Origin of the sequence: Pseudomonas sp. PDM31, from assembly GCF_019218965.1 — a bacterium.
In the GTDB taxonomy this organism is placed as follows: Bacteria; Pseudomonadota; Gammaproteobacteria; order Pseudomonadales; family Pseudomonadaceae; genus Aquipseudomonas.
In genome coordinates this window covers 112,765-167,746 of the sequence record NZ_JAHUWS010000011.1, presented here as the reverse complement: position 1 = coordinate 167,746, position 54,982 = coordinate 112,765, and the positions used below count along the sequence as shown (strand labels likewise).

General features: G+C 60.2%; 62 protein-coding genes (2 of these 62 running past the window's edge). 42 read left to right on the top strand and 20 right to left on the bottom strand.

What is annotated here, in order from left to right; translation table 11 throughout:
- From rpmC to bfr, 21 genes are all read left to right on the top strand, one after another.
- On the top strand, positions 1–114 hold the 3' portion of the coding sequence (gene rpmC / locus KW839_RS21660; RefSeq protein WP_002555481.1) for a 50S ribosomal protein L29. The gene continues 78 nt to the left of window position 1, outside the view; the window shows 114 of its 192 coding nt (coding positions 79–192); its start codon lies off the left edge, out of view; the stop codon is at positions 112–114.
- A gap of 2 nt (positions 115–116) precedes the next feature.
- Positions 117–383, top strand: coding sequence for a 30S ribosomal protein S17 (gene rpsQ, locus KW839_RS21655; protein WP_003176419.1), 267 nt, complete (start codon positions 117–119; stop codon positions 381–383).
- A gap of 23 nt (positions 384–406) precedes the next feature.
- Positions 407–775 carry a 50S ribosomal protein L14 gene (rplN, locus tag KW839_RS21650; protein WP_002555479.1) on the top strand — a complete coding sequence of 123 codons (369 nt, stop codon included), beginning with the start codon at positions 407–409 and terminating at the stop codon, positions 773–775.
- Between the two features lie 11 nt (positions 776–786).
- Positions 787–1,101, top strand: coding sequence for a 50S ribosomal protein L24 (gene rplX / locus KW839_RS21645; protein WP_003176416.1), 315 nt, complete (start codon positions 787–789; stop codon positions 1,099–1,101).
- Between the two features lie 22 nt (positions 1,102–1,123).
- Positions 1,124–1,663, top strand: a complete 540-nt coding sequence (gene rplE / locus KW839_RS21640; RefSeq protein WP_003210069.1) for a 50S ribosomal protein L5 — start codon at positions 1,124–1,126, stop codon at positions 1,661–1,663.
- A 13-nt stretch (positions 1,664–1,676) separates the two neighbouring features.
- A complete protein-coding gene (gene rpsN, locus KW839_RS21635; protein ID WP_003176414.1) occupies positions 1,677–1,982 on the top strand; it encodes a 30S ribosomal protein S14 in 306 nt (101 codons plus the stop codon).
- A gap of 209 nt (positions 1,983–2,191) precedes the next feature.
- Positions 2,192–2,584, top strand: a complete 393-nt coding sequence (rpsH, locus tag KW839_RS21630) for a 30S ribosomal protein S8 (protein ID WP_008065722.1) — start codon at positions 2,192–2,194, stop codon at positions 2,582–2,584.
- Positions 2,585–2,596: 12 nt separating this feature from the next.
- Positions 2,597–3,130, top strand: a complete 534-nt coding sequence (gene rplF / locus KW839_RS21625) for a 50S ribosomal protein L6 (protein WP_003176412.1) — start codon at positions 2,597–2,599, stop codon at positions 3,128–3,130.
- Positions 3,131–3,140: 10 nt separating this feature from the next.
- On the top strand, positions 3,141–3,491 hold the full coding sequence (gene rplR, locus KW839_RS21620; protein ID WP_053162831.1) for a 50S ribosomal protein L18: 351 nt from the start codon (positions 3,141–3,143) through the stop codon (positions 3,489–3,491).
- A gap of 3 nt (positions 3,492–3,494) precedes the next feature.
- Positions 3,495–3,995, top strand: a complete 501-nt coding sequence (gene rpsE, locus KW839_RS21615; protein WP_003186035.1) for a 30S ribosomal protein S5 — start codon at positions 3,495–3,497, stop codon at positions 3,993–3,995.
- A 2-nt stretch (positions 3,996–3,997) separates the two neighbouring features.
- On the top strand, positions 3,998–4,174 hold the full coding sequence (gene rpmD, locus KW839_RS21610) for a 50S ribosomal protein L30 (protein ID WP_003176408.1): 177 nt from the start codon (positions 3,998–4,000) through the stop codon (positions 4,172–4,174).
- A 3-nt stretch (positions 4,175–4,177) separates the two neighbouring features.
- Positions 4,178–4,615 carry a 50S ribosomal protein L15 gene (gene rplO / locus KW839_RS21605; RefSeq protein WP_003228720.1) on the top strand — a complete coding sequence of 146 codons (438 nt, stop codon included), beginning with the start codon at positions 4,178–4,180 and terminating at the stop codon, positions 4,613–4,615.
- Positions 4,616–5,944, top strand: coding sequence for a preprotein translocase subunit SecY (gene secY / locus KW839_RS21600; RefSeq protein WP_007943780.1), 1,329 nt, complete (start codon positions 4,616–4,618; stop codon positions 5,942–5,944).
- Positions 5,945–5,968: 24 nt separating this feature from the next.
- Entirely contained in the window at positions 5,969–6,085 is a 117-nt protein-coding gene (rpmJ, locus tag KW839_RS21595) for a 50S ribosomal protein L36 (RefSeq protein ID WP_002555468.1), read from the top strand.
- 129 nt (positions 6,086–6,214) lie between these two features.
- Positions 6,215–6,571, top strand: coding sequence for a 30S ribosomal protein S13 (gene rpsM / locus KW839_RS21590; RefSeq protein WP_009045849.1), 357 nt, complete (start codon positions 6,215–6,217; stop codon positions 6,569–6,571).
- Positions 6,572–6,601: 30 nt separating this feature from the next.
- Positions 6,602–6,991: a 30S ribosomal protein S11 gene (gene rpsK / locus KW839_RS21585; RefSeq protein ID WP_002555466.1), complete on the top strand. Its 390-nt coding sequence runs from the start codon at positions 6,602–6,604 to the stop codon at positions 6,989–6,991.
- An 18-nt stretch (positions 6,992–7,009) separates the two neighbouring features.
- Entirely contained in the window at positions 7,010–7,630 is a 621-nt protein-coding gene (gene rpsD, locus KW839_RS21580) for a 30S ribosomal protein S4 (RefSeq protein ID WP_003176404.1), read from the top strand.
- A 22-nt stretch (positions 7,631–7,652) separates the two neighbouring features.
- Positions 7,653–8,654 carry a DNA-directed RNA polymerase subunit alpha gene (gene rpoA, locus KW839_RS21575; RefSeq protein ID WP_007970428.1) on the top strand — a complete coding sequence of 334 codons (1,002 nt, stop codon included), beginning with the start codon at positions 7,653–7,655 and terminating at the stop codon, positions 8,652–8,654.
- 42 nt (positions 8,655–8,696) lie between these two features.
- Positions 8,697–9,083 carry a 50S ribosomal protein L17 gene (gene rplQ, locus KW839_RS21570; RefSeq protein WP_003176402.1) on the top strand — a complete coding sequence of 129 codons (387 nt, stop codon included), beginning with the start codon at positions 8,697–8,699 and terminating at the stop codon, positions 9,081–9,083.
- A gap of 237 nt (positions 9,084–9,320) precedes the next feature.
- Positions 9,321–10,775, top strand: coding sequence for a catalase (locus KW839_RS21565; protein WP_060541892.1), 1,455 nt, complete (start codon positions 9,321–9,323; stop codon positions 10,773–10,775).
- A gap of 148 nt (positions 10,776–10,923) precedes the next feature.
- Positions 10,924–11,388, top strand: coding sequence for a bacterioferritin (bfr, locus tag KW839_RS21560; RefSeq protein ID WP_007970123.1), 465 nt, complete (start codon positions 10,924–10,926; stop codon positions 11,386–11,388).
- 185 nt (positions 11,389–11,573) lie between these two features.
- Here bfr and uvrA read toward each other — a convergent pair whose 3' ends face one another.
- On the bottom strand, positions 11,574–14,408 hold the full coding sequence (uvrA, locus tag KW839_RS21555) for an excinuclease ABC subunit UvrA (RefSeq protein WP_218425452.1): 2,835 nt from the start codon (positions 14,406–14,408) through the stop codon (positions 11,574–11,576).
- Between the two features lie 191 nt (positions 14,409–14,599).
- Here uvrA and KW839_RS21550 point away from each other — a divergent pair, with 191 nt between their 5' ends.
- Together KW839_RS21550 and KW839_RS21545 are read left to right on the top strand one after the other, a co-directional pair.
- Positions 14,600–15,997, top strand: coding sequence for an MFS transporter (locus KW839_RS21550; RefSeq protein ID WP_060543197.1), 1,398 nt, complete (start codon positions 14,600–14,602; stop codon positions 15,995–15,997).
- Between the two features lie 9 nt (positions 15,998–16,006).
- Positions 16,007–16,522, top strand: coding sequence for a single-stranded DNA-binding protein (locus tag KW839_RS21545; protein ID WP_007970128.1), 516 nt, complete (start codon positions 16,007–16,009; stop codon positions 16,520–16,522).
- A gap of 106 nt (positions 16,523–16,628) precedes the next feature.
- On the opposite strand, the gene KW839_RS21540 is transcribed toward KW839_RS21545, so the two are convergent.
- Positions 16,629–17,177: a cysteine hydrolase family protein gene (locus KW839_RS21540; RefSeq protein ID WP_218425451.1), complete on the bottom strand. Its 549-nt coding sequence runs from the start codon at positions 17,175–17,177 to the stop codon at positions 16,629–16,631.
- Positions 17,178–17,279: 102 nt separating this feature from the next.
- Between KW839_RS21540 and KW839_RS21535 the strand changes: the two genes are divergently transcribed.
- From KW839_RS21535 to KW839_RS21525, 3 genes are all read left to right on the top strand, one after another.
- A complete protein-coding gene (locus KW839_RS21535; protein ID WP_218425450.1) occupies positions 17,280–18,272 on the top strand; it encodes a GlxA family transcriptional regulator in 993 nt (330 codons plus the stop codon).
- 286 nt (positions 18,273–18,558) lie between these two features.
- Positions 18,559–19,668: a DUF3182 family protein gene (locus KW839_RS21530; RefSeq protein WP_218425449.1), complete on the top strand. Its 1,110-nt coding sequence runs from the start codon at positions 18,559–18,561 to the stop codon at positions 19,666–19,668.
- A complete protein-coding gene (locus KW839_RS21525) occupies positions 19,658–20,416 on the top strand; it encodes a S9 family peptidase (protein WP_060543201.1) in 759 nt (252 codons plus the stop codon). Before KW839_RS21530 ends, KW839_RS21525 begins: the two co-directional genes overlap by 11 nt.
- A gap of 146 nt (positions 20,417–20,562) precedes the next feature.
- Here the strand turns inward: KW839_RS21525 and KW839_RS21520 are convergent, their stop codons facing one another.
- Genes KW839_RS21520 through KW839_RS27730 form a run of 4 tightly spaced genes read right to left on the bottom strand, consistent with a single transcriptional unit; the run spans position 20,563 to position 23,946 of the window.
- Positions 20,563–21,549 (bottom strand): lysylphosphatidylglycerol synthase domain-containing protein, encoded by a 987-nt coding sequence (locus tag KW839_RS21520; RefSeq protein WP_060543202.1) that lies wholly within the window; start codon positions 21,547–21,549, stop codon positions 20,563–20,565.
- Entirely contained in the window at positions 21,546–22,829 is a 1,284-nt protein-coding gene (clsB, locus tag KW839_RS21515) for a cardiolipin synthase ClsB (protein WP_218425448.1), read from the bottom strand. The genes KW839_RS21520 and clsB overlap by 4 nt, the downstream gene beginning before the upstream one ends.
- Positions 22,826–23,623 (bottom strand): endonuclease/exonuclease/phosphatase family protein, encoded by a 798-nt coding sequence (locus KW839_RS21510; protein WP_218425447.1) that lies wholly within the window; start codon positions 23,621–23,623, stop codon positions 22,826–22,828. The genes clsB and KW839_RS21510 overlap by 4 nt, the downstream gene beginning before the upstream one ends.
- Positions 23,620–23,946, bottom strand: a complete 327-nt coding sequence (locus KW839_RS27730; protein WP_256352782.1) for a hypothetical protein — start codon at positions 23,944–23,946, stop codon at positions 23,620–23,622. The genes KW839_RS21510 and KW839_RS27730 overlap by 4 nt, the downstream gene beginning before the upstream one ends.
- 417 nt (positions 23,947–24,363) lie before the next feature.
- On the opposite strand from KW839_RS27730, the gene KW839_RS21500 reads away from it, so the two are divergent.
- Positions 24,364–26,490 (top strand): mechanosensitive ion channel family protein, encoded by a 2,127-nt coding sequence (locus KW839_RS21500; protein ID WP_060543205.1) that lies wholly within the window; start codon positions 24,364–24,366, stop codon positions 26,488–26,490.
- Positions 26,491–26,509: 19 nt separating this feature from the next.
- Here the strand turns inward: KW839_RS21500 and KW839_RS21495 are convergent, their stop codons facing one another.
- Positions 26,510–30,826 (bottom strand): DEAD/DEAH box helicase, encoded by a 4,317-nt coding sequence (locus KW839_RS21495; RefSeq protein ID WP_218425446.1) that lies wholly within the window; start codon positions 30,824–30,826, stop codon positions 26,510–26,512.
- 217 nt (positions 30,827–31,043) lie between these two features.
- On the opposite strand from KW839_RS21495, the gene KW839_RS21490 reads away from it, so the two are divergent.
- Both KW839_RS21490 and KW839_RS21485 read left to right on the top strand, forming a co-directional pair.
- Positions 31,044–31,928: a sugar nucleotide-binding protein gene (locus KW839_RS21490; protein ID WP_218425445.1), complete on the top strand. Its 885-nt coding sequence runs from the start codon at positions 31,044–31,046 to the stop codon at positions 31,926–31,928.
- The gene (locus tag KW839_RS21485) at positions 31,921–32,850 is read left to right on the top strand and encodes an NAD-dependent epimerase/dehydratase family protein (RefSeq protein ID WP_218425444.1); all 930 of its coding nucleotides are present in this window, start codon (positions 31,921–31,923) and stop codon (positions 32,848–32,850) included. The genes KW839_RS21490 and KW839_RS21485 overlap by 8 nt, the downstream gene beginning before the upstream one ends.
- A 387-nt stretch (positions 32,851–33,237) precedes the next feature.
- On the opposite strand, the gene KW839_RS21480 is transcribed toward KW839_RS21485, so the two are convergent.
- From KW839_RS21480 to KW839_RS21460, 5 genes are all read right to left on the bottom strand, one after another.
- Positions 33,238–33,936 carry an OmpW family protein gene (locus KW839_RS21480; protein ID WP_060543209.1) on the bottom strand — a complete coding sequence of 233 codons (699 nt, stop codon included), beginning with the start codon at positions 33,934–33,936 and terminating at the stop codon, positions 33,238–33,240.
- Positions 33,937–34,148: 212 nt separating this feature from the next.
- Complete coding sequence (locus KW839_RS21475; RefSeq protein ID WP_218425443.1) at positions 34,149–34,667, bottom strand: DUF3299 domain-containing protein; 519 nt, start codon at positions 34,665–34,667, stop codon at positions 34,149–34,151.
- 11 nt (positions 34,668–34,678) lie between these two features.
- Positions 34,679–35,944, bottom strand: coding sequence for an ABC transporter permease (locus tag KW839_RS21470; protein WP_218425442.1), 1,266 nt, complete (start codon positions 35,942–35,944; stop codon positions 34,679–34,681).
- Between the two features lies 1 nt (position 35,945).
- Complete coding sequence (locus KW839_RS21465) at positions 35,946–36,656, bottom strand: ABC transporter ATP-binding protein (RefSeq protein ID WP_218425441.1); 711 nt, start codon at positions 36,654–36,656, stop codon at positions 35,946–35,948.
- Positions 36,657–36,695: 39 nt separating this feature from the next.
- The gene (locus tag KW839_RS21460) at positions 36,696–37,286 is read right to left on the bottom strand and encodes a DUF2796 domain-containing protein (RefSeq protein WP_218425440.1); all 591 of its coding nucleotides are present in this window, start codon (positions 37,284–37,286) and stop codon (positions 36,696–36,698) included.
- Between the two features lie 135 nt (positions 37,287–37,421).
- Between KW839_RS21460 and KW839_RS21455 the strand changes: the two genes are divergently transcribed.
- Positions 37,422–37,763 (top strand): hypothetical protein, encoded by a 342-nt coding sequence (locus KW839_RS21455; RefSeq protein WP_218425439.1) that lies wholly within the window; start codon positions 37,422–37,424, stop codon positions 37,761–37,763.
- 77 nt (positions 37,764–37,840) lie between these two features.
- Here KW839_RS21455 and trxA read toward each other — a convergent pair whose 3' ends face one another.
- The 3 genes from trxA to KW839_RS21440 all read right to left on the bottom strand — a co-directional run bounded on the left by trxA (position 37,841) and on the right by KW839_RS21440 (position 39,930).
- The gene (trxA, locus tag KW839_RS21450; RefSeq protein ID WP_218425438.1) at positions 37,841–38,713 is read right to left on the bottom strand and encodes a thioredoxin; all 873 of its coding nucleotides are present in this window, start codon (positions 38,711–38,713) and stop codon (positions 37,841–37,843) included.
- 99 nt (positions 38,714–38,812) lie between these two features.
- Positions 38,813–39,469 (bottom strand): methyltransferase, encoded by a 657-nt coding sequence (locus KW839_RS21445; protein WP_218425437.1) that lies wholly within the window; start codon positions 39,467–39,469, stop codon positions 38,813–38,815.
- Positions 39,466–39,930 (bottom strand): YbaY family lipoprotein, encoded by a 465-nt coding sequence (locus tag KW839_RS21440; RefSeq protein WP_060543216.1) that lies wholly within the window; start codon positions 39,928–39,930, stop codon positions 39,466–39,468. The genes KW839_RS21445 and KW839_RS21440 overlap by 4 nt, the downstream gene beginning before the upstream one ends.
- A gap of 118 nt (positions 39,931–40,048) precedes the next feature.
- Between KW839_RS21440 and nrdR the strand changes: the two genes are divergently transcribed.
- The 12 genes from nrdR (at position 40,049) to KW839_RS21380 (ending at position 48,910) form a co-directional block, all read left to right on the top strand.
- Complete coding sequence (nrdR, locus tag KW839_RS21435; protein WP_003228656.1) at positions 40,049–40,513, top strand: transcriptional regulator NrdR; 465 nt, start codon at positions 40,049–40,051, stop codon at positions 40,511–40,513.
- The gene (ribD, locus tag KW839_RS21430; RefSeq protein ID WP_218425436.1) at positions 40,510–41,643 is read left to right on the top strand and encodes a bifunctional diaminohydroxyphosphoribosylaminopyrimidine deaminase/5-amino-6-(5-phosphoribosylamino)uracil reductase RibD; all 1,134 of its coding nucleotides are present in this window, start codon (positions 40,510–40,512) and stop codon (positions 41,641–41,643) included. Before nrdR ends, ribD begins: the two co-directional genes overlap by 4 nt.
- A gap of 47 nt (positions 41,644–41,690) precedes the next feature.
- Entirely contained in the window at positions 41,691–42,356 is a 666-nt protein-coding gene (locus KW839_RS21425; RefSeq protein WP_060543218.1) for a riboflavin synthase, read from the top strand.
- Between the two features lie 31 nt (positions 42,357–42,387).
- Positions 42,388–43,479 carry a bifunctional 3,4-dihydroxy-2-butanone-4-phosphate synthase/GTP cyclohydrolase II gene (gene ribBA, locus KW839_RS21420; RefSeq protein ID WP_060543219.1) on the top strand — a complete coding sequence of 364 codons (1,092 nt, stop codon included), beginning with the start codon at positions 42,388–42,390 and terminating at the stop codon, positions 43,477–43,479.
- Between the two features lie 91 nt (positions 43,480–43,570).
- Complete coding sequence (gene ribE, locus KW839_RS21415) at positions 43,571–44,047, top strand: 6,7-dimethyl-8-ribityllumazine synthase (RefSeq protein WP_003228649.1); 477 nt, start codon at positions 43,571–43,573, stop codon at positions 44,045–44,047.
- Entirely contained in the window at positions 44,044–44,544 is a 501-nt protein-coding gene (gene nusB / locus KW839_RS21410) for a transcription antitermination factor NusB (protein WP_008053839.1), read from the top strand. The genes ribE and nusB overlap by 4 nt, the downstream gene beginning before the upstream one ends.
- 24 nt (positions 44,545–44,568) lie before the next feature.
- Positions 44,569–45,534 (top strand): thiamine-phosphate kinase, encoded by a 966-nt coding sequence (gene thiL / locus KW839_RS21405; protein WP_218425435.1) that lies wholly within the window; start codon positions 44,569–44,571, stop codon positions 45,532–45,534.
- Positions 45,531–46,034, top strand: coding sequence for a phosphatidylglycerophosphatase A (locus KW839_RS21400; RefSeq protein ID WP_060543221.1), 504 nt, complete (start codon positions 45,531–45,533; stop codon positions 46,032–46,034). The genes thiL and KW839_RS21400 overlap by 4 nt, the downstream gene beginning before the upstream one ends.
- 54 nt (positions 46,035–46,088) lie before the next feature.
- On the top strand, positions 46,089–46,826 hold the full coding sequence (locus tag KW839_RS21395) for an ABC transporter substrate-binding protein (protein ID WP_060543222.1): 738 nt from the start codon (positions 46,089–46,091) through the stop codon (positions 46,824–46,826).
- 250 nt (positions 46,827–47,076) lie between these two features.
- A complete protein-coding gene (gene ribA / locus KW839_RS21390) occupies positions 47,077–47,694 on the top strand; it encodes a GTP cyclohydrolase II (protein ID WP_060543223.1) in 618 nt (205 codons plus the stop codon).
- Positions 47,691–48,110 carry a hypothetical protein gene (locus KW839_RS21385; RefSeq protein ID WP_060543224.1) on the top strand — a complete coding sequence of 140 codons (420 nt, stop codon included), beginning with the start codon at positions 47,691–47,693 and terminating at the stop codon, positions 48,108–48,110. Before ribA ends, KW839_RS21385 begins: the two co-directional genes overlap by 4 nt.
- On the top strand, positions 48,110–48,910 hold the full coding sequence (locus tag KW839_RS21380) for a cobalamin-binding protein (RefSeq protein ID WP_218425434.1): 801 nt from the start codon (positions 48,110–48,112) through the stop codon (positions 48,908–48,910). The genes KW839_RS21385 and KW839_RS21380 overlap by 1 nt, the downstream gene beginning before the upstream one ends.
- A 109-nt stretch (positions 48,911–49,019) precedes the next feature.
- Here the strand turns inward: KW839_RS21380 and KW839_RS21375 are convergent, their stop codons facing one another.
- The 5 genes from KW839_RS21375 to KW839_RS21355 all read right to left on the bottom strand — a co-directional run.
- Positions 49,020–50,903 carry a TonB-dependent receptor domain-containing protein gene (locus tag KW839_RS21375; RefSeq protein ID WP_218425433.1) on the bottom strand — a complete coding sequence of 628 codons (1,884 nt, stop codon included), beginning with the start codon at positions 50,901–50,903 and terminating at the stop codon, positions 49,020–49,022.
- Positions 50,904–51,069: 166 nt separating this feature from the next.
- A complete protein-coding gene (dxs, locus tag KW839_RS21370) occupies positions 51,070–52,968 on the bottom strand; it encodes a 1-deoxy-D-xylulose-5-phosphate synthase (protein ID WP_218425432.1) in 1,899 nt (632 codons plus the stop codon).
- A 91-nt stretch (positions 52,969–53,059) separates the two neighbouring features.
- Positions 53,060–53,947 (bottom strand): (2E,6E)-farnesyl diphosphate synthase, encoded by an 888-nt coding sequence (gene ispA / locus KW839_RS21365; RefSeq protein WP_060543228.1) that lies wholly within the window; start codon positions 53,945–53,947, stop codon positions 53,060–53,062.
- A complete protein-coding gene (locus KW839_RS21360; protein WP_007970180.1) occupies positions 53,944–54,186 on the bottom strand; it encodes an exodeoxyribonuclease VII small subunit in 243 nt (80 codons plus the stop codon). Before KW839_RS21360 ends, ispA begins: the two co-directional genes overlap by 4 nt.
- Positions 54,187–54,827: 641 nt before the next feature.
- Positions 54,828–54,982, bottom strand: partial view of a S24 family peptidase gene (locus tag KW839_RS21355; protein WP_060543238.1) — the end only. It continues 592 nt past the right edge of the window; the window shows 155 of its 747 coding nt (coding positions 593–747); its start codon lies beyond the right edge, outside the window; the stop codon is at positions 54,828–54,830.

The following is a 54,982-nucleotide window of genomic DNA, read 5'->3' as shown; positions in this document are numbered from 1 at the left end:
AATCTGCGTATGCAGAAAGCAACTGGCCAGTTGGGGCAGTCTCATCTGCTCTCGCAAGTTAAGCGTGACATCGCTCGCGTGAAGACTGTGCTCAACCAGCAGGCAGGTAAGTAATCATGGCTGAAGCCGAAAAAACTGTCCGTACGCTGACTGGCCGTGTTGTCAGCGACAAGATGGACAAAACCATCACCGTTCTGATCGAGCGTCGCGTTAAGCACCCGATCTACGGTAAATACGTTAAGCGTTCGACTAAGCTGCACGCGCACGACGAAACCAATCAGTGCCACATCGGCGACAAAGTCACTATTCGTGAAACTCGTCCTTTGGCCAAGACCAAGTCTTGGGCGCTGGTTGATGTTCTCGAACGCGCTGTGGAAGTCTAAGGACTAGGGGTCGGAGAAATTATATGATTCAGACTCAATCCATGCTCGATGTGGCCGATAACAGCGGCGCTCGCCGCGTTATGTGCATCAAGGTGCTGGGTGGCTCCCATCGTCGTTACGCTGGTATCGGTGACATCATCAAGGTTACCGTCAAGGAAGCAATTCCTCGCGGTAAAGTGAAAAAAGGCCAAGTGATGACTGCTGTTGTAGTCCGCACTCGTCACGGCGTACGTCGTGCTGATGGCTCCATTATCCGCTTTGATGGCAACGCTGCTGTTCTTCTGAACAACAAGCAAGAGCCGATCGGCACCCGTATCTTTGGGCCAGTGACCCGTGAACTTCGTACTGAGAAGTTCATGAAGATCGTCTCGCTCGCCCCAGAAGTGCTGTAAGGAGATCCGACATGCAAAAGATTCGTCGTGACGACGAGATCATCGTGATCGCCGGCAAAGACAAAGGTAAGCGCGGTAAGGTGCTTAAGGTTCTCGCTAACAACCGTTTGGTTATTGGTGGTCTGAACCTGGTCAAGCGTCATACCAAGCCTAACCCGATGTCGGGCGTGCAGGGCGGTATCGTCGAAAAAGAAGCTCCACTGGATGCTTCTAACGTCGCCATTTTCAACGGCGAAACCAACAAGGCTGACCGCGTTGGTTTCAAAGTAGAAGACGGCAAGAAAATTCGTGTCTTCAAGTCGACCCAAAAAGCGGTTGATGCTTGAACACTGCTAGGTAGATGAGACCATGGCACGACTAAAAGAGATTTACCGGAAGGAAATTGCTCCGAAACTTAAGGAAGAACTTAAGCTTTCGAACGTGATGGAAGTTCCGCGCGTTACCAAAATCACCCTGAACATGGGTCTGGGCGAAGCGATCGGCGACAAAAAAGTCATCGAGCACGCTGTTGCTGACCTGGAAAAGATCACCGGCCAGAAAGTCGTTGTGACCTACGCTCGCAAATCCATCGCTGGCTTTAAAGTCCGTGAAGGTTGGCCGATCGGCGTCAAAGTGACCCTGCGCCGTGAGCGTATGTACGAGTTCCTGGATCGTCTGCTGTCGATCTCCCTGCCTCGGGTTCGCGACTTCCGCGGCCTGAATGCCAAGTCCTTCGATGGTCGTGGCAACTACAGCATGGGCGTGAAAGAGCAGATCATCTTCCCGGAAATCGACTACGACAAGATCGATGCTCTCCGCGGTCTGGACATCACCCTGACCACCACTGCCAAGAACGATGATGAAGGCCGCGCTCTGCTGCGTGCGTTCAAATTCCCGTTCCGCAACTGATTGGAGTAGGACCATGGCCAAGATGAGCATGAAAAACCGCGAGCTGAAGCGTCAGCTCACGGTTGCCAAGTACGCCAAGAAGCGTGCAGCACTGAAAGCTATCATCGTTGATCTGAACGCAAGTCCAGAAGCGCGTTGGGAAGCTACAGTAGCTCTGCAGAAGCAGCCACGTGACGCAAGCGCTTCGCGCATGCGTAACCGCTGCCGCCTGACCGGTCGTCCACACGGCGTTTACCGCAAGTTCGGCCTCGGCCGTAACAAACTGCGTGAAGCGGCAATGCGTGGTGACGTACCAGGTCTGGTTAAAGCCAGCTGGTAAGTACTTTCAGAGTCTCGGTGCGAAGGTTCGCAAGAACCTGACCACCGGTGGCCTTGAATCTGGATCAAGCCCCTTTTGGGGCTTGATTCATTTCCGGGGTGTGTCTAGAATACCCGGCTCGCCTGAGCCCGTGTTTTTCATGACCGGAGATTCTCGGCGACACGTAATAGCCGCAAGGCTAATTTTTTTGTATTAGGAGCGTCTAGCCCATGAGTATGCAGGACCCGTTAGCGGACATGCTAACTCGTATCCGTAATGCCCAGATGGCTGAAAAGTCCGTCGTAAGCATGCCATCTTCCACGTTGAAGGTAGCTGTTGCCAAAGTCCTGAAGGACGAAGGTTACATTGCGGGTTATCAGATCAGCAGCGAAACAAAACCACTGCTGTCCATCGAGCTGAAGTACTTCGAAGGCCGTCCGGTTATCGAAGAAGTGAAGCGCGTTAGCCGTCCAGGCCTGCGTCAGTACAAGTCCGTCGATGATCTGCCAAAAGTTCGTGGCGGTCTCGGTGTGTCTATCGTCTCCACCAACAAAGGTGTGATGACTGATCGTGCTGCGCGCGCTGCCGGTGTCGGCGGCGAAGTTCTTTGCACTGTGTTCTAAGGGGGGATAAGCATGTCTCGCGTCGCTAAGAACCCCGTTAAGCTGCCAGCCGGTGTCGAAGTAAAATTCGCAGGCCAACAGCTTTCGGTGAAGGGTGCCAAGGGCACTCTCGAACTGAACATCCATTCGTCCGTTGAGATCGTTGAAGAAGCCGGTGAGCTGCGTTTTGCTGCTCGCAATGGCGATCAACAGACTCGCGCAATGGCTGGTACCACTCGTGCGTTGGTTAACAACATGGTCCAAGGCGTAAGCCAAGGCTTCGAGCGCAAGCTCCAGCTGGTCGGTGTTGGTTACAAAGCGCAAGCAAAAGGCACAGTGCTGAACCTGGCTCTTGGCTTCTCGCACCCAGTGGATTACGAACTGCCGGAAGGCATCACCGCTGAGACTCCTAGCCAGACCGATATCCTGATCAAGGGCATCGACAAGCAGCTGGTAGGTCAAGTGGCCGCCGAGATCCGCGACTTCCGTCCACCAGAGCCGTACAAAGGCAAAGGTGTGCGCTACGCGGACGAAGTCGTCCGTCGTAAAGAAGCCAAGAAGAAGTAGGGCATAGCAAATGACCGACAAAAAAGTTACTCGACTGCGTCGCGCTCGCAAAGCACGCCTGAAAATGCACGAACTCGAAGTCGTGCGTCTCTGCGTGTTCCGCTCTTCGCAGCACATCTACGCCCAGGTCATTTCGGCCGACGGCAGCAAAGTCCTGGCAAGCGCCTCGACTTTGGATAAAGAACTGCGTGATGGTGCCACTGGCAACATCGACGCGGCCACTAAGGTTGGCCAGCTGGTCGCTACGCGTGCTAAGGCCGCTGGCGTCTCGCAGGTGGCTTTCGACCGCTCTGGCTTCAAGTACCACGGCCGCGTTAAAGCGCTGGCTGATGCTGCTCGTGAAGCTGGGCTGGAGTTCTAAGTTATGTCAAATAACGACCAAAAGCGCGACGAAGGCTACATCGAGAAGCTGGTTCAAGTTAACCGCGTAGCCAAAACCGTTAAAGGCGGCCGTATCTTCACTTTCACCGCGTTGACCGTGGTTGGTGATGGTAAGGGCCGTGTTGGCTTCGGCCGTGGCAAGTCGCGTGAAGTGCCTGCTGCGATCCAGAAGGCAATGGAAGCTGCTCGCCGCAACATGATCCAGGTTGATCTGAACGGCACCACTCTGCAGTACGCAATGAAGTCCGCTCACGGCGCTTCGAAGGTGTACATGCAGCCTGCTTCTGAAGGTACCGGTATCATCGCTGGCGGCGCTATGCGTGCCGTTCTCGAAGTTGCTGGCGTTCAGAACGTTCTGGCCAAGTGCTACGGCTCGACTAACCCGGTAAACGTGGTTCACGCCACTTTCAAGGGTTTGAAAGCAATGCAGTCTCCTGAATCCATTGCCGCCAAGCGTGGCAAAAGCGTCAAGGAGATCTTCTGATCATGGCTACCGTTAAAGTAACGCTGATCAAAAGCATGACCGGCCGCATCCCTAACCACAAACTGTGCGTTAAGGGTCTGGGTCTGCGTCGCATCGGTCACACTGTAGAAGTCCAGGATACTCCCGAGAATCGCGGGATGATCAACAAGGCTTACTACATGCTGCGTGTCGAGGGTTAATCGATGAAACTCAATGATCTGAGTCCAGCGCCGGGTTCCCGTCGCGAAAAGCATCGTCCGGGCCGTGGTATCGGTAGTGGTTTGGGTAAGACTGGTGGCCGTGGTCACAAAGGTCAGACCTCCCGCTCCGGTGGCACCATTGCTCCAGGCTTTGAAGGCGGTCAACAGCCGCTGCATCGTCGCCTGCCGAAGTTCGGTTTCGTTTCACTGAAAGCCATGGACCGCGCAGAAGTGCGTCTGTCCGAGCTGGCTAAAGTGGAAGGCGACATCGTCACCGTGCAGTCTCTGAAAGATGCCAACGTGATCAACGTCAACGTTCAGCGTGTGAAAATCATGCTGTCCGGCGAAGTGACTCGCGCTGTTACCATCGGAAAGGGAATCGGCGCCACCAAAGGTGCGCGTGCGGCTATCGAAGCAGCTGGCGGCAAGTTCGAGGAATAAATGGCTAAGCAAGGTGCTCTCTCTGCGCTCGGCAAAGGCGGTATGTCTGAACTCTGGGCTCGTCTGCGTTTTCTGTTCCTGGCGATTATCGTCTACCGAATAGGCGCACACATCCCGGTTCCAGGTATCAACCCGGACCGACTCGCGGACCTGTTTCGACAGAATGAGGGGACCATTCTTAGCTTGTTCAACATGTTTTCCGGCGGCGCGCTGGAGCGGATGAGCATCTTTGCACTGGGGATCATGCCGTACATTTCGGCATCGATCATCATGCAGCTGATGACCGCCGTCAGCCCGCAGCTGGAGCAGTTGAAGAAGGAAGGTGAAGCTGGCCGTCGCAAGATTAGCCAGTACACCCGCTACCTCACTGTCGCTCTTGCTCTTGTCCAGGCTATTGGCATGTCCATTGGTCTGGCGGGGCAGGGCGTTTCGTTCACTGGTGACTTTAGCTTCCATTTCGTCGCGGTAACCACTTTTGTGGCTGGTGCGATGTTCATGATGTGGCTGGGTGAGCAGATTACTGAGCGTGGTGTTGGCAACGGTATCTCGATGTTGATTTTTTCGGGTATCGTCGCCGGTCTTCCGAGAGCGATCGGGCAGTCTTTCGAGTCTGCTCGTCAGGGTGATATCAACATCTTCGCCCTGGTTGCCATCGGTTTGCTGGCAGTAGCGATCATCGGTTTCGTGGTGTTCATTGAGCGTGGTCAGCGTCGTATCGCTGTTCACTACGCCAAGCGTCAGCAGGGCCGCAAGGTCTTCGCTGCGCAGACTAGCCACTTGCCGCTGAAAGTGAACATGGCCGGTGTTATTCCGGCCATTTTCGCGAGCAGCATTTTGCTGTTCCCGGCTTCGCTGGGTGCCTGGTTCGGTCAGTCTGAAGGTATGGGCTGGTTGCAGGACATCTCGCAGTCGATCGCTCCTGGTCAGCCGTTGAATATTCTGCTGTTTAGTGCAGGGATTATTTTCTTCTGCTTCTTCTATACGGCGTTGATGTTCAATCCGAAAGACGTAGCGGAAAACCTGAAGAAGTCCGGTGCCTTTATTCCGGGCATCCGTCCAGGTGAGCAGTCGGCACGCTATATTGATGGCGTTCTGACCCGCTTGACCCTGTTCGGTGCTCTTTACATGACGGCCGTCTGCCTGTTGCCCCAGTTCCTGGTGGTTGCAGCCAACGTTCCGTTCTACCTTGGCGGGACCTCGTTGCTGATCGTCGTCGTGGTTGTGATGGACTTCATGTCCCAAGTACAATCGCACCTCGTTTCGCACCAGTACGAATCCCTGATGAAGAAAGCCAACCTGAAGGGTTACGGCAGCGGCATGCTGCGCTGACCCATAAGGTTCGAGGAGTTGGTGATGAAAGTTCGTGCATCGGTGAAAAAGCTGTGCCGTAACTGCAAGATTATTCGCCGCGAAGGTGTTGTTCGAGTAATTTGCAGCGCGGAACCGCGTCACAAACAGCGCCAAGGCTGAGTGTGATCTGCTTGAAGCCCGGTAGCTAGTGCGCTACCGGGTTGATTATTTGTTATTACAGCGATATTATCTCGCGCCCTATTTCTTGGCTTCCGGGGCGTAGGTAGCTGTCAATTGGAGTCCCACTGAATGGCCCGTATTGCAGGCGTTAACATTCCAGATAACAAGCACACTGTTATCTCGCTGACCTACATCTATGGTGTTGGTCGCACTACTGCGCAGAAAATTTGCGCAGAGACTGGGGTAAACCCAGCCGCAAAGATCAAAGATCTGAGCGACGAGCAGATTGAGCAGTTGCGTGGCGAAGTGGCGAAGTTCACCACTGAAGGTGACCTGCGTCGCGAAATCAACATGAAAATCAAGCGTTTGATGGACCTCGGTTGCTACCGTGGTCTGCGTCATCGTCGTGGTCTTCCAGTACGCGGTCAGCGTACCAAGACTAACGCGCGTACCCGTAAAGGTCCGCGTAAGCCGATCCGCAAGTAATCGCCCACGCGAATCGACAGGAAATTAATCATGGCAAAACCTGCTGCTCGTCCTCGTAAAAAAGTTAAAAAGACAGTGGTTGATGGCATCGCCCACATCCATGCTTCTTTTAACAACACCATCGTGACCATCACCGACCGTCAAGGTAACGCGCTTTCTTGGGCTACCTCCGGTGGTTCGGGTTTCCGCGGTTCCCGCAAGTCCACGCCGTTTGCTGCTCAAGTAGCTGCTGAACGTGCTGGTCAAGCTGCGCTGGAATATGGCCTGAAAAACCTCGACGTTAACGTCAAAGGTCCAGGTCCAGGTCGTGAGTCTGCTGTCCGTGCATTGAACGGCTGTGGCTATAAGATCGCCAGCATCACCGACGTGACGCCAATCCCGCACAACGGGTGCCGTCCGCCGAAGAAGCGCCGCGTGTAATCCAGGAGATTGTAAAGAATGGCTCGTTACATTGGTCCAAAATGCAAACTCGCTCGTCGCGAAGGCACCGATCTCTTCCTGAAGAGCGGCGTGCGCGCGATCGAATCGAAGTGCAACATTGAAGCAGCACCTGGTATCCACGGCCAACGCCGCGGTCGCCAGTCCGACTACGGCACCCAACTGCGTGAAAAGCAGAAGGTCCGTCGTATCTACGGCGTTCTCGAGCGTCAATTCAGCGGCTACTACAAAGAAGCAGCTGGCAAGAAAGGTGCAACCGGTGAAAACCTGCTGCAACTGCTCGAATGCCGTCTGGACAACGTGGTATACCGTATGGGCTTCGGTTCGACTCGTGCCGAATCCCGTCAGCTGGTATCGCACAAGTCGATCAGCGTAAACGGTCAGACCGTTAACGTTCCGTCCTACCAGGTTCGTGCTGGTGACGTGGTTGCTGTTCGCGAGAAAGCAAAAAATCAACTTCGCATTGTCCAAGCTCTCGATCTGTGTGCCCAACGTGGCCGCGTAGAATGGGTAGAAGTAGACACTGAGAAGAAGTCGGGCGTTTTCAAGAACGTTCCAGCTCGCAGTGATCTGTCCGCCGACATCAACGAAAGCCTGATTGTCGAGCTCTACTCCAAGTAAGGGCTAGAAAATAGGTGCATCCATGCAGATTTCGGTAAATGAGTTCCTGACACCCCGCCACATTGATGTGCAGGTTGTCAGTCCAACCCGCGCCAAGATCACTCTCGAGCCTCTCGAGCGTGGCTTTGGCCATACCCTGGGCAACGCGCTGCGCCGCATCCTGTTGTCCTCAATGCCCGGCTGTGCAGTAGTCGAGGCCGAGATTGACGGTGTGCTCCACGAGTACAGCGCCATCGAAGGTGTACAGGAAGACGTAATTGAAATCCTGTTGAACCTTAAAGGTCTGGCTATCAAGCTGCACGGTCGTGACGAAGTTACGCTGACCTTGTCGAAGAAGGGTTCGGGGGTGGTTACCGCTGCCGATATTCAGCTGGATCATGATGTCGAGATCGTTAACCCCGATCACGTAATCGCTAACCTGGCGTCTAACGGCGCCCTGAACATGAAGCTCGTAGTAGCTCGTGGTCGTGGTTATGAACCGGCCGACTCGCGTCAGAGCGATGAAGACGAAAGCCGCAGCATCGGTCGCTTGCAGCTTGACTCTTCGTTCAGCCCGGTTCGCCGTATCGCATACGTGGTGGAAAACGCCCGTGTCGAGCAGCGTACTAACCTGGACAAGCTGGTTATTGATCTGGAAACCAACGGTACTCTGGATCCTGAAGAGGCTATTCGCCGCGCTGCAACCATTCTGCAACAGCAGTTGGCTGCGTTCGTCGACCTCAAAGGTGACAGTGAGCCAGTGGTTGTCGAGCAGGAAGACGAGATCGATCCGATCCTGCTTCGCCCGGTTGACGATCTGGAACTGACTGTACGTTCGGCTAACTGCCTTAAGGCGGAAAACATCTACTACATCGGCGACCTGATTCAGCGTACCGAAGTAGAGCTGTTGAAGACTCCGAACCTGGGCAAGAAATCCTTGACTGAAATCAAGGACGTTCTGGCCTCCCGCGGTCTGTCCCTCGGCATGCGCCTCGACAACTGGCCGCCTGCAAGTCTTAAGAAGGACGACAAGGCGACTGCCTGATCGTCGTAATCACCGAACGTAGTGTTTGGTAAGGAATGAACCATGCGTCATCGTAAAAGTGGTCGTCACCTGAGCCGCACCAGCTCGCACCGCAAGGCCATGTTCCAAAACATGGCGGTGTCGCTGTTCGAGCACGAGCTGATCAAAACTACACTGCCGAAAGCTAAAGAACTGCGCCGCGTTGCCGAGCCGCTGATCACTTTGGCCAAGACAGACAGCCTGGCTAACCGCCGTCTGGCTTTCGACCGTACCCGTTCGAAAGCTATCGTTGGTAAGCTCTTCAACGACCTGGGCAAGCGTTACGCTACCCGTGAGGGTGGCTACCTGCGCATCCTCAAGTGCGGTTTCCGCGCTGGCGACAACGCGCCTATGGCGTACGTCGAGTTGGTTGATCGTGCTACTGCCGGCGAAGCTGTATCTGCCGAGTAAGACGTCAGTCTGAAACAAAGAACCGGGCCTAGTGCCCGGTTTTTTGTGTCTGTAAGAAACGCGCCATTTATACAAGCGTCTCCTTTGTCCGCAACGTCACTATGTGATGGGAGTGTTCATTAGTATTTTTCTATCGATTGCTGCAAGTTAATGAATTTGTAGCTGTCATATTGATGATCAATACTCCTTCTCAGCCGATAGCCGGCAGTTCAAGACCGACAGATGAAGGAAGATCGTATGAGCCAGAACAAAACGCTTACCACCGCCAGCGGCGCTCCTGTTGCCGACAACCAGAATTCCCGCTCCGCCGGCCCTCGTGGTCCGCTGCTGCTCGACGACTTTCACCTGATCGAGAAGCTTGCCCACTTCAACCGCGAAAACATTCCTGAGCGCCGGGTACACGCGAAGGGCTCGGGCGCCTACGGCACCTTCACCGTGACTCGCGACATCACTCAGTACACCAGCGCCAAGCTGTTTGAGTCTGTTGGCAAGCAAACCCCGACGTTCCTGCGATTCTCCACGGTGGGTGGCGAGCGTGGCTCGGCTGATACCGAGCGCGATCCACGGGGTTTTGCCTTGAAGTTCTACACCGAGGAAGGCAACTGGGACATCGTCGGCAACAACACACCGGTATTCTTCATTCGCGACCCGCTGAAGTTTCCCGACTTTATCCACACCCAGAAACGCCTGCCGCAGAGCAACTTGAAAAGTGCCCAGATGATGTGGGACTTCTGGTCCCATTCGCCTGAGGCGCTGCACCAGGTCACCATCCTGTTTTCCGACCGCGGCATCCCGGATGGCTACCGTCACATGCACGGCTTCGGCAGTCATACCTATAGCCTGATAAGCGCTCTCGGTGAGCGGTACTGGGTCAAGTGGCACTACAAAACCAAGCAGGGCATCAAGAACCTCGCACCGGCCGAAGCGGCTCGCCTGGCGGGTACCGATCCAGATTACGCCCAGCGCGACCTGTTCAATGCCATTGAGCGCGGCGATTTCCCGAAATGGAGCGTGTGCATTCAGGTCATGACCGAGGCTCAGGCTGCGGCGCACTACGAGAACCCGTTCGACGTGACCAAAACCTGGTCGCAGAAAGAGTTTCCGCTGATTGAAGTGGGGGAACTGGAGCTGAACCGCAACCCGCAGAATTATTTCGCCGAGGTGGAGCAAGCGGCGTTCGGTCCAAGCAACATGGTGCCTGGTGTTGGTCTTTCGCCGGATCGCATGCTGCAAGGGCGAGTATTCGCTTACGCCGATGCCCATCGCTATCGTGTAGGCACCAATCATCAGCAGTTGCCAGTAAACGCCCCACGCAGTCCGGTCAATACCTACCAGCGCGATGGCTCGATGGCCTTAGGCAACAATGGTGGTGCGGCGCCGAACTACGAGCCCAACAGTTATGTGGAGTCGCCGAAGCAGGCACCTCGCTACGCTGAACCGGCATTGTGCCTGAGCGGCGCGGCCGATCGTCACGATCATCGCGAAGACACTGACTACTACAGCCACGCAGGCGCGTTGTTCCGCCTGATGAACGAGCAGCAGAAAACCCTGCTGGTCAGTAACATTGCCGGTGCGATGGCGGGCGTCTCCAGTGACGTGGTTGATCGGCAACTGCAGCATTTCTACAAAGCTGATCCGGCGTATGGAGAAGCAATCGCAACGCTGCTCAACGTACAGCTTAACGAAGTCTAAATGAGAAGCAGAACCGCCCTTGTTTGGGCGGTTTTTGCGTTATTTAAGCTGCTTTTCTCAGAATATCTTCGCTTTTATTGCGTCTGTCGAGTGACGTTACGGTCAGCTTGGTTCAAACTATAACTTTCAAGCAGGGAGATGTAGGGCGATGCAAGGCCACCCAGACGTAATCGATTACCTCAACACGTTGCTGACCGGCGAACTGGCCGCGCGTGATCAATATTTCGTTCATTCGCGGATGTATGAGGACTGGGGTTTCACCAAGCTCTACGAACGTATCAACCACGAGATGGAAGAAGAGGCCGGGCACGCCGATGCACTGATGCGCCGGATTCTGATGCTCGAAGGCACCCCACGCATGCGCCCGGATGATCTCGATGTCGGCACCACGGTGACAGAGATGCTCGAAGCGGATTTGCGCCTGGAATACAAAGTACGGGCCGCGCTGTGCAAAGGCATCAAGCTTTGCGAGCAGCACAAGGACTATGTCAGCCGCGAGATGCTGCGGGTTCAGTTGCATGACACCGAAGAAGATCACACTTACTGGCTGGAGAAACAGCTGGGTCTGATCAAGCTGATCGGTCTCGAGAATTACCTGCAATCCCACGCATGATTGCGTAAGTGAAGCCCCGCACTTTTCTGTAGGAGCGAGCATGCTCGCGAGAAACCTGAGGGCGCCGCGGTGACTCAAGATGCCCGCGTTATCGTTAACGACCATCGCGAGCATGCTCGCTCCTACAGGAACAAAAAAAGCCCCTGTCACTGACGAAGTGACAGGGGCTTTTTCATGCCCGGCGATCAGGCGCGATCGCGTTCCAGCAGCGGCTTGAGGTAGTAGCCGGTGTGGGATTGCTTCATTTCGGCGACTTCCTCAGGCGTACCGACGGCAATGATCTGCCCGCCCTTGGAGCCACCCTCAGGACCCAGGTCCACCAGCCAGTCGGCCGTCTTGATCACGTCCAGGTTGTGTTCGATCACCACCACGGTGTTGCCGTGGTCGCGCAGGCGATGCAACACGTCGAGCAGTTGTTGTATGTCCGCGAAGTGCAGGCCGGTGGTCGGCTCATCGAGGATGTACAGGGTCTTGCCGGTATCACGCTTGGACAACTCGCGGGAAAGCTTCACCCGCTGGGCTTCACCACCGGACAAGGTGGTCGCCGATTGCCCCAGCTTGATGTACGACAGGCCGACGTCCATCAGCGTTTGCAGCTTACGCGCCAGGGCCGGCACCGCATCAAAGAACACCCGCGCTTCCTCGATGGTCATCTCGAGGGTCTCGTGGATGCTCTTGCCCTTGTACTTGATCTCGAGGGTTTCGCGGTTGTAGCGCTTGCTCTTGCACACATCGCAGGGGACGTAGATGTCCGGAAGGAAGTGCATTTCCACCTTGATCAGGCCGTCACCCTGGCAGGCCTCACAGCGTCCGCCCTTGACGTTGAAGGAGAAACGCCCTGGTCCGTAGCCCCGAGAGCGGGATTCCGGCACGCCGGCGAACAGCTCGCGGATCGGCGTGAACAGCCCGGTATAGGTCGCCGGGTTGGAACGCGGTGTACGGCCGATAGGGCTCTGGTCGATGTCGACGACCTTGTCCAGGTGCTCCAAGCCTTTGATGCTGTCGTGAGCCGCTGCCTCAAGTGTCGTGGCTCCGTTAAGGGCCGTGGCGCTCAAGGGGAAAAGCGTGTTGTTGATCAGGGTCGACTTGCCCGAACCGGACACACCGGTCACGCAGGTCAGCAGGCCGATCGGAATTTCCAGGTCGACGTTGCGCAAGTTGTTGCCGCGAGCGCCCCTGAGTGACAGCAACAGCTTTTTGTTACGCGGCGTGCGTTTGGCCGGTACTTCAATTTTCACCCGCCCCGACAGGTACTTGCCGGTCAGCGAATCCGGGTGGGCCATGACCTCGGCCGGCGTACCTTCGGCGACGATATGTCCGCCATGAACCCCGGCACCCGGGCCGATATCCACCACGTAGTCGGCCAGGCGAATCGCGTCTTCGTCGTGCTCGACCACGATCACCGTGTTGCCGATATCCCGCAGGTGCTTGAGGGTGCCGAGCAGGCGATCGTTATCGCGCTGGTGCAGGCCGATCGAGGGCTCATCGAGGATGTACAGGACCCCCACCAGGCCGGCGCCGATCTGGCTGGCCAGGCGAATACGCTGCGCCTCTCCGCCGGACAGGGTGTCGGCACTGCGGTCCAGCGACAGATAATCGAGGCCGACGTTGACCAGGAACTGCAGGCGCTCACGGATTTCCTTGAGGATCTTGTCGGCAATTTCGCCGCGCCGGCCGGTGAGCTTGAGCCCGCCGAAGTAGTCGCAGGCATCACCGATCGGCAGGTTTGTCACTGCCGGCAAGGTTTTTTCACCCACCCACACGTGCCGCGCTTCACGCCGCAAGCGGGTGCCACGGCAGTCCGGGCATGACTGGGTGCTGAGGAATTTGGCCAGCTCTTCGCGAACCGAGGCGGACTCGGTCTCGCGGTAGCGTCGTTCCAGGTTCGGCACGATGCCTTCGAACGGGTGTGAGCGCTTGACGATGTCGCCACGGTCGTTCAGGTATTTGAAGTCGACGTTCTGCGAACCGCTGCCATGCAGGATGAATTTCTGCTGATCGGCGGGCAGCTCGTTGAAAGGAACTTCCAGGCTGAATTTGTAGTGTGAGGCCAGCGAGCCGAGCATCTGGAAATAGTAAACGTTGCGCCGGTCCCAGCCACGAATCGCACCTTCGGCGAGAGTCAGTTCGCCGTTGACCAGACGCTTGATGTCGAAAAACTGTTTCACACCCAGGCCGTCGCAGGTCGGGCAGGCGCCGGCCGGGTTGTTGAAGGAAAACAGCTTGGGTTCCAGCTCGCTGATGGCGTGGCCGCAGATCGGGCAGGCGAAACGCGCCGAGAAGATCATCTCTTCACCCGGCTCGTCGTCCATCGGTGCCACCAGAGCGATGCCGTCCGCCAGCTTCAAGGCAGTTTCGAACGACTCGGCAAGGCGCTGCTGCATATCGGCGCGGACCTTGAAACGGTCGACCACGACATCGATTGTGTGCTTCTTCTGCTTGTCGAGTTTGGGCGCTTCGTCCAGCTCATAGAGCTTGCCGTTGATCCGGGCGCGTACGAAGCCCTGGGCACGCAGCTCTTCGAAGACCGATAGATGCTCGCCTTTCCGCTCGCGGATCACTGGCGCCAGCAGCATAAGCTTGCTGCCCTCGGGCTCGGCAAGGACCAGGTCGACCATCTGGCTGACGGTTTGCGCTTCCAGCGGGATATCGTGATCCGGGCAGCGCGGGATACCGACGCGGGCATACAACAGCCGCAGGTAGTCGTAGATTTCGGTGATGGTGCCGACCGTCGAGCGCGGGTTGTGCGAGGTCGATTTCTGTTCGATGGAAATCGCTGGCGACAGGCCTTCGATCGTGTCGACGTCGGGTTTTTCCATCATCGACAGGAACTGGCGGGCGTAGGCCGACAGCGATTCGACGTAGCGGCGCTGACCTTCGGCGTACAGGGTGTCGAACGCCAGGGACGACTTGCCGGAGCCGGACAGGCCGGTGATGACGATCAGCTTGTCCCGGGGCAGGGTCAGGTCGATGTTCTTCAGGTTGTGGGTTCGAGCCCCACGAATCAGGATCTTGTCCAAGGTGGCCTCGCTCGGCGGGCGTCGAAAACGTAAGAGTATACGGCCAAATACTGGATGGATGCACACTATCAAATCAGGGATATGCCGGCTTACATGAAGAGTCTGTCAGCAATGCGCGGCAAAGCGTCGCGATATATCCTGTCAATCGATGGGACTGGTAGAATCGCCGCCGGTTCACATGAGGTTTTTCCATGCACGATCCCCACAGCGAACGCATGAGTGGTAGCGAGAACCGCGCAGCAAGCGGTCTGGCCCTGGTGTTCGCCTTCCGTATGCTGGGCATGTTCATGGTGTTGCCGGTACTGGCGACCTATGGCATGGACCTGGCGGGAGCGACGCCTGCCCTGATCGGGCTGGCGATTGGCGCTTATGGCCTGACCCAGGCGCTTTTCCAGATCCCGTTCGGCTTCATTTCCGACCGTATCGGTCGACGCCCGGTGATCTACCTGGGGCTGATCATCTTTGCCCTCGGCAGCGTGCTGGCGGCCAACGCCGATTCGATCTGGGGCGTGATCGCCGGACGCATCCTGCAAGGCGCCGGGGCGATTTCCGCCGCGGTCATGGCCTTGCTCTCAGACTTGACCCGCGAGCAGCACCGGACCAAGGCCATGGCCATGATCGGCATGACGATTGGCCTTTCGTTCGCCGTTGCGATGGTGGTCGGCCCGCTGGTGACCCATGCCTTCGGCCTGTCCGGGCTGTTCCTCGCCACGGGCGGCATGGCGCTACTGGGCATCCTGATCGTGATGTTCATGGTGCCGCGCTCCACCGGGCCGTTACAGCATCGTGAGTCCGGTGTCGCCCGTCAGGCGCTGATCCCGACGCTCAAGCATCCGGATCTGCTGCGCCTGGACCTGGGCATTTTTGTGTTGCACGCCATGTTGATGTCGAGCTTCGTCGCCTTGCCGCTGGCCCTGGTCGAAAAAGCCGGCCTGCCCAAGGAGCAGCACTGGTGGGTCTACCTCACTGCGCTGCTGATTTCGTTCTTCGCCATGATCCCGTTCATTATCTACGGCGAGAAGCGACGCAAAATGAAACGAGTATTACTCGGCGCCGTCGTGACGTTGATGCTCACTGAGCTATTCTTCTGGCAGTTCGGCGATAGCTTGCGGGCTCTGGTAGTCGGGACGGTGGTATTTTTCACCGCGTTCAATCTGCTGGAAGCTTCATTGCCATCGCTGATCAGCAAGGTTTCACCGGCGGGCGGTAAGGGCACGGCGATGGGGGTTTATTCCACCAGCCAGTTCCTCGGTTCGGCACTGGGTGGCATTCTCGGCGGCTGGATGTACCAGCATGGCGGTCTGTCGGTTGTGTTCCTCGGATGCGCCGGTCTGGCTGCCATCTGGCTGGTCTTTGCTGTTACCATGCGCGAACCTCCCTACGTCACAAGCCTGCGCTTGCCGTTATCGCCTGAGGCGATCCGTGAAGCGGGTCTGGTCGAGCGCCTGAAGGCGGTCGTAGGGGTAACAGATGCAGTGATCGTCGCAGACGAAGCGGCCATTTACATCAAATTGGACACCGAACTATTGGATCGCACCACCCTTGAAAGCCTGGTGAACAACCCGGCCGGGGCAGCGTGCGTAGCCTAGGAGAACGTTATGGCCCGTGGGGTTAACAAAGTCATATTGGTCGGCACTTGCGGCCAGGATCCCGAAGTTCGCTACCTGCCTAACGGTAATGCCGTGACCAACCTGAGTCTGGCGACCAGCGAGCAGTGGACCGACAAGCAAACCGGCCAGAAAGTCGAAAAGACCGAATGGCACCGTGTGTCGATGTTCGGCAAGGTTGCAGAGATCGCCGGCGAATACCTGCGTAAAGGTTCGCAGGTGTACATCGAAGGCAAACTGCAGACCCGCGAGTGGGAAAAAGACGGTATCAAGCGTTACACCACCGAAATCGTGGTCGACATGCAGGGCACCATGCAACTGTTGGGCGGCCGTCCACAGGGCGACCAGCAAGGCCAGGGTGGCGGTAACAACTACCAGCAATCCGCTCCGCGCCAGCAGGCTCCACGTCCTGCGCCGCAACAGCAGCCACAGCGTCCAGCCCCTCAACAGGCTGCTCCGCAACCGGCTCCGGATTTCGACAGCTTTGATGACGATATTCCGTTCTAAAGCAGCCGTTAGCCTCCAGCTACAAGTGGCAAGCTGAAATACTAAACCCGCACTTCGGTCAGAAGTGCGGGTTTTTTGTTTGTGGCGAAACTGCGTGAGATGAAACTCAGGCCGCGAGGAATTCGTCGGTGGACACTACGATGGCGTAAGCAAAAGCCAGGGCTGCCATGAACGCCGCGTGCACGTGCGCTGCTGGAGCCGTCACGCCATTGAATTCCAGGTCACGGGTCGCACAGGCATCGTGAATCACCGTCACCGTGTAGCCAAAGTCCGCCGCGGCACGGGTGATGCCATCGACGCACATGTGGCTCATGCTGCCGACCACCACCAACTCCGTGATGCCTTGTTCGTCGAGGATCGATTTCAGCTCGGTTTCGCGGAACGAGTTGACGAAGTGCTTGAGCACCACCGGTTCGTCGGCGTGGTTGAGGACTTTGGGGTGCAGCTTCGCGCCTTCAGAGTTCGGAGTGAAAAACGGCGCCTCTTCGGAGGTGAATTCATGGCGGATATGCACCACCGCATCGCCAGCGTCGCGGAAGGCCTTGAGCAGTCGTACGGCGTTGTCTGCGGCGGCGTCGGCACCGACCAGCGGCCATTTGCCTTGGGGGAAGTAGTCGTTCTGGATATCGACTACGATGAGCGCTTGCTTGGCCATGACTGTTTCCTCGAAGTGTGTGTTTGGTGTGGAATGAAGTATTGGCTCCGGCAGGCCATTGCGGGATTGGCCGCACCGACAATAAGAGGGGGAAAACTGACAATGGACGCACAAAGGGCAATCGCCGAACTGGCTGTGCTGATCTACCCCGGTGCGCAGATGGCGGCGGTGCATGGCTTGACGGACTTGTTCGGCGTGGCCAACCGCATTGCTGCCGAGCATCAGGCCGCGCAGTTGCCGTTGTTGCGAGTCAGCCATTGGCAGGTCGAGGCTGAGCAGGCGCCGGTGCGAGTCTATGACAGCCTGCCCGGCCCGGACCGCAACCTGGTAGCGGTGCTGATTCCGCCCTCTATCGCCGGATTTTCCGAAGGCCAGGCGCCCCAGGGATTGATCCGCTGGTTACGCCAGCAACATGCCAGCGGTGCAACCCTGGGCGGGGTGTGCGTCGGCTCGATTCTGTTGGCCGAAAGCGGACTGCTCGATGGTCGCAGCGCCACCACCCACTGGACCTCGGCAAAAGCCTTCGCCGAGCGTTACCCGGCGATCAAGCTCAAGGCCGATACGCCGATTGTCGACGATGGCGACCTGATCACCACCGCCGGGCTGATGGCCTGGTCCGAATTGGGTTTACGGCTGGTCGATCGCCTGCTTGGGCCGAGTATTGCCACCGCTACCGCGCGTTTCCTGGTGGTGGAGCACAGCGACAGTGCCAGCGAGTGCGGCAGTAACTTTGCGCCGATTCTCAGCCATGGCGACGCCTCGATCCTCAAGGTGCAACACTGGCTGCAAAGCAATGGGGCGACCGATGTTTCGCTGACGGCGATGGCCGACCGGGCGGGGCTGGAGGAGCGCACTTTCCTGCGGCGGTTCCGTGCGGCCACCGGGCTCAAGCCCACCGAATACTGCCAGCACCTGCGCGTTGGCAAGGCGCGGGAAATGCTTGAATTCACCAACAGCACCATCGACCACATTGCCTGGACCGTTGGCTACCAGGACCCCGGGGCGTTTCGCTCGACATTCAAGAAGATTACCGGGCTGGCGCCGAGTGATTACCGGACGCGGTTCGGGGTGACGCCAAGTGCTGCAACGCGCTGATCATTACACCGCAAAACCTGTGAGCGAGCGAGGCCGGCACACCCAACATCAGCGGCGACTGACACGCCGCCATCGCCGGCAGGCCAGCTCCCACAGGGGGCTATGCCCTGTTTGGATCGTGCAAAATGCCAGAGCCTCAAGTCCTGTCGTGCAGAATAAGACAGGCAACATGCCATCACCAGTGACGCAACTGTCTGATTTGCCAACTGTTGTTTTACCCGGCGCCTTGGCCTGATCTCTGCACCCCTCCATCTACATCCATCAAGCGCCAATTGAAGGGGGATGCATGACCCCAGCGAACCGCAAAAAATTGGTAGTTGCCCATTCGGTGCTGCCCGATGCGCCGCTACACGAAGTCGAAACCAATCGCGCTTTGGCGCGCTGGCTGGCGCAGGTACTAGGGCTCAAGTACGGCGGTAGTTACGACATGGAGCAGCACAGCGGGCGGGATCTTTACCTGTTGCCGACCCAGACTCTGGTCGGTGCCGCTGCGGCACGGGAGCTGGGAGTCAAGGGGCCGCAGGATCTGTGGGGCGGCTATGTCGACCACGACTTCATCTGCACCAAAGCCATCAGCCACGGTTTACTCAATCGCCACGCGCATGCACCGCAGGGGTGGGAGCCACAGTTTTCCGCGCGGGTGCGCAGCGTAGTGCTCGATGGTCTCAGCGTGTTTGCCTTCGACGATGCACGGCCGGCGGCAGAGCATCTGCTGTACACCGGCCCCATTCGCCTCAAGCCGATACATGCCTGCGCCGGGCGAGGTCAGGAAGTGATCAGGAGCCTGGAGGAGTTCGATGCCGTTCTCGCCCGGCCCGAGGCCAAAGCCCTGTTCAGTGAAGGTGTGGTGCTGGAACAGGACCTTCAGGAGGTCATCACCCACAGCGTCGGCCAGAGTTTCGTCGGCGAAAAGGTGCTCAGTTACTGTGGTGAGCAATACTTGACCGAAGACGGTAATGGCGAGCCTGTGTATGGCGGTTCCGACCTGCTGGTGGTGCAGGGGGCTTACGACGATCTGCTCAAGCTTGAATTACCGGAAGACGTGCGTCTGGCGATCCGCCAGGCTCAGGTGTTCGACAGTGCAGCGGATGAAGCGTATCCGGGGTTCTACGCTTCGCGGCGCAACTACGATATCGCCCAGGGCCTGGACAGCAGCGGCAAGCAGCGCAGTGGCGTGCTCGAACAGTCCTGGCGGCTGGGCGGCGCGAGCGGTGCCGAACTGGCGGCCTTGCAGAGCTTCGTCAACGACCCGGGAATGCGCGCGATTCGTGTGTCCTCAGTCGAGACCTATATCGATCAACCGTTGCCGGCAAACGCTATCGAGGTGTATCGCGGTCCGGCAGAGAGCAGTGATTTTCTCCTCAAGTACGTAACGGTTAAATCCTATGACGGCTAGAAGCGAACCCATACAGATCGACATCGACAATGAACAAATGAGCGGGACGTTTCTCAGTCCCAAATCGAAAGTCCCCGGCGTGCTCTTTGTGCATGGCTGGGGCGGCAGTCAGGAGCGCGACCTGGAGCGGGCCAAAGGCATTGCCGGGCTGGGCTGCGTGTGCCTGACGTTCGACCTGCGTGGGCATACCGGCGGCAGCGGTATTCCGCTATCCAGGGTCACCCGTGAAGACAACCTGCGGGACTTGCTGGCAGCCTACGATCGCCTGTTGGCGCATCCGGCGCTGGACACCTCGGCGATTGCCGTGGTCGGCACCAGTTACGGTGGTTATCTGGCCGCGATCCTCACATCGCTCAGACCGGTGCGTTGGCTGGCGCTGCGGGTGCCGGCGTTGTACCGCGACGATAAATGGCATACGCCCAAGCGTGATCTGGACAAGCTGGATCTGCGCGACTACCGCAGCACCCTCGTGCGCGCTGACAGCAATCGTGCGTTGCATGCCTGCGCGGAATTTACCGGGGATGTGCTGTTGGTGGAGTCCGAGACTGACGACTATGTGCCCCATGCGACGATCATGAGTTATCGCGCGGCGTGCCAGCAGACCCACTCGCTGACCCATCGCATCATTGATGGCGCCGACCACTCGCTGAGCGACCCGGTTTCGCAACAGGCCTACACCTCGATACTGGTGGACTGGATTACCGAGATGGTGGTGGGGGAACGGTTGAGCATTATTCAGTCCCATTGAATGGGGGTAAACCTTCGGACGCCTTCGCGAGCAAGCACGCTCCCACAGTGATCCCGGTCGCCACAGTTTCATGTACACCCATTAACCCTGTGGGAGCGGGCTTGCCCGCGAAGGGGCCATCAAGAACACCCCAAGAACACCCCGAATCACCCAGGTTTCTTCTCGATCCGCAACGCCTTGGCCTTGGCTTCCACCACCAGATACATCACCAAAGTGATCAACAACGGCAAGATGAAATAAATCGCCCGGTACGCCAGTAACCCCGCCACCAGGCTGCCCCGGGAAGCCTGGTGCTGCAGCAGCGCAACGAACACCGCCTCCAGCACCCCGAGCCCGGCCGGTATATGAGTGATGACGCCGGCGATGGCGCTGATCAACAGCACCCCCAGTACCAGTGGATAATCCAGCTTGCTCGGCAGCAGGGTGAAAATCACCGCGGCCATCAGCGACCAGTTGAGGGCCCCCAGACCCAGTTGCAACACCGCCATGCGCAGGGACGGCAGGTCGATTTCGATCCCGCGGATTGCCCACTCCCGGCGCTTGGCAAAGCGGCAGGCCGCCAGATACCCGGCACTCACCAACAGCAGCAGCGCACCCACGCCCTGCAGCGCACCGGTGCTGAGTTTCCAGCCAGGAGGCATGTGTACCAGGCCGCTACTGAATACCACCCCGGCAATGGTCATGTAACCGAACCAGTTGGTCGCCAGGCTCAGACCGAGGATCTTGGCGATGTTGCTCTTGCTGACCCCCAGCCGTGAATACAGTCGATAGCGCATGGCAATGCCGCCGACCCAGGCACTCAAGTTCAGATTGAACGCATAGCTGATGACACCTACAGGCAGGATCTGCTTCCAGGTCAGGTCCTGACGGATGTAGGTGCGGCCGATCAGATCGAAGCAGGCGTACACAAGGAAACTCACCAGCGTCAGTCCCGACGCGATGATCAAGGTGCGCACCTTGAAATCGGCCAGTGTGTCGAACACTTCGTTCCATTCGATGCGCTGGGCGAGCATGGTGAACAGCACGATCAGCAACAGGAAAAACAACATCGTCAGCGGCCGCTTCCAGCGACTCCAGCGGGACTTGCCCGGTGTCTTGGTCTGGCTCGCCGAGTGGGTGTCGGCGCGGTTCATTGATGTGCGCTCCCATCGGGGCGTGGAACAGGTTTGAGGCGCGGTTTATGCGCCGGCAGCCAGCCGGCCCAGGCCGGAAAGTGGCGCAGGCAGTGGAACACCAGAAAGCCTACGGTCATGTGCCATACCCGCCCACGCGGTGCGATCTCGGGTGACATTATTTTGCAGTGGTGATCGCTGAGGTCTTCGAGTCGCTCGAATAACAGCCGATTGAAGCTGCGGTCCCGGATCAGCACGTTGGCTTCCAGGTTCATCGACAAACTCAACGGGTCCAGATTGCTTGAGCCAACGGTGCTCCAGTCTTCGTCTACCAACGCAACCTTGCCGTGTAGCGGACGGTCGCAGTACTCGTAGATTTTCACCCCGGACTTGAGCAAGTAGTCGTAGGTCATGCGCGCCGCGAGTTTGGCCACCAGCATGTCCGGCTGGCCCTGCAGGATCAGCCGCACATCGACGCCACGGCGTGCGGCGTTGCGGATCTCGCGCAACAGCCGGTAACCCGGAAAAAAATAGGCGTTGGCAATCACCACGCGCCGTTGCGCCAGCCGCAGTACCTGGCGGTAGACCTCTTCGATATCGGTGGGGTGTTCGCCGTTGTCGCGAAACACCAGCCGTACCTGTCCATCATGCTCAGTGAAGGCCAATTCCGAGCGCCGCTGCCTGCGCCGTTGCCACCAGTATTTGGCCCGCACCGGACGACCGCATTGCAGCAGGGCAAAGTGATGAATGTCGGCCACCGCCGGGCCTTGCACTTCAACGGAATAATCCTGCTTGGCCTCGGGACCGAAATCGGCCAGATGGTCGGCGGAAAAGTTGATTCCGCCGATGAACGCGATGGTGCCGTCCACCACTACGATCTTGCGGTGCAGGCGGCGGAACCAATTGGTGCGGATGCCCAGACGTTTCGGAGCCGGGTCGAACATCTGCAAATGCACGCCAGCCGCGCTCAAGGCTGAGAGAAAGCCACTACTGAGTTCGCCGCAGCCAAAGCCATCGAGGCTGACCGTGGTGCGTACGCCCCGTTGCGCGGCTTCGATCAGGATCTGCTGCAGTTCGTTGCCGACCTTGTCCTCGAACACAATGAAGGTTTCCAGAAGGATTTCACTCTGGGCCTGACGCAGCGCTTCGAACACCCGGGGAAAATACTCTTCGCCGTTTTCCAGCAGTTCAACCCGGTTACTGCCTTGCCAGCCGTACTCGACATCGACTGCTGTCGGCATTTGCAGCGGCGGAGCAGGGATGTGCTGCATCGTGGTTTTTTCCATTGGCTGGCTGCTCATAGCTCAATCTCCACCGAGAGCGGAACGTGATCGGAAAGATGTGACCATGGCCGGGTGGTCAGCACTTGCGGGCGGCTGGCCTTGAGGTTGCGTACGTAGATGCGATCCAGACGTAATGTCGGCATTCGTGCGGGAAAGCTGCGCGCCGGTTTGCCATGGTGTTCGGCAAAGACTTCGCGCAATCCGCAGGGTTTGAGCAGCGCATCGGCGCGCTGGCGCCAGTCATTGAAGTCACCGGCGACGATTACTGGCGTCTGGTCGTGCAAAGCATCCAGGCGTTGCGCCAGCAACTTGAGCTGGGCGTTACGATGGGTTTCGCGCAGCCCCAGATGCACGCAAATGGCATGCACTTCCCGGCCATCCCCGGGCAGGCGCAATACGCAATGCAGCAGTCCGCGGTTCTCGTGGCCACTGATGGAAACGTCGAGGTTGTCGTGGCGAATAATCTGGAATTTCGACAACAGCGCGTTGCCGTGATCGCCCGCCGGATAAACCGCGTTACGTCCATAGGCGAATTGCGGCCAGAGGGTGTCGGCGAGGAATTCATACTGCGGGATCGCCGGCCAATTGTCATAGCGCTTGGGGTGGTGTTCGTGGGTGCCGTGGACTTCCTGCAAAAACACCACGTCGGCCGCCACACCACGCACCGCTTCACGCAACTCCGGGAGGATGAAGCGGCGGTTGAGCGCGGTGAAGCCTTTGTGGGTATTGACCGTCAGTACCGTGAATCGGCGGACCTCGGAGTTGCTCGGAGGCTGAGTGTCAGTCATGCCGACAGGTTCGGGAATACTCATGACAACACGCCCTCAAAGTTTTCGTGGCAGATTTCCACGGCATCAAACATGGGCGTGCACGCTTGCAGTGAGGTGTGGTCGTTTACCTGGGCTTCGTGCTGGCGGGCGAGGGCGGCGGCCGGATCGGCACCCCGGGGGAGTGGCTCGAAACAACGATCAATTTGTTCAGTATTGAATATAAAATCGCGCGCAAACGGCCAAAGGCTGATGCCCGCCCGCGAGGCGAATAGCAATTCGCGCTTGTGGGTCAAACCCTTCGGGTAGTAGTCGCCCCGCCAAGGCATATAGTGCCAACCTGAAATACCCATATGAATTGCCGTCATGCCGCCTCCGGTGGGACTGGCCCTGTTTTTGAAGGACTGTCGGGTGGTGGCGAAAGTTTCGATGGTGCTACGGACGGTACTGCTCCAACGGTAGGAACAAGGTTTGTGGCGAGGGGGCTTGGCGAAACACAGCATCGTCCCGTTGGACTGCGCAGCCGTCCCCAATATCTGGATACTCTGTGGTCAGTTAGAACCCGATTTTTTGAATATTGGTGGGGGCGCTTCGCGCCCCAACGGGGGCAAGCCCCCTCGCCACAAGGCCCGCTGCTGCAGAGGCCATCGATGCCAGTGACGATCGCTTGCGGGCCATGCGTGGTAATGTCTGCCCCGAACGATAGGGCCGCTGCGGGCAATGTCCGAACTTGCCCGCCGTTTCCCGATCAGTTGCTTACAGTCACAGCCAAAGGAGCGGTTGCCTTGATTAAGCTCAAGACCGTGATACTACTGGGGGCGTTAGTGTTCCTGGGCAGCGAGGAGCTGGAAGCGGCAGCCATACCGGGGCTGCCGGGCGCTAGCACCGCGGCACCACAGGCACACCCTCAACCGCTGGTGCAAGGTGGGCTGCTCGGCGCCATCAGTTCAAGCATCGACGAGGTGCAGCAAAAGCTCGACCTCAACGAAAACCTGCTCGACGCCTGGCGCCTGCGCGCCGATCGCGCGGTCGACGAAGCGGATGAACTGGTCAATCAGCCCTCGGCCCGCTCGAGCTGGAGTGTCGTCAGGGACTTTATGCTGCTGACCTGCGTCTGGGTCGGCACTTTCGCCGTGCTCTGGCTACTCGGCCGGCAAGCCGCCCAACGCCTCTGCGAGCACCGCCTGCTGCTTAGCCGGGAGCGTGGCCAGGCCTTGCTCGGTTATGTATTGCCGTACACCCTTCCAGCATTGGCCAGTTTGCCGCTGACGATTTATACCAGTCAGTTTTTACCGGTTTCAGCCGGGCGGGCGCTGGCGCTGTGTCTTGCCTATGCGACCAGCGCCGGGATCTTTGCCGCATCGTTGGTGATGTCCCTGGTGGTGCTGTTCAACACCGGTCACAAGCGTCGGGCAGTGCAGATCATCCACCAGCACAGTCCCCGACCCTTGTTCGGCATCGGCTTTCTGGTGGCCCTGAGCGACGCCCTGACCAGCCCGCAGATTGCCCATCAACTGGGCAACAACCTGACCAGCAGTATCGCGGTGTTCACGGGCCTTGCGGCTTCGATTTCCTTCGGCCTGCTGGTCATCCGCATGCGTCGGCCTGTGGCCCACGTGATCCGCATTCTGCCGCTGGCCCAGCGCACCCGCCAACCGGCGCTGCGCGAAACCCTGCGGATCTTTTCCGGGCTCTGGTACTGGCCGATCCTGTTGATGGTGCTGGTCTCGATCATCAACCTGATCGGCATTGGCGATGACAACCAGCAAGTGTTGCGCAGCGCGTTGTTTACCACGGTGTTGCTGATTGCCACGGTGTTTCTCAGTACCACGCTGCATCACCTGTTCCGATCCCGTAATGAGTCAGATCCGCGTCGCAGCAGCGCCTATAAAGAACGATTTCTCAACCTTTCCCATGCCTTGCTGCGGATCGCCATGGCCATCGTGTTCATCGATATTCTGGGGCGGATCTGGGGCGTGTCGCTGTTCGAGTTTGCGGTGAGCAATGCAGTGGGTCGGGCAATCAGTGATTCGCTGAGCCACATCGGTTTGATATTCCTGGTGACCTGGATGGTCTGGGTTGTGCTCGACACGGCGATTCAGGAAGCCCTGAAGCCATCGGCCAACAAACGCTCGGCGCGCCAGCCGAGTACGCGGGTGAAAACCATCCTGCCGTTGTTGCGCAACGCGATCAAAATCATCCTGGTGGTGATCTGCGCCATCACCACCATGGCCAACCTGGGCATCAATGTCGCGCCGTTCCTCGCCGGTGCAGGGGTCATCGGCTTGGCGATCGGTTTCGGTTCCCAGCAACTGGTGCAGGATGTGATTACCGGCCTGTTCATCATCATTGAAGACACCCTGTCCATCGGCGACTGGGTGGTGCTCGACTCCGGCCACGCCGGCACCGTCGAAGGCCTGACCATCCGCACCTTGCGCCTGCGCGATGGCAAGGGCTTCGTGCATTCGGTTCCGTTCGGCCAGATCAAGGCTGTGACCAACCAATCGCGGCAGTTCGCCTACGCCTTCTTCTCGGTGCAATTCACCTACGACACCGATGTCGACAAGGCCATTGCCCTGATTCGCGAAGCCGGGCACTCCATCAGCGACGATCCCTTCCTCAAGTACAACCTGCAAGGGCCGCTGGATGTGTTCGGAGTCGACAAGATGGACCTCAACGGAGTGGTGCTGACGGCGCAGTTTCGCACGGTGTCTGGCGGCCAGTACGCGGTGAGCAGGGCGTTCAACCAGCGGTTGAAAAAGCTTGTGGATAACAGCCCCTGGGTGCATTTCGCGCAGACTTATCCACAGCAGGTGCTGGTGCCCAGGCATGCAGTGGAGTCGCCGGAGGAGCATGCGGTTGAGCCGGAGCATTCGGCGGTGTTGATGCCGGATCGGTCGCATTCCCAATAGGGTGGCGACTGCACTGGCCTCAATGCTGGATCAGCTTGCTGCGCACCTCGGCACTGGCCTGCTGATCCAGCTCCAGCCAGAAATGCTGCTGGCCGGCAATCTCGGCAGCCGCCGGCAGGCCATCGCGATACACCAGTCGATTACCGGCCAGCGCCGGCACTTTCGCACCGGGCAAAAGCGTGCCGGCAAGGTTCAGCGGATCAACCCCGCACACCGCGATCAGACTGCCGTCCTTCGGCCGGCGGCGCACTTCGCGCAATAATCCAATCGCCTCTGGCAGGGCGAACTGCTCACCTGCCAAGCCGCTGACAAACCGCCCGCCACGAATCTCGCCCCGGGCCTCCAGCCGGTGGAAAGTACGCAGCAGCTCACGCCAGCTTGGCAACCAGTGCGCCTCACGCTCCAGTAGACGCCAGAACACCACGCCATAGCGGCGCAACAGAGTCATGGCGATGTGCTCAAGCGTGTCGGAAGGCGTAGCCGCCGGACGCTGGTTATCCACAACCGACGCGGCAGTGGTGCGTCGTAACAGGGCCCAACGCCCGGCATCGTCCATGCCCCCGGAAAACGCGCCGCGCCCGCGACGAGTGCTGCGGTTCTGGCGTTTGCTGGCCGGGGTGATCAGCGCCCGCAGACCGGCGAAGCTGTCGGCGTTCACCAGGCCGGCGCCCACCAGTTCCTGCAGGGCGATTTCCAGTTCGGCACGCAGCAGGTGCGCTTCATGGATCAGCTCATCGAAAAACAGCGCGCCATGCTGGCTGAGGGCGGTGTGAACCTTCTGTGCCTTGGGTGACAGTTCGCTGGCTGGCGTCTGTTCGGTCAACCCGCTCCAAAGCCCGACCTGATTGCGAGGCAACAATACAATCGGCGTACTGCGCAGCGCCGTGCTGGCGCCCTTGTTGCTTGCGGTCAGGCGCACCCACACCAGCTTGCCGCTGCGGCACAGTTCATCCAGCCAGCTCGCCGAGTAATCCTTGATGCGCGCTGCCAGGACGTCGCTGTCCCAGGCCGAGGCAGCGGCGGGGTAGCCTTCGAATTGCGCGGCGATAGCCGGCAGCATCTTTGCGCCCTGGCCTTGGGTTGCGGTCGAGACATGCTGCCAGTCGAACAGAAAACGCATGAAGTCCTGCAATGCCACGGGCTCGATTTCCCGACGCAGACGCTTGACCGTATAACGATGAATCCGTGCCAGCAAATGCCGCTCGCACCATTGCTCCTCACTGGCGCCCGGGGTGAAGCGGCCACGCAAAACGTACCCCTCGCGTTCCAGTTGCGCCAGGGCCTGAGTGACTTGCGATGGTGCCATTGCAAGTGGCTCGGCGATGCTGTTCAGCGGTAGCGGGCCGAATGCACTGAGCCGTGCCCGAATTACTTCGAGTACAGCCTCATCCGTGCCCCAGCTTTCGTGGAACCCCGGCGGTGCCTGCAGCGGCGGCGATAAAACCGCCTGTGGATAAATCGCCTGCAGGCAAGTCAGGCGTTCCACGGCCAGCCACACGCAATGGCTGGCGTTGATTTGCAGGCGACAGGCGCGTCCACCTCCGGCCAGGGCGTTGAGCCAATCGAGCCACTGTGCATTGGCCTGGGCCTCGGCATCGGTGATGCACGCCAGGCTCATCAATGCCTCGTGCATTTCATCGACGCCAGTGGGTGCAGGCCAGGCTTCTTCGCGCACGGCGGTGATGGCGTCGGCATCCAGCTTGCCAAGGTCATCGGTCGATTGCGGGTCGCTCCAGCGCCGGTTGAGCACGGCCTGTGTGCGGCGTTCCTCCAGCGGTGCATCGTCAAGAAAGGTGTAGGGGCGTGCGCTGAGAATTTCCGCTGCCAGCGGTGAAGGTGCCGGCAAGTCGCGGCTGATCAGGCGGATATCGCCGCCCTCGATACGACGTAACAACGCGAGCCAGCCTTCAGTGTCCATGGCCTCGTGCAGGCAATCGTCGAGGGTTTGTTCCACCAGCGGATGGTCAGGAATCTCCCGTTCACCCGCGAGGTTTTCCACGCAGGCGATCTGGTCGGGAAACACGCTGGCGATCAGGTCTTCGCTTTTCATCCGCTGGATCTGCGGCGGCACTTTGCGTCCGCCACTGTAACGCGGCAGGGCCAGGGCCACGCCGGCATTCCAGCGCCAGCGCACACCGAACAGCGGCGCATCGAGCACGGCCTGGATCAGGGTGTGTTCGGCGCTGTTGCTGTGCAGGTAGCGCCAGACATCATCGAGTTCAAAACTGTGACTGGTGGACAGTGACAGCACGATGGCGTCTTCGCTGGCGGCGGCCTGCAATTCGAAGTTGAAGGTGCGACAGAAACGCTTGCGCAGGGCCAGGCCCCAGGCGCGGTTGATACGGCTGCCGAACGGCGTGTGGATGATCAGTTGCGTGCCGCCCGACTCGTCGAAAAACCGCTCCATCAGCAGTGTGTCCTGGGAAGGCAGGGCCCCCATGGTCTGCCGCGCCGGGGCCAGGTATTCCACCAGTTGTTCGGCACTGGCGAAGTTCAGGCCGAGGGTGTCGGTCAGCCAGTCGAGGGCCGGTTGCAGGTTGCCCGGCGTGGCACCGAGCAGGTCGTCGAGGTGCGCTTGCAGGCGCGCTACCGCCATCGACAGTTCGGCACTGCGCCCCGGGGCTTCACCGAGCCAGAACGGAATGGTCGGCGGCTGCCCTTGGGCATCTTCGACCCGGACCTTGCCGGTCTCCACGCGCAGGATTCGATAGGAGCTATTGCCCAGCTGGAAGACATCCCCGGCGATGCTTTCCACGGCGAAGTCTTCGTTGACGCTGCCGATGTTCAGCCCTTGGGGCTCCAGCAGCACGCTGTAGTCGGCGTTGTCCGGGATGGTGCCGCCACTGGTCACCGCCGTCAGCTTAGCGCCCCGGCGACCGCGCAGGGTGCGGCTCACGGTGTCGCGATGCAGATAAGCGCTGCGGATGCCCTGGCGACCGTTGTAGCCCTCGGCGAGCATCTGCAGCAGCGCCTGATAATGTTGGTCGTCGAGCCCGGCGTAGGGCGAGGCACGGCGCAGCATTTGCAGCAGAGCCTGTTCCTGCCATTCCTGGCAACTGACCTCGGCGATGATTTGTTGCGCCAGCACGTCCAGCGGTGCCACAGGGATCAACAAGGTGTCGAGTTCGCCCCGGCGCACGCAGTCCAGCAGTGCCGCGCATTCGATAAGGTCGTCGCGGGTCGTGGCGAACAAGCGGCCCTTGGGCGTTCCGCCGACCTGGTGGCCGGAGCGGCCGACCCGTTGCAGGAATCCGGCGATAGAGCGCGGCGAGGATATCTGGCAAACCAGGTCGACGTCGCCAATGTCGATCCCCAACTCCAGCGAAGCGGTGGCAATCAGCACTTGCAGATCGCCGCGCTTGAGCCGCTGTTCTGCGTCCAGGCGAAACTCCTTGGCCAGGCTGCCGTGGTGGGCGGCCACGGCGTCCTTGCCGAGGCGTTCGCTCAGGTGCCGACTCAGGCGTTCGGCCAGGCGCCGGGTGTTGACGAAAATCAGCGTGGTCCGGTGTTGCCGGGCGAGAGCGGCGAGGCGGTCGTAGACCAGATCCCAGACATCGTTGGACATCACCGCCGACAACGGCACGGGCGGTACTTCGATATCCAGATCCCGCGGGCGGGCGTGGCCGATGTCGACGATCTCACAGGGGCGGTCCTGCCCCACAAGAAACCGCGAGACGGCCTCGAGGGGTTTTTGCGTGGCCGACAGGCCGATGCGCAGCAGCGGTTCGGCACACAGGGCTTGCAGGCGCTCCAGGCTCAGGGCCAGGTGACTGCCGCGTTTGCTGGCGGCCATGGCGTGGATTTCGTCGACAATCACCGTGCGCGTGGAACTCAGCATCTGCCGGCCCGAGTCGGACCCGAGCAGCACGTAAAGGGATTCGGGGGTGGTCACCAGGATATGCGGCGCATTCTTGCGCATCGCCGAGCGTTCTTTTTGCGGCGTATCGCCGGTGCGCACGGCGGTGTTGATCTGCAGGGGCGGCAAGCCCATCGCGTGCAGTTGTCCGGTAATCCCGGCCAGCGGGTCTTGCAGGTTGATCTGGATGTCGTTGGACAGCGCCTTGAGCGGCGAGACGTAGACCACCAGGGTTTCGTCGGGCAGGCCGTCGGGGCTTTCCAGGCCTCGGTGCACCAGGTCGTCGATCACCGCGAGGAAGGCGGTGAGGGTCTTGCCGGAACCGGTGGGCGCGGCAATCAGCGTCGAACGGCGCTGGCGAATCAACGGCCACGCGCGGGCCTGGGCTGCGGTGACCGTCGCGAAGGTGTGACTGAACCAGGCGCTGACGGCGGGGTGGAAGCCGTTCAGGGCACTGTCTGCAGGGATGGGCAGGTTCATGGAGCCAGTTATGCGGGTGGGGGGCGCAAGATGCAAGTACCGCTTGGGATCTCCAGTGGCCGGCACGGGCACCGCAAAAGCAGGATAACTACACTTTACGGATGACGGTTGCGCACTAAACCCGCAAAATGCAACGATTCCGGCAATTGACAACGACATCGCCTGTACGCGGTGTCGATATAGCCATCGTTCCAATCAGACTGGGCCTGCTGACTCTATGCGAATGCGCCTTATGTTACTGGGCGGCGGAAATGCCCTTGGGCAGGCGCTGATTCGCCTCGGTGCAGAGGAAGATATCGGTTTCCTCGCCCCCCGCCCGCCGCAAGACGGCTGGGATGCCGCGAGCCTGACGCAACTGCTCGACGACACCCGACCGGATGCGTTGATCAACCTCGCCTACTACTTCGACTGGTTCCAGGCCGAAGCGGTCAGCGAGCAGCGTCTGGCCGGGCAGGAGCGGGCGATCGAGCGTCTGGCCGAGTTGTGCAAGCATCACAATATCGTGTTGCTCCAGCCTTCGAGCTATCGGGTGTTCGACGGCTCCCGCGCCACTGCCTACAGCGAAAAAGACGAACCGGTGCCCCTGGGCCTGCGCGGTCAGGCCCTGTGGCGGATCGAGCAAAGCGTGCGCGCGACCTGCCCACAGCATGTGTTGCTGCGTTTCGGCTGGCTGCTCGACGACAGCCCCGACGGCGCCCTGGGCCGATTCCTCGCCCGCGCCGAAACGCCTGCGGAGCTGTTGCTGGCCGACGATCGTCGCGGCAACCCGACGCCCGTGGATGACGCCGCCCGGGTGATCATTTCCGTGCTCAAGCAACTCGATTGCGCCGCGCCGCTGTGGGGTACCTATCATTACGCCGGGCACGAGGCGACCACGCCGCTGGCGCTGGGGCAGGCAATCCTGACCGAAGCCCGCAACCTGCATACGCTGGCCATTGAGGCACCCACCGCCCAGGCCCACGCCGCGCGTCCGGATGCCGCCGAAGAGCCGCAGCACGCGGTACTGGCCTGCAAGAAGATTCTGCACACGTTCGGCATCAAGCCACGCGCATGGCGCGCGGCGCTTCCCGGTCTACTGGACAGGTTTTATCGGCATGGCTGACGGTCCCGTTTTAATCACCGGTGGTGCCGGTTTCATTGGTTCGCACTTGACTGACGCGTTGCTCGCCAAGGGCCATGCAGTGCGGATTCTCGACGACCTGTCCACGGGCAAGCGCAGCAATCTGCCGCTGGACAATCCCAAGGTCGAATTGATCGTCGGCGATGTGGCCGATGCCGCCCTGGTTGCCCGGGCGATGACCGGTTGCAGCGCCGTGGCGCATCTGGCGGCGGTGGCCTCGGTGCAGGCTTCGGTGGACGATCCGGTGAAGACCCACCAAAGCAACTTCATCGGCTCGCTGAACGTCTGTGAGGCCATGCGTCAGGCTGGAGTCAAACGCGTGCTGTTCGCCTCCAGTGCAGCGGTATACGGCAACAACGGCGAAGGCCAGTCGATCGACGAAGATACGCCTAAAGCGCCGTTGACGCCCTACGCCGTGGACAAGCTGGCCAGTGAGCAGTATTTCGATTTCTACCGGCGCCAGCATGCTCTGGAACCGGTGATTTTCCGTTTCTTCAACATCTTCGGCCCGCGCCAGGATCCCTCCTCGCCGTACTCCGGGGTGATCAGTATTTTCAGCGAGCGCGCGCTGAAAGGCTTGCCGATCACCGTGTTCGGTGACGGTGAGCAGACCCGCGACTTTGTCTATGTCGAGGATCTGGTCGACTTGCTGGTGCAAGCCATCGAGAAACCCCAGGTCGAAGTGGGCGCGGTCAACGTCGGCTGGAACCAGGCGACGACTCTCAAGCAGATGCTCCAGGCCCTTGAAGAAGTAGTCGGCGAGCTACCGCCGGTGAGCTACGGCCCGGCACGCTCCGGTGACATTCGTCATTCCCGGGCCGACAACAGGCGCTTGCTGGAGCGCTTCGCTGCCAGCGAGCAAACCCCCATGAGCGTCGGGCTGGCACGGTTGCTGGGACTGTAGGAGCGAGCATGCTCGCGATGGACTCAAGAACGCGGCGGGGAACCAGACTCCCGCGTTATCGTTAACGACCATCGCGAGCATGCTCGCTCCTACAGGGGAATGCGGTTGACTGTAGGAGCGAGCATGCTCGCGATGGACTCAAGTGCACCACGGGGAACCAGACTTCCCGCGTCATCGTTAACGACCATCGCGAGCATGCTCGCTCCTTCAGGTAGCTATGAATGAAAAAGGCGCCTATCGAAGGCGCCTTTTTCACGGCCGGAATTTGCCACTACAAACTGTGCAATTCCAGTGGCGAGGGAGCTTGCTCCAGGTCGACCCTGTAACGGTCGCCATCAGTATTGAGTCTGCTCGCCACGGCCTCATTCACCACCACGTGAACGTTACTTAGAACTTGTAGCCCAGACCGATCATGTAGACAAACGGATCCACATCCACGTCAACCTTGGCCCGGGTGCCCGGTGCAATGGCGTTGTTTTCCACTGTGGCGGTGGTATCGATGTCGATGTAGCGCACCTGGGCGTTGATCATCACGTTGTCGGTCAACATGTAGTCGGCGCCGACCTGCCAGGCCAGGCCCCAGGAGCTATCCGCCTTGAAGTTGCTGAAGCCGGCGGACTCGGCTCGGCTGCCAACGTGTTCGTCGTAGATGTAGGTGTAGTTGATGCCGCCGCCGACGTACGGTTGGAACTTCGACTTCGGATCCAGCGGGTAATACACCAGGCTCAGGGTGGGCGGCAGCTGTTTGATACTACCGAGTTTGCCGTTGGCTGGGCCCAGCGCGGTGTTCTTGATTTTTACGTCATGTTCGAACGGGGTCGCGGCGAGCAGCTCGATGCCGAGGTGAGGGGTAAGCATGTAGGCAAAGTTCAAGCCCAGCTGCGTGTCGCTGCTCAGGGTTGCCTTGCCACCCAGGTCTGCACCTGCCAGCGGGCCTTGATCGACCTTGACGCTGGAGCTGTCAGCTTCCGGGTCAACGGTGATGGCGCCGGCACGAAGGATGATGTCACCGGCTTCGAAAGCGTTGGCGAGCGGGGCTGCGAGCGCGAGGGCAACCAGCGAAGCGCTGAGCAAGGACTTGTTCATGGGGGGCTCCAGAGGACATTAAAATTTTCTATGCCCAATGGTAGCTCGCTATTTAGTAGTTACCTTGATTTAGCTCAACAAAGTGAACGGGGTTTGTATTTTATTGTGGTTTTGATGAAGCCTTCGTCGGAGCGCCGTCGCACCTGGGCTTAAAGTGGGAGCGGGCTCGCTCGCGAAAACTATTTTCTGAACGACGGCGGACCAATGGGGGCTCACTCCGGCAGCTCATACAGGTAAATCTTGTCCGCCTCCATCTGGTATCCGGCGTCCGCCAACTCGCTTGTAGACGCCTTTACCTGCAACGCACCCTCGATCCAGTACGGCTGATACAGCTCATCGAGTTTCACCCCCACTTCACTTCTGACATGCACGATCTGGTTCGACGGCGGTGGCGGTACGTGAATGCAGGCGCCGAAATACGGCACCAGCAGAAACTCCGTGGTGCGACCTTCCTCACTCACTTCCAGCGGCACGATGTAGCCCGGCAGGCGGATGTCCTGGCCGTCGAGGGCCTTGACCACTGGCGCGTTGGGCATGTCTTGCCTGGCTGCCGGCGCTGACTCGGCCGACAGCGCGCTGCTCATCTGCGAGAGGTCGTGCAGGGGCGTCATGTTCGGCACTTCCTTGGGCGCGTCCGGTGGAATCATTTCCGACCAGGTCAGGTCTTTTGGCTGCGCCGCCCACAGGGGCAGGGCAACCAGCATCAACAGCGCGAGTACAGCGCGGGGCATTTTCAACATCCTCATAAACGGATCGACAAGCCATCGGCCAGGGATTGGCGGTAGGCCCGCCAGGCCGGCACGCTGCCCATCAGCAGCGCGGCGCTCAGGATGCCAGCAAGCAGTGTCCATTCATATTGGCTGGGCCAGGCCAGCGGCAGATACAGACCGTAGTTGGCCTGCACATAACCCTGGGCCGCCGCGATGCACAGGTACAGCAGGGCCACGCCAGCAATCACGCCCGACAGCGCCAGGGCAAAGGCTTCCATCACCAGCAACGTCGCGATGTGCCAGGGGCGAGCGCCCACCGAACGCAGGATCGCCATCTCCCGGCGACGCTCGTTGAGGCTGGTGAGAATCGCCGTGAGCATACCGATCAACCCGGTCAGCACTACAAACAGCGAGACCACGAACAAGGCTTTTTCTGCCGTGCCCATCAAGCTCCACAGCTCCTGCAACGCCACACCCGGCAGGATCGCCAGCATCGGTTCGCCACGGAATTCGTTGATTTCGCGCTGCAGGGCAAACGTCGAAATCTTGTTGTTGAGGCCGAGCATGAACGCGGTAATCGCTTGCGGCGTCAGGTCCATGTTGCGCGCCTGATCAGCGCTGATGCGCCCATCGCCCCGTGCCGGAACGCCGTTGTGCCAGTCGATGTGAATCGCTTCCATGCCGCCGAGGCTGATGTGCAGCGTGCGATCCACCGGGGTGCCGGTGCGCTTGAGGATGCCGACCACGTTGAACGGCTTGTCATCATGTTTGACCAGGCTGATCGCCGCCACACCATGGGCCAGCACCAGTTTGTCGCCGAGCTTGTAGTGCAGTGCCTGGGCGACTTCAGCGCCGAGCACCACTTCGAACGGGTCGCTGGCGAAGGGGCGGCCATCGGCAAGTTCCAGATGTTGCTGGCGCCCGTACTGGTAGTGCTCGAAGTACGCCTCGGTGGTGCCCATGACCCGATAGCCGCGATGGGAATCGCCGAGGGACATCGGGATCGCCCACTTCACCTTCGGGTTATTGGCGAAGTGCTCGAAGCTGTCCCAGCGGATGTTGTTAGTGGCGTTGCCGATGCGGAACACCGAGTACAGCAGCAGGTTCACCGAGCCGGAGCGGGCGCCGACGATCAGGTCGGTGCCGCTGATGGTGCTGGCGAAACTGGCCTTGGCTTCTGTGCGTACACGCTCGACGGCCAGCAGCAGGCACACCGACAGGGCGATGGCGAACGCGGTGAGGATCGCGGTGAAACGGCGGTTAGCCAGGCTGGCCATGGCTAGACGGAACAGATACATCTCAAACCTCTGCGGGCGTGGCGGCGCGATTGAGATCGGCCAGCGACAGGTTGTGATCGAACAGCGGCGCCAGGCTCTGGTCATGGCTGACGAACAACAGGCTCGAGCCGGCTTCGCGGCATTCGGCGAACAGCAGGCGAATGAAGTTCTCCCGGGCGTCGTAATCGAGGGCCGAAGTCGGCTCGTCAGCGATCACCAGTTCCGGCTGACCGATCAATGCCCGCGCGGCCGCGACTCGTTGTTGCTGGCCGATGGACAGCGAATCGGCGCGGCGGCCGAGGATGTTTTCATCCTGCAAACCCAGGTGCGCGAGCAGAGTGGCTGCGGCCTTGTCGACGCTGCCGTGACGCTGCCTGGCCCGTGCGGCACGTAGTTTCGAGAAGTGGCAGGGCAGTTCGACGTTCTCGCGCACTGACAGAAACGGCAGCAGGTTGAACTGCTGGAAAATGTAGCCTGTGTGATCGACGCGAAAGTGATCGCGGGCACCAGCGGACATTTCGCTCAGTTCGTGGCCGAGCAGGCGAATACTGCCGCGATCCGGCTTTTGCACGCCGCCGAGCAGGCCCAGCAGGGTGGTCTTGCCGCTGCCGCTGGGACCTTTGAGAAACAGGGTTTCCCCTCGCTCCAGACGGAACGCCGGGATATCCAGCAAGAGCGGGTGACCGGGCCAACTGAAGCCCAGGTCGGACAGTTCGATGAGTGCTTGGGTCATTTAGCCGATTTCATGAATGTTGATGACCTGTGGGTGTATTCAGAATTTGAGCGCAGCAGCCTTGGCCGTCACTTCAACACCTTGCTGGCCGCCCGGGCCGATTAGTTGTACCTGAATTTTTTGGGTCGCCGGGAACGTGTTGAACACATTCGCCAGGTCCAGTGTTTTCAGAGCATCCGGAACGGCGCAGGTGAACTGGTAGAGCGCGTGGATTTCACTGTGCCCCTGATGGTGCTCGTGGCCAGCTTCGTCCTTGGCGTTTTCATCGTGATCATCGTCGGCATCCTGTTTGGCGCCAAACAACGGGCTTTCCAGTCCCTGGTTGGTCACCACGCAACCTGCGGCTTTTGGCAGATTAAACAGAGCCAACGGTTTATCAAGCTGGGCGCGGGCGGAGGCGACTTTAGCCTTGTCGTCATCGCTGGCGGCAGCATGTTCGAACCCCACCAGATTCATCGCCGGGCTTTCCAGCTCCAGTTCCAGAGTCTGCCCGCTCAACGCCACATTCAGGCGGGCGACGCCGTGTTCATGGGCGCCAAGGCTGCCGTGCTCATGATCATGTTCGTCGGCGGCCTGGGCGACAGCCAGTGGCAACAAGGCAAACGGAAGAGCGAGAAGCAGACGACGCATGGCGATTCTCCGAAAGGTAAAGTGAAGATAATGTTATGTAATCTTATTACATAAGTGCGGAGAGTTTGACCGTCTGCTTGGCGTTGCACAAGTCCCGTGGGAGCATGCACGCAAGAAATGTGCGGGAGCAGACCTATGTTGCGAATTCGCGGAAGCATCGGCGACTGGCCAGTGGATTTGACGCTGGAGATGGATGACAGCGACTGGGCACGCTTGGGCGCGCAGCTGCAGGTGGAGAAAACCGCAGCCAGCGCGCCAACGGCAAAACCGCTGAATCAGGATGACGCCCTGTGGCAGATCGCCAAGGATTTGTTGCGCAAGGCCGGGCAACTCAGCGGGCCGGACTTGCTCGACCAGCTGGAAGGGTTGACCGGCAGTGCGGGGGCGGGCAAGCGCCTTTTGGTGCGGTTGCGCCATAGTCCCGACGTGAAGGTCGAGAGCGGCGGGGATACGCCGCTCTACCGCTGGCTCGACTAATCCGCAAAAAAGCTCGCGGCCTGCGCCAGCTCCTGCAGTATCCGTGTGGGGCTGGCGCAGGCTGCGATCTGTTGATCTTAATAAAGCGCGGCAAACAACTTGCGACGGTAGGTGCCGACCAGCGGGTGGTCGTTGCCCAGCAGCTCGAACACCTGCAGCAAGGTCTTGTGCGGCAAACCTTCGCTGTAGCTGCGGTTGCGCATGAACAACTTGAGCAATGCATCCAGGGCGGCTTCGTACTGTTGACGGGCCAGTTGCTGGATCGCCAGTTGATACACCGCTTCGTCGTCCAGTGGGTCTTTCGCCAGGCGGGCTTTGAGGTCGGCGGCGTCCGGCAAGTCCCTGGCCAGGCCAAGAAACTTGATCTGTGCTTTGGCACCGGCCAGGGCGGCCTTGTGCTCGTCGCTCTTGACCGCATCGAGTACGGTTTGCGCTTCAGTCAGTTCACCGCGTTCGGTCAGGCAGCGGGCGTAGAGGATCAGCGCCTTGGCGTTAGTGTTGTCCTCGCCCAGCAGCACTTTGAGCTGGGCTTCGGCATCGGCGAAGCGGCTGTCGTCGAACAGCGCCTGGGCCTGTTCGAACGGGTCGGCGGCGGCCGGTGGCGGCATTTGCACGTGGGGTTCGAGCAGGGCGCGAACGGCTGACTCCGGTTGCGCACCGGCGAAACCGTCGACAGGCTGGCCATCCTTGAATAGCACCACGGTCGGCAGGCTGCGGATGCCGAAGCGAGCGACGATGTCCTGTTCGAGGTCGCAGTTGACCTTGGCCATCAGCAGTTCGCCCTGATAGCTCTCGGCGATGGCCTGCAGCATCGGCATCAGCTGTTTGCAAGGCGCACACCATTCGGCCCAGAAATCCACCAGCACCGGCTTGTGAAAGGAGTTCTCGATTACTGACTGGTCGAAATCGGCAGTCGTGGCGTCGAAGATGTACGGCGTTGGCTGACTCATGGGGGATCTCGTAAAAGCGTGAATGGGGCAACTATACGGCTTGACGGGGGGCGGCCGGAAGACAGGACACCGATCGTTCCCACGCGTGGGAACTATCAATCAAGGCCGAGAGGCGTGGTACAGGCTTACATGCCGAAATTCGTGTGGCTCGGCCAGATCCGGCAGGGTCATGGCTTCCAGCATCTCGATGCGCCGGTACGGCGGATTACGAAAATCGCGCACCCGTGAATCGGCTACCAACGCTTCCCGGCCGCGACTGAGAAATTCATCCAGCAACGGCAAGTTCGCCCGGTCGTAGAGCACATCGGCTACCAGGATCAAATCAAAGCGATCGGCCTCGGCAAAAAAGTCCGTCGAATAGCTGAGCTCGACATCATTGAGTTCAGCATTCGCCCGACAGGCGGCAATCGCCAATGGGTCAAGGTCACAAGCCACCACTTCCAGCGCCCCGGCCTTCACTGCGGCAATCCCGGCCACGCCGGAGCCGGCACCGAAATCCAGCACGCGCTTGCCCTTGACCCACTCAGGGAAGTCGGCGAGATGACGTGCCACCGCCAGGCCACTGGCCCAGCAAAAACACCAGTAAGGCGGCTCATGCAGGATCCGCCGGGTTTCTTCCGGGCTGAAGGCCCGGTCCATGTTGTCGCCATCGATCAACCACAACTTCAGATCGGTCCCCGGTAATTGACAGGCGACCAGCTGCGCATCACCCAGCAATTCACCCAAAGCCTGTTGCAGGTCGTGCGGTGCACTCATGGCGCTTTGACGAATTGCAATTGGCCCAGCGCCTGGGTGGTCGGCTGGCTAATCAGCTGTGACGGCAGGTGCAGGATCAACTGGCCGGACTGACTGGCGCGGCCACGCAGCTCAACACGGGCACCAACCGGAAACGATTCGGGGTTGAAGCGCAGGTGAAACGGCAGCGCCTGGTTGTTGCCGATCAGGTTGGAACTGGCGAGCAATTGCTGCGGCCGATCTTTTTCGTCGATCACCAGCAGCGCCAGCTCCACTTCAGCCCCTGCCGGCACACCTTGCAGCGTACCGCTCAATTCGCGCTGATACGCCGGCAGTGGGCCGAGATTCGCCGATTCCCGGGCTTTCTTCTGCGCCTGTTCTGGTGCAGGGCCTGGCGTTGGCGGCTGGGGCTTGGGGGCATCGCTGCTGCAAGCGACCAGCAGGCTGAAAAAACTGAGCAAAACGAGTGGTCTCAGGGACATTTGCGGCTCCGGCAAGACGTAATCCATATATAACCAATCTGTATACCGCAAACCCTATGGCTTGTCTTGCCACGGGGATGCGCTACCATGGCCCTCCCTTTTTTTGTTGCCTGCCACCATGCACTGTCCCTTCTGCGGTGCCAACGACACCAAGGTCATCGACTCGCGTCTGGTCGCCGAGGGCGAACAGGTACGCCGCCGGCGTGAATGCCTGGCCTGCGGCGAACGTTTCACGACGTTCGAGACGGCTGAACTGGTGTTGCCGCGCCTGATCAAAACCGACGGCAGTCGCCAGCCGTTCGACGAAGAAAAGCTCCGCGCCGGCATGCAGCGCGCGCTGGAAAAGCGCCCGGTGAGTGTCGAGCGCCTCGAGTCGTCGCTGGTGCACATCAAACACAAACTGCGCGCCACCGGCGAACGCGAGGTCAAATCCCTCGTGGTCGGCGAACTGGTGATGGCCGAGTTGCAAAAGCTCGACGAAGTCGCCTATATCCGTTTCGCTTCGGTGTATCGCCGCTTCCAGGACCTCAACGAGTTCCGCGAAGAGATCGATCGCCTGGCCCGTGAGCCGGTGAAAGAATGACCTCGCCCGCAGAGCTTGCCATCCTCGACGCTCATTTCATGGCCCGTGCCCTGGAACTGGCGCGCAAAGGTCATTACACGACCCACCCCAACCCTCGGGTTGGCTGCGTGATCGTGCGTGACGGGCAGATCGTCGGCGAAGGCTGGCACGAGCGCGCCGGTGAGCCCCATGCCGAAGTCCACGCCTTGCGCGCCGCCGGTGCACAGGCCCGGGGTGCCACGGCCTACGTGACCCTCGAGCCCTGCAGCCACCATGGCCGCACGCCGCCCTGCGCCGATGCGCTGGTCAATGCCGGTGTCGCGCGGGTAGTGGCGGCAATGCAGGATCCGAACCCGGAAGTGGCCGGTCGCGGCCTGCAACGTCTGGCCCAGGCGGGCATCGCCACCGATAGCGGCGTGCTGGAAAGCGAGGCGCGCAAACTCAATCAAGGCTTCCTCAAACGCATGGAGCACGGCTTGCCGTTCGTGCGGGTCAAGTTGGCCATGAGCCTGGACGGTCGTACGGCGATGGAGAGCGGCGAGAGCCAATGGATCACCGGTCCGGCGGCGCGTTCTGCGGTACAACGTCTGCGCGCCCAGGCCAGTGTGGTGCTGACCGGCGCCGACACGGTGCTGGCGGACAACGCCCGTTTGACCGTGCGTGCCGATGAACTCGGTCTGGATGCCGCGCAAACTGCCCTGGCCATGAGCCGGCCGCCGCTGCGCGTATTGGTCGACGGTCGTTTGCGGGTGCCGCTGGATGCGCCGTTTTTCAAGGCCGGCCCGGCGCTGGTCGCCACTTGCGTGGCGGTTGAAGAGCAATACGCCAACGGCCCGGAATGCCTGATCGTGCCCGGCTACGATGGTCAGGTCGACCTGCGTCAGCTGCTGGTCGAACTTGCCGCTCGCGGAGTCAATGACGTGTTGGTCGAGGCCGGCCCGCGTCTGGCCGGAGCTTTTGCTCAGCTCCGATTGGTGGACGAGTTCCAGATTTTCATTGCCGGCAAGTTTTTGGGCTCTTCGGCGCGGCCGCTGCTGGACTGGCCGCTCGTGCAAATGAAGGATGCGCCCGAGCTCAAAATTACCGAAATTCGCGCGGTTGGCGATGACTGGCGGGTCACTGCCATTCCTTCGCCAGCAGCGAGCGTATAATTCCCGGCCATCGCTATAGCGCTGGCCTTGTTCTCGAGGAGAACCCCATGTTCACCGGCATCATCGAATCCATCGGCAGTATTCGTGCATTGACCCCTAAAGGTGGAGATGTGCGGGTCCACGTAGCCACCGGCAAGCTCGACCTGAGCGACGTCAAGCTGGGCGACAGCATCGCGGTCAACGGCGTGTGCCTGACAGCGGTTGAACTGCCGGGCAACGGCTTCGCTGCCGACGTCAGTCGCGAAACCCTCGACTGCACCGCCATGAATGACCTGAAAAGCGGCAGCCCGGTCAACCTGGAAAAAGCCCTGACCCCGACCACTCGCCTCGGCGGGCACCTGGTCAGCGGCCATGTCGACGGCGTGGGCGAAGTGGTTGCCCGTACCGAAAACGCGCGTGCCGTGGAATTTCGCATCCGTGCGCCAAAAGATCTGGCCAAGTACATTGCCCATAAAGGCTCGATCACCGTCGACGGCACCAGCCTGACCGTGAACGCGGTCGATGGCGCCGAGTTCATGCTGACTATCATTCCGCACACCCTGAGCGAAACCATCATGGCGTCGTACCAGCCAGGCCGCCGGGTGAATCTGGAAGTGGACTTGCTGGCCCGTTACCTGGAGCGCCTGTTGCTCGGCGACAAGGCCGCAGAGCCAGCATCGGGCAGCAACATTACTGAAAGCTTTCTGGCCCAAAACGGCTACCTCAAATCCTGAAGCTCTAATTTCGAAAGAAGGGGGGTGCCTTGTGGCGCTCAATAGCATCGAAGAACTGGTTGAAGACATCCGCCAAGGCAAGATGGTCATCCTCATGGATGACGAAGACCGCGAGAACGAAGGCGACCTGATCATGGCCGCCGAGTGCTGCCAGTCCGAGCACATCAACTTCATGGCCAAGCACGCCCGTGGCCTGATCTGCATGCCGATGACCCGCGAGCGCTGCGAAACGCTCAAGCTGCCATTGATGGCACCGCGCAACGGTTCCGGTTTCGGCACCAAGTTCACCGTTTCCATTGAAGCGGCCACCGGCGTGACCACCGGCATCTCCGCCGCCGACCGTGCGCGCACTGTCCAGGCTGCCGCTGCCCGTGATGCCCGGGCTGAAGACATCGTCAGCCCCGGCCACATCTTCCCGCTGATGGCCCAGGCCGGCGGCACCCTGGCTCGTGCTGGCCACACCGAGGCCGCCTGTGATCTTGCGCGCATGGCCGGTTTCGAGCCCAGTGGCGTGATCTGCGAAGTGATGAACGACGACGGCACCATGTCCCGTCGCGCCGAACTGGAAGCCTTCGCTGCCGAACACGACATCAAGATCGGCACAATCGCCGACCTGATTCACTACCGGATGATCCACGAACGTACCGTTCAGCGGATTGCCGAGCAGCCGCTGGACAGCGAACTGGGCCAATTCAACCTGGTGACCTATCGTGATTCCGTGGAGGGCGATGTGCACATGGCCCTGACCCTGGGCACTGTCTGCGCTGAAGAACCGACCCTGGTCCGTGTGCACAATATGGACCCGCTGCGCGACCTGTTGATGGTCAAGCAACCGGGCCGCTGGAGCCTGCGCGCCGCCATGTCCGCGGTTGCCGAGGCCGGTAGCGGCGTGGTGCTGCTGCTCGGTCACCCACTCGATGGCGACGTGTTGCTGGCGCATATCCGCGAAACCGCCGATCACACAGCGGTGAAAAAACCGACCACCTACAGCACTGTGGGTGCCGGTTCGCAGATCCTGCGTGACCTCGGCGTACGCAAAATGCGCCTGATGTCGGCACCAATGAAATTTAATGCGATATCCGGTTTCGATCTGGAAGTTGTAGAATACGTGCCCTCCGAATAATGACCGGTTGTTCCCGGCCTTGAATTCGCGGTTCAAATATCACCGAGGGACGCGTACGAGACGCGTCCCGGCTCTTTAAGAGATCTATCGAATGACCCTGAAGACCATCGAAGGTACCTTCATCGCCCCTAAAGGCCGCTACGCTCTGGTAGTGGGCCGTTTCAACAGCTTCGTCGTTGAAAGCCTGGTCAGCGGTGCAGTTGATGCCCTGGTTCGCCACGGCGTGAGCGAAAGCGACATCACCATCATCCGCGCACCTGGCGCCTTCGAAATCCCGCTGGTTGCGCAGAAAGTCGCTCAGAAGGGCGAGTTCGCGGCAATCATCGCACTGGGCGCGGTCATTCGTGGCGGTACTCCGCACTTCGAATACGTGGCTGGCGAGTGCACCAAGGGCCTGGCCCAGGTGTCCATGGAGTTCGGCGTTCCGGTCGCTTTCGGCGTGCTGACCGTTGATTCCATCGAGCAAGCCATTGAACGTTCCGGCACCAAGGCCGGTAACAAAGGTGCCGAAGCTGCCCTGTCCGCTCTGGAAATGGTCAGCCTGCTGGCGCAGTTGGAGGCCAAGTGATTAGCGACGAAAGCGATCGTTTCAACCCGCGCGATCCAAAGCCTGCGGACGCCGGCAAGCCATCGAAAAGCGTCAAGCGTCGCGAAGCCCGTCAGCTCGCGACTCAGGCGCTGTACCAATGGCACATGGCCAAGCAGTCGCTGAACGAGATCGAAGCGCAATTCCGGGTCGATAACGATTTCACCGATGTCGATGGTGCCTACTTCCGCGAAATCCTCCACGGGGTTCCGCAGTTCAAGACCGAAATCGACACTGCACTCACGCCTTGCCTGGACTTGACCATCGAAGAGCTGGACCCGGTTGAACTGGCGGTTCTGCGCCTGTCCACCTGGGAACTGCTCAAGCGCGTCGACGTGCCGTACCGCGTTGTGATCAACGAAGGTATCGAACTGGCCAAGGTCTTCGGTTCCACCGACGGTCACAAGTTCGTCAACGGTGTGCTCGACAAGCTGGCCCCGCGTCTGCGTGAAGCTGAAGTGAAGGCGTTCAAGCGCTAACCTGCGCTTGAATCCAGTGTCCTGATGGGCGAGTTTGAGCTGATCCGCAATTTCTTCGCCGCCGCGCCTTGTGCGCAGGGCGGCGAAGGCGTTGCCCTCGGGATCGGCGATGACTGCGCCTTGCTGGCTGTTCCTCCCGGGGAGCAGTTGGCGATTTCCACCGACACCCTCGTGGCCGGTGTGCATTTCGCCGACCCCTGCGATCCGTTTCTGCTCGGTCAGCGCTCGCTGGCCGTGGCCGTCAGCGACCTGGCCGCCATGGGCGCCACCCCCGTTGCCTTTACCCTTGCCCTGACCTTGCCGGCGGTGACTGCCGATTGGCTGCAAGCCTATGCCCGTGGTTTGAACCTCATGGCGCAAAGCTGCGGCGTGGCACTGGTGGGCGGCGATACCACCCGCGGGCCGTTGAGCCTGACCATGACGGTGTTCGGCCGTGTGCCGGCTGGATTGGCCCTGACCCGCAGCGGCGCGCAACCGGGCGACCTGTTGTGTGTCGGCGGTGAGCTGGGCAATGCCGCTGGCGCCTTGCCGCTGGTGCTCGGCCAGCGCAGCGCTGAAGCGGCCACTGCCGATCCTCTGCTGGCGCATTACTGGTCGCCGCAACCGCAGCTTCGCCTGGGGCAAGCCCTGCGTGGCAAGGCCACTTCAGCGCTGGACATCTCCGATGGCCTGCTCGCTGACTGTGGACATATCGCGCTGGCATCGAAGGTTGGCATTGAGGTCGAGCGCGATCGTTTGCCGTTGTCCAGGGCGCTGGTTGCATTCCTTGGCCAAGCGGCTGCCCAAGACGCTGCGCTCAGCGGTGGTGACGATTACGTGCTGGCTTTTACCTTGCCGTCCGTCGAGTTGCCGCTGTTGCTGGCGGATGGCTGGCCGATCCATGTGATCGGGCGAGTGGTGGACGGGCAGGGCGTAACGCTGCTGGATGCCGATGGACAAGACATCACCCCGCAAACCCGGGGTTATCAACATTTTCGGGAGTCACCGTGACAGATCACCCCAAGCAGGTCCCGGCGGAATTCGTACCGCCGTCGGTCTGGCGTAACCCGTGGCATTTTCTGGCGTTCGGCTTCGGCTCGGGCACCTTGCCAAAGGCTCCGGGAACCTGGGGTTCGTTAGTTGCGCTACCCTTTATCCCGTTATGGCAGATGATGCCCGACTGGGCTTACTGGCTGATGCTCGGCATCACCATGCTGTTCGGCTTCTGGCTGTGCGGCAAAGTGGCCGACGATTTGCGCGTGCACGACCACGAAGGCATCGTCTGGGACGAGATGGTCGGGATGTGGATCACCCTGTGGCTGGTGCCGGAAGGTTGGCAATGGCTGCTAGCGGGTTTCCTGATGTTCCGCTTCTTCGATATTCTCAAGCCGTGGCCGATCCGCTGGATCGACCGGCATGTGCATGGTGGCGTTGGGATCATGCTCGATGACGTCCTGGCCGGGGTGTTTGCCTGGTTGGCGATGCAGGGGCTGGTGTGGTTTTTCAACTGACCAGACGGATGGCCAGGGGTTAATCAGGAGAACTGTCAGTCGGGAGAACTAAGGATGGCTCTGCGCGGGATATTGGTACTACTGTTTGCGGTGTTTTGCTCTTTCGCCCGGGCGGGAGACGTCGACACTCCGCCATCGGTGATTCAACTGGCGAGCGAAGAGTGGGAAGACTACACCGCCGCTGATGGTCATGGATTGGCGTGGGACGTGCTGCGACACGTCTTCGAACCGGCAGGCGTGAAGGTGAATATCCGCACCGAGCCCTACTTGCGCTCCGTGGGCCTGGCCGAGCGCGGCGAGGTCGACGCCTGTGTCGGTTCCTACCGTGACGAGTCCAGCGAAGTGCTGTATCCGCGCTGGAATTTCGATACCGATCATATCTACGCCCTGGGGCTCGCCAGCACTCCGGTGCCGACCTTACAAACCCTGGGCAACTACCGGCTGGCCTGGGTCCGCGGCTACGGCTACCAGCATTACCTTCCCAACGTGCGTCGCTATGACGAAGTGATGCGGCGAACCGGCATCGTGTCGATGCTGACCCGCAATCGCGCCGACTTCTACATTGATGCACTGACAGAAGTCGATTACGTCATGAGTCGCGCCAAGGACCCATCGCAGTTACGCCGCAGCCATATTGCGGAATTGCCGCTGTATCTGTGTTTCGCCAAGACCCCCAAGGCTCGCGCCCTGATGGCATTGTTCGACCAGCGCATGGAGCAACTGGTGAAAAACGGCGAGCTCAAGCCCGTCTTCGAGCGCTGGAAACAGCCTTATCCGTTTGACGAGAATTAACACGGATTCTGCCGCTGTGAATTACCCCTGTGGGAGCGGGCTTGCTCGCCAAAGCGGTAGGTTATGGAGCATTGATGTCGATTGATCTGACGCTTTCGCGAGCAAGCCCGCTGCCACAGGGGGTGTGTTGTCAGGGCGAATATCAAACATTTAGATCGTTATGGCCGATAATTCAGCCTAAGCGTCGGCTGGAACCTGCTGTTACAATGCCGGCTTTGCGAACTACAGACTTTAGATCAGGAGCACAACGGTGCCTGTCGTTTTTGTCGCCGCTTCCAAGCTGCCAACGCCTTTTGCGCAATTCACCATGCATGGCTTTCTCGATGAAGCCTCCGGCCGCGAGCACGTCGTGCTGAGCCTGGGTGAGTTCGCCGACGGTGCCCCGGTACTCGGCCGGCTGCACTCCGAATGTCTGACCGGCGACGCCTTGTTCAGCCAGCGTTGCGACTGCGGCTCGCAACTTGAAGCCGCGTTGCAGGCCATCGCCCGCGAAGGTCGTGGCGTGTTGCTTTACTTGCGTCAGGAAGGCCGTGGCATCGGTCTGCTGAACAAGATCCGCGCGTATGAATTGCAGGACGGCGGCGCCGATACCGTTGAAGCCAACGAGCGCCTGGGCTTTGCCGCCGATCAGCGCGACTACGCCATGTGCCTGCCGATGCTGGAGCACCTGGGCGTCAAATCCCTGCGCCTGATGACCAACAACCCGCGCAAGGTCAAAGCCTTGACCGACATGGGCATCGTGGTTGCTGAGCGTGTGCCGCTGCATACCGGTCACAACCCGCACAACAAGCTGTATCTGGCGACCAAGGCGAGCAAACTCGACCACATGATGGGCAATGAACATCAGGGTGAGGTAGACCGGGCGTGACCCGCGGTCAGGTCCGGCGGCGACTGTCCGTCAACTGGTGGCAATACCTGGCGCTGGCGTTGTTGCCGCTGTTGGTGATCAACGCGGTGTTTGGTCAGGGTGAGGCGATTCTGCCGGTGCTGGCGATGCCGTTGTTCATCGCCGGCGTAGCCTCGATGTTTGTCAGCCTGAAGTTCTTCGGCGGCTACAAGCACGCGCTAATCGCTACCCAGAAAGCCCTGGACACTCCTGAAGAGCCCGCTGCCTGGGTCAGCCTCGCCGCCAAACGTCGTACGGCCTTCCTTGCCGCCGGGCTGCCCGCCTGGATTGGCGCCCTGGCGGTTTTCGTCGGCCTCGAAGCCGTGCCGCTGATGCTGTTGGCGCTGTCGACCACGGTGCTGTTCTACCTTTACCGTATTCCGCGTCAACTCGGTTGATGCGCGCTGTCTGGCTGACGGTTTTGCTGCTGGCGGCCAGCGGCCCGGCAGTGGCGGTCGAACGGGTTGTCAGCCTCGCGCCATCGCTCTCGGAGATCGTCGTTGAACTGGGTTCCGCCGACCTCCTGGTCGGTGTGCTGGACGCCGGTGAACGACCTGCCGAACTCAAGAACCTGCCCTCCGTTGGCCGCTACGGCCAGTTGGACATGGAGCGCCTGGTCAGTCTGAAACCCGATCTGTTGCTGCTATGGCCCGGTAGCGTCGGCCCGGCCCAGCGTGACCAGCTCAAACGCTTGAACATCCCGACCTACGTTGCCGAGCCCCATAATCTGCAACAACTCACCGCGCAGATCGAGGCCATCGCTGCCCAGCTCGGTCGGGCTGAGCGTGGAACTTCGTTGGCCGGCGATTTGCGCCGGCGCCTGGATGAATTGCGTCAGCGCTATCGACGGGACACGCCGTTGCGGGTGTTCTATCAGGTCTGGGATCGTCCGTTGTACACCATTGGCGGCGGACAGATCATCAGCGATGCGCTCGAGGTTTGCGGCGCGCGGAACGTGTTCGGCGACCAGACATTGCCGGCACCGCAGGTCAGCGTGGAAGCCGTGTTACAGCGTAATCCCGAGGTGATCCTGGCCAGCGATCAGGTCCAGCTTGATGCGTGGCAGGCCTGGCCGCAGGTGGCGGCGGTAGCGCAGGGGCAGTTGCGACTGGTGACCGATAAAGGGCTGGAGCGGCCGAGTGGGCAGATGATCGAAGCGACAGCAAAACTCTGCCACTTGATCGCGCCCGAGCGCTGAGACCGAGGCGCCTGCAATCGCGGGCAAGCCCGCTCCCACAGGATCGCGCTAAACCTGTGGGAGCGGGCTTGCCCGCGAAGAGGTCTATGCAAGCGATACAAATTTCAGATCAGATCTCCGGTGTCCAGCTCACCCCGAACATCCACGCCCGACCTTCCTCACGATACCCATACTGATTGCCGTCATGGCTGTACATCGCCCGGCTGTAACCCTTGTCCAGCAGGTTGTCGACCTTGAGCTCCAGCTGGATTTCACGATTGAGCTCCCAACTGCTTCGTAGCCCCAACAACGCATACCCAGCTAACGACTGCTGGTTGTTCACGTCGTCATAGCTGCTGCTGACCGCCTGCCAACTGGCACCGAGACCGAGGCGATCGAACTGCCGATCCAGATCCAGGCTCAAGGTGCGCCGGGCGCGTCGGGCCAGGGTGTGGCCGGTGTCGCGGTCGCGCGGATCGATGATCGCCACGCCGAGGTTGCTCTGCCAGCCGAACAGTTCCTGCTTCAACGCCGCTTCGAAGCCGTTGATCCGCGCCGAAGCGACGTTCTCCGGGCGCGAGTTACTGCCGAAGATGATCGCGTCTTGCAGGTCTGTGCGGTATAGCGAGGCCTCCAGGCGACTGTTTTCGCTCAACTGGCTGCGCCACTGTAACTCGTAGCTTTTCGAGGTTTCAGGCTTCAGGTCGGGGTTGCTGAAGTCGGGGTAGTACAGGTCATTGAAGGTCGGCGCGCGGAAGCCTTCGCTGTAGGTCAGCAGTACTTCGTTATCCGGGTTCAGCGGCAGGGTAAAGGTGCCGCTCCAGGTATTTTGGCTGCCAAATTGCTGGTTATCATCGTGACGCAGGCCAAGTTCAGTGGAGAAACGGTCGGCCTGATAGCGATGCTGGATAAACGCCGCGCGGTTCCAGCGGCTGTCTTCATCGTACGCCGTACTGCTGTTGACCCGGTCCTCATACCAGTCGCCACCAACCATCAGGCTGTTGCGCTCGGTGAGTGTCAGGTCGTTCTGCCAGTTCAGCGAGTCGCGGTAAGTATTGAATACGGTGCGTTCGTCACTGAGCTTGTCGCGGGTCTTTTCGCGGTTTTCGCTGTGACCGAGTTCGACACGGGTTTTCCAGCGTTCATTGATCCGCGCATCGGCGTAGCTGCTGACGCTACTCACGTCAAAATCGCTGTAGGGCTGCTGCTGGACCGACTCGAAAGTGGTCATGTCGAAGCGCCCGAACGGGTTGTCGAATTCGCTCTTGCCGCTGTTGTTCAGCACATTGGCACCGACTTCGAAGTCATCGCTGAGGGCATGACTCAGGCTCAGGCTCAGCGATTTGTTGCGGTACTCGTCGTGGTCGCCATCGCTGGGGTAAGACTCGTGGGTGCGATTGATCCCGGCGGTTTCATCGAGGCTGGCACCGAGATTGAAACGGGTTTTTTCATCGCCGCCGGACAACCCGAGGCTGCTCTCCCAGGTCTGGTTGCTGCCAACGCCCATGTGCAACCGTGGCTGCAGGCCTTGCTCGCCACCGCGTCGGGTGAAGATCTGCACCACCCCGCCAATCGCATCGCTGCCGTAGATCACCGAGCGGGAGCCACGCAGCACTTCCACGCGCTCGACCTGTTCGATGTTGAGGTGTTGCAGGTTGCTGTCGCCAGAGGTCGAGCTGCCGATGCGCTGACCGTCCACCAGCACCAGGCTCTGGGCCGATTGCGTGCCGCGGATGTAAACCCCCGGCAGACTGCCGCGCCCTCCGGTTTGCGAGACTTGCACGCCCGGTACGCGACGCAACAGGTCGGTGACGCTGTCGGGCTGCAGGCGATCGATGTCTTCGCGGGTGAACACGGTATTGGCAGCGCTGCTGTCGTTGCGCGCTTCGACCTGGCGGTTGGCGCTGATCAACACGTCGGGCAGTTTCAGGGCCTGACCGCGTTCGAAGGAGTCGGCCAGCAGTGGGCCGGCTGGCAGCAAGGTCAGCGTCAGGGCGAGAGGGGAGAGTTTCATGGCAGTCCGTTGGTACTTGGAGCGAACACATTCTTGAAGGGTTGTACAAAACCAATGTGGGAGCGGGCTTGCTCGCGATGACGGTGTGTCAGTCAATGAAGAGGTGACTGTCAATCCGCTATCGCGGGCAAGCCCGCTCCCACAGGGTTTCGCAAATGTCTGATGTTTAAATGTTCAGCAGTCGCAGGCGCTCGCGAATCGACGCTTCAATGCCTGCTTCATCCAGCCCGCACTCGGCCAGCATCTGCGCAGGCTTGGCGTGTTCGACGTAGATGTCCGGCAAGCCCAGGTGCAACATCGACTTGAGGATGTTCTCGCGGGCGAGGAACTCGCTGACCGCGCCACCGGCGCCGCCCATGATCGCGTTCTCTTCGACGGTCACCAACAACTCGTGGCTGCCGGCGATTTCCCGTACCAGGGCTTCATCCAGCGGCTTGACGAAGCGCATGTCGACCACGGTCGCATCGAGCTTCTCGGCGACGTTCAGTGCTTCGGCCAATTGCACGCCGAACACCAGCAGGGCCACTTTGCTGCCTTGGCGGCGCACCACACCCTTGCCGATCTCGATCGGTTCGAGGTCTTTCTCGATGGTGGCGTTCGGGCCGCTGCCGCGCGGGTAACGCACCGCCGCCGGACCGTTATGCAAGTGACCGGTGGTGAGCATTTTTCGCAGTTCGTTTTCGTCGCTCGGGGTCATGATGACCATGCCGGGGATGCAGCGCAGGTACGATAAATCGAAACTGCCGGCATGGGTCGGGCCGTCTTCGCCTACCAGACCGGCACGGTCGATGGCGAACAGTACGTCGAGGTTCTGCACCGCTACGTCATGCACCAGTTGGTCGTAGCCACGCTGCAGGAAGGTCGAATAGATCGCCACCACGGGCTTTGCGCCTTCACAGGCCATGCCGGCCGCGAGGGTCACGGCGTGTTGCTCGGCGATCGCCACGTCGAAGTAGCGCTGCGGGTAACGCTCGCTGAAAGCCACCAGGTCCGAGCCTTCCTTCATCGCCGGGGTAATCCCGACCAGGCGCGGGTCGGCCGCCGCCATGTCGCACAGCCATTCGCCGAACACACCGGAATACTTCGGCCCGCTGGCTTTTTTCGGCGCAGCGGCCGGAGCGTCCAGTGGTTCGAGCTTGGTGATGGCGTGGTAACCAATCGGGTCGACTTCCGCCGGGGCGAAGCCTTTGCCCTTCTTGGTGACGATGTGCAGGAACTGCGGGCCTTTCAGATCGCGCATGTTGCGCAGGGTGGCGATCAGGGTCGGCAGGTCGTGGCCATCGATCGGGCCGATGTAGTTCCAGCCCAGCTCTTCGAACAGGGTGCCGGGGACCAGCATGCCTTTGGCGTATTCTTCGGTACGACGGGCGATTTCCCAGGCGCCGGGCAGGCGCGACAGGACCTTCTTGCTGCCCTCGCGCATGCTCGCATAGGTGCGGCTGGAAAGAATTTTCGCCAGGTAGTTCGACAGCCCGCCGACGTTGCGCGAGATCGACATGTCGTTGTCGTTGAGGATCACCAGCATGTTGGCGTTCACTTCCGGCGCATGGTTCAGCGCCTCGAAGGCCATGCCGGCGGTCAACGCGCCATCGCCGATAACGGCAATGGCCTTGCGCTCACTGTTCTGCAGGCGGGCGGCAATGGCCATGCCCAGCGCTGCGCTGATCGAGGTGCTGGAGTGGCCGACGCCGAAGGTGTCGTACTCACTCTCGGAGCGGCGCGGGAAAGCGGCAATGCCGTCCTTCTGGCGCAGGGTGCCCATGCGCTCGCGACGATCGGTGAGGATCTTGTGTGGATAAGCCTGGTGACCCACGTCCCACACCAGCCGGTCATCCGGGGTGTCGAACACGTAATGCAGCGCGATAGTCAGCTCGATAACGCCCAGGCCGGCGCCGAAATGCCCACCGGTCTGGCCGACCGTGTAGAGCAATTCCAGGCGCAGCTCATCAGCCAGGGTTTCCAGCTCGGCTTCGCCTAACCGGCGCAACCCGTCCGGCGTGTTGGCACGGTCGAGCAGTGGCGTGGTCGGGCGCTTGCGGGGAATCTCATGAAACGTCGTGGGCATCAGGCGAATCGTTATAGGTATAAAAGATGCGGCAGTTTACCTGATGGATCGCACCCTGCCCACGCATAGGTCTTTTTTGGCGGAAACGCCGTCAGCTGCGCCGGTCGACGATATACCGGGCCAGTTCACGCAATGGCTCGGCCGCCGCGTCAAACGGTCGCAGTGCGTGCAGGGCCTGATCGCGCAACTCCAGAGCGTAAGCCTTGGCGGCGTCGAGACCGAGCAGCGACGGATAAGTCGGCTTATCCCGGGCAATGTCGGCACCCTGGCGTTTGCCGAGGGTTTCGGTATCGCTTTCGACGTCGAGAATGTCGTCCTGGACCTGAAACGCCAGGCCGATGGCCTGTGCATAAGTCTGCAGCGACGTCAGTTCGTCCTCCTCGGCCAGGCCGCTGGCCAAAGCGCCGAGCTTGACGCTGACCTCGATCAACGCGCCGGTCTTGTGCCGGTGCATGTATTCGAGGGCTTTCTGGTCGAGTTTCAAACCCACCGAACCGAGGTCGATGGCCTGACCGCCGACCATCCCCGCAGGGCCTGCCGCTTGTGCCAGTGCACTGACCATTTGCAGGCGAATCTCGGCGTCTACCGTGCTCAGGCGCGGATCGAGCAGGGCGGTGAACGCCAGGCTCTGCAAGCCATCGCCGGCCAGGATCGCGCAGGCTTCATCGAATTTCTTGTGGGTAGTCGGTTGGCCGCGACGCAGATCGTCGTCGTCCATCGCCGGCAAATCGTCGTGTACCAGCGAATAGGCGTGGATCAACTCCACCGCACAGGCCGCGCCGTTGGCTTGCTCGGCCTTGCCGCCCAGCGCTTCGCACGCGGCGTAGGCCAGCAGCGGACGTACCCGCTTGCCGCCATTCATCACGCTATAGCGCATGGCCTCGTACAACCGCGCCAGCTCAGGGCTTGGCGCACTGAACAAAGTCTCCAGGGCAGCATTGACGCGGGCCTGGCTGGTCGCCGAATACGTTGCAATCATTCTGGCTGATCCGCGTCGAAGGGTTCCTCGGCCAACTCGCCATCACGCTCGAGCAGCACCTGAACCTTTTGCTCGGCCTGGGCCAGCGCCGCCTGGCAATCACGGGTCAGACCGATGCCTTGCTCGAAAGCGGCCAGCGAATCCTCCAGCGACAATTCGCCATTCTCCAGACGCTCCACCAGCGTTTGCAGGTCGGCGAGGGACTGTTCGAAATCCAGTGCAGCTTTTTTGCGGGCCATGGCGGCGATTTCCGGTTGACGTTAAACCGGCGCGACACTAGCAGATAGGGGGGTTATGGGCAAATGAGCGGGGGTGATACGGCCTGGGTGATGTGAGCGGTGGACCCGGGGGCGGGAGCTATTCGGCTCATTTTTTGAGCCGAATAAGATCCCTAATCGGCTCACGGCCGCGGAGTGTGTACGGTTGGCCGGTGGAGTTTCAGGCTTGTGGGTGCTGGTGTTTTACACCGAGTGGGTGTCGGCGAATGAGGGTGGTGCGCCCGAGCAAGCAGGGTGGAGAGGGTCAATTGGGTGCGTTGTTGGAAGGAGGCAGTTATCTGTGAGAGAGATCACCCAATGGACGATACTTCAGGCATTAAAAAGCCGGCTTGTGGCCGGCTTCTCGGGGACTGGCTTGGTTTATTTTTGGTAAACCGCGCCAGCCTTCAAAACGTACACCCGGATCTTGCGTCCGGCTGTGGGACCTGGCGAGAAAGTCATCTGCCGGTCGATGCGATCTGAGCCGCGTTGGGGCGGGTCGATGCGCAAATGTGGGGCGCAGCATACTGATTTTTTTGGGGAATTCCCAGTCTGGTGTGTCGGGTGGGGCGATTTTGCTGGTGTGCGGCCGCAGGTTTCGTCTGCGGCGGCGGGTTGTGCATTTACAGGAAGGGCACTTGTGGCCGCCGTTTATGCAAGGTCGACCACCAGAACACCCAGCCCAATATCCTGATGTTCTGTTCTTCAATCTGTGCCGCCCTAAAGATCTCATCCGGGTACTCGGCGCGGTTATGGCTGCGCAATCGCAGCGCGTTTC

Bases quoted from the DNA above. Each gene is read 5' to 3' on its own strand.
- ribD (WP_218425436.1), top strand. From the start codon at position 40,510: ATGACCTCGCCCGCAGAGCTTGCCATCCTCGACGCTCATTTCATGGCC.
- rplE (WP_003210069.1), top strand. From the start codon at position 1,124: ATGGCACGACTAAAAGAGATTTACCGGAAGGAAATTGCTCCGAAACTT.
- rplX (WP_003176416.1), top strand. From the start codon at position 787: ATGCAAAAGATTCGTCGTGACGACGAGATCATCGTGATCGCCGGCAAA.
- secY (WP_007943780.1), top strand. From the start codon at position 4,616: ATGGCTAAGCAAGGTGCTCTCTCTGCGCTCGGCAAAGGCGGTATGTCT.
- KW839_RS21490 (WP_218425445.1), top strand. From the start codon at position 31,044: ATGCGAATGCGCCTTATGTTACTGGGCGGCGGAAATGCCCTTGGGCAG.
- rpsN (WP_003176414.1), top strand. From the start codon at position 1,677: ATGGCCAAGATGAGCATGAAAAACCGCGAGCTGAAGCGTCAGCTCACG.
- rpsH (WP_008065722.1), top strand. From the start codon at position 2,192: ATGAGTATGCAGGACCCGTTAGCGGACATGCTAACTCGTATCCGTAAT.
- KW839_RS21425 (WP_060543218.1), top strand. From the start codon at position 41,691: ATGTTCACCGGCATCATCGAATCCATCGGCAGTATTCGTGCATTGACC.
- KW839_RS21470 (WP_218425442.1), bottom strand. From the start codon at position 35,944: ATGTATCTGTTCCGTCTAGCCATGGCCAGCCTGGCTAACCGCCGTTTC.
- rpsE (WP_003186035.1), top strand. From the start codon at position 3,495: ATGTCAAATAACGACCAAAAGCGCGACGAAGGCTACATCGAGAAGCTG.
- rplO (WP_003228720.1), top strand. From the start codon at position 4,178: ATGAAACTCAATGATCTGAGTCCAGCGCCGGGTTCCCGTCGCGAAAAG.
- KW839_RS21520 (WP_060543202.1), bottom strand. From the start codon at position 21,549: ATGAACCGCGCCGACACCCACTCGGCGAGCCAGACCAAGACACCGGGC.
- rpmD (WP_003176408.1), top strand. From the start codon at position 3,998: ATGGCTACCGTTAAAGTAACGCTGATCAAAAGCATGACCGGCCGCATC.
- dxs (WP_218425432.1), bottom strand. From the start codon at position 52,968: ATGCCCACGACGTTTCATGAGATTCCCCGCAAGCGCCCGACCACGCCA.
- KW839_RS21395 (WP_060543222.1), top strand. From the start codon at position 46,089: ATGGCTCTGCGCGGGATATTGGTACTACTGTTTGCGGTGTTTTGCTCT.
- rplF (WP_003176412.1), top strand. From the start codon at position 2,597: ATGTCTCGCGTCGCTAAGAACCCCGTTAAGCTGCCAGCCGGTGTCGAA.
- rpsD (WP_003176404.1), top strand. From the start codon at position 7,010: ATGGCTCGTTACATTGGTCCAAAATGCAAACTCGCTCGTCGCGAAGGC.
- KW839_RS21540 (WP_218425451.1), bottom strand. From the start codon at position 17,177: ATGGCCAAGCAAGCGCTCATCGTAGTCGATATCCAGAACGACTACTTC.
- KW839_RS21565 (WP_060541892.1), top strand. From the start codon at position 9,321: ATGAGCCAGAACAAAACGCTTACCACCGCCAGCGGCGCTCCTGTTGCC.
- KW839_RS21465 (WP_218425441.1), bottom strand. From the start codon at position 36,656: ATGACCCAAGCACTCATCGAACTGTCCGACCTGGGCTTCAGTTGGCCC.
- KW839_RS21510 (WP_218425447.1), bottom strand. From the start codon at position 23,623: ATGAGTATTCCCGAACCTGTCGGCATGACTGACACTCAGCCTCCGAGC.
- clsB (WP_218425448.1), bottom strand. From the start codon at position 22,829: ATGAGCAGCCAGCCAATGGAAAAAACCACGATGCAGCACATCCCTGCT.
- KW839_RS21380 (WP_218425434.1), top strand. From the start codon at position 48,110: ATGCGCGCTGTCTGGCTGACGGTTTTGCTGCTGGCGGCCAGCGGCCCG.
- rpsM (WP_009045849.1), top strand. From the start codon at position 6,215: ATGGCCCGTATTGCAGGCGTTAACATTCCAGATAACAAGCACACTGTT.
- nrdR (WP_003228656.1), top strand. From the start codon at position 40,049: ATGCACTGTCCCTTCTGCGGTGCCAACGACACCAAGGTCATCGACTCG.
- trxA (WP_218425438.1), bottom strand. From the start codon at position 38,713: ATGAGTCAGCCAACGCCGTACATCTTCGACGCCACGACTGCCGATTTC.
- KW839_RS21480 (WP_060543209.1), bottom strand. From the start codon at position 33,936: ATGAACAAGTCCTTGCTCAGCGCTTCGCTGGTTGCCCTCGCGCTCGCA.
- KW839_RS27730 (WP_256352782.1), bottom strand. From the start codon at position 23,946: ATGACGGCAATTCATATGGGTATTTCAGGTTGGCACTATATGCCTTGG.
- KW839_RS21535 (WP_218425450.1), top strand. From the start codon at position 17,280: ATGGACGCACAAAGGGCAATCGCCGAACTGGCTGTGCTGATCTACCCC.
- KW839_RS21525 (WP_060543201.1), top strand. From the start codon at position 19,658: ATGACGGCTAGAAGCGAACCCATACAGATCGACATCGACAATGAACAA.
- rpsK (WP_002555466.1), top strand. From the start codon at position 6,602: ATGGCAAAACCTGCTGCTCGTCCTCGTAAAAAAGTTAAAAAGACAGTG.
- rpmJ (WP_002555468.1), top strand. From the start codon at position 5,969: ATGAAAGTTCGTGCATCGGTGAAAAAGCTGTGCCGTAACTGCAAGATT.
- rpsQ (WP_003176419.1), top strand. From the start codon at position 117: ATGGCTGAAGCCGAAAAAACTGTCCGTACGCTGACTGGCCGTGTTGTC.
- rplR (WP_053162831.1), top strand. From the start codon at position 3,141: ATGACCGACAAAAAAGTTACTCGACTGCGTCGCGCTCGCAAAGCACGC.
- rplN (WP_002555479.1), top strand. From the start codon at position 407: ATGATTCAGACTCAATCCATGCTCGATGTGGCCGATAACAGCGGCGCT.
- KW839_RS21475 (WP_218425443.1), bottom strand. From the start codon at position 34,667: ATGCCCCGCGCTGTACTCGCGCTGTTGATGCTGGTTGCCCTGCCCCTG.
- KW839_RS21485 (WP_218425444.1), top strand. From the start codon at position 31,921: ATGGCTGACGGTCCCGTTTTAATCACCGGTGGTGCCGGTTTCATTGGT.
- ribE (WP_003228649.1), top strand. From the start codon at position 43,571: ATGACCCTGAAGACCATCGAAGGTACCTTCATCGCCCCTAAAGGCCGC.
- thiL (WP_218425435.1), top strand. From the start codon at position 44,569: ATGGGCGAGTTTGAGCTGATCCGCAATTTCTTCGCCGCCGCGCCTTGT.
- KW839_RS21530 (WP_218425449.1), top strand. From the start codon at position 18,559: ATGACCCCAGCGAACCGCAAAAAATTGGTAGTTGCCCATTCGGTGCTG.
- KW839_RS21375 (WP_218425433.1), bottom strand. From the start codon at position 50,903: ATGAAACTCTCCCCTCTCGCCCTGACGCTGACCTTGCTGCCAGCCGGC.
- KW839_RS21460 (WP_218425440.1), bottom strand. From the start codon at position 37,286: ATGCGTCGTCTGCTTCTCGCTCTTCCGTTTGCCTTGTTGCCACTGGCT.
- bfr (WP_007970123.1), top strand. From the start codon at position 10,924: ATGCAAGGCCACCCAGACGTAATCGATTACCTCAACACGTTGCTGACC.
- ispA (WP_060543228.1), bottom strand. From the start codon at position 53,947: ATGATTGCAACGTATTCGGCGACCAGCCAGGCCCGCGTCAATGCTGCC.
- KW839_RS21455 (WP_218425439.1), top strand. From the start codon at position 37,422: ATGTTGCGAATTCGCGGAAGCATCGGCGACTGGCCAGTGGATTTGACG.
- KW839_RS21445 (WP_218425437.1), bottom strand. From the start codon at position 39,469: ATGAGTGCACCGCACGACCTGCAACAGGCTTTGGGTGAATTGCTGGGT.
- KW839_RS21550 (WP_060543197.1), top strand. From the start codon at position 14,600: ATGCACGATCCCCACAGCGAACGCATGAGTGGTAGCGAGAACCGCGCA.
- KW839_RS21360 (WP_007970180.1), bottom strand. From the start codon at position 54,186: ATGGCCCGCAAAAAAGCTGCACTGGATTTCGAACAGTCCCTCGCCGAC.
- rplQ (WP_003176402.1), top strand. From the start codon at position 8,697: ATGCGTCATCGTAAAAGTGGTCGTCACCTGAGCCGCACCAGCTCGCAC.
- KW839_RS21440 (WP_060543216.1), bottom strand. From the start codon at position 39,930: ATGTCCCTGAGACCACTCGTTTTGCTCAGTTTTTTCAGCCTGCTGGTC.
- KW839_RS21495 (WP_218425446.1), bottom strand. From the start codon at position 30,826: ATGAACCTGCCCATCCCTGCAGACAGTGCCCTGAACGGCTTCCACCCC.
- KW839_RS21545 (WP_007970128.1), top strand. From the start codon at position 16,007: ATGGCCCGTGGGGTTAACAAAGTCATATTGGTCGGCACTTGCGGCCAG.
- rpoA (WP_007970428.1), top strand. From the start codon at position 7,653: ATGCAGATTTCGGTAAATGAGTTCCTGACACCCCGCCACATTGATGTG.